At 65.2% G+C, this 55,440-nt stretch carries 53 protein-coding genes (2 of these 53 running past the window's edge); 25 read left to right on the top strand and 28 right to left on the bottom strand.

The features are described 5' to 3' along the window. Window positions 1-340 carry the 5' portion of a malate/lactate/ureidoglycolate dehydrogenase gene (locus tag K307_RS35600; RefSeq protein WP_042885766.1) on the bottom strand. Its footprint begins 764 nt before the window's first position, so the window shows 340 of its 1,104 coding nt (coding positions 1-340); the start codon lies at window positions 338-340; its stop codon lies off the left edge, out of view. 29 nt (window positions 341-369) lie between these two features. Continuing rightward, window positions 370-1,395 carry a Bug family tripartite tricarboxylate transporter substrate binding protein gene (locus K307_RS35595; RefSeq protein ID WP_080745343.1) on the bottom strand — a complete coding sequence of 342 codons (1,026 nt, stop codon included), beginning with the start codon at window positions 1,393-1,395 and terminating at the stop codon, window positions 370-372. 181 nt (window positions 1,396-1,576) lie between these two features. Here K307_RS35595 and K307_RS35590 point away from each other — a divergent pair, with 181 nt between their 5' ends. Beyond that, window positions 1,577-3,277, top strand: a complete 1,701-nt coding sequence (locus tag K307_RS35590; protein WP_042885765.1) for a thiamine pyrophosphate-binding protein — start codon at window positions 1,577-1,579, stop codon at window positions 3,275-3,277. Between the two features lie 23 nt (window positions 3,278-3,300). Here K307_RS35590 and K307_RS35585 read toward each other — a convergent pair whose 3' ends face one another. Next, window positions 3,301-4,008, bottom strand: coding sequence for a GntR family transcriptional regulator (locus K307_RS35585; protein WP_042885764.1), 708 nt, complete (start codon window positions 4,006-4,008; stop codon window positions 3,301-3,303). A 178-nt stretch (window positions 4,009-4,186) separates the two neighbouring features. Between K307_RS35585 and araD the strand changes: the two genes are divergently transcribed. The 8 genes from araD to K307_RS35545 all read left to right on the top strand — a co-directional run bounded on the left by araD (window position 4,187) and on the right by K307_RS35545 (window position 14,337). After that, window positions 4,187-5,926: an L-arabinonate dehydratase gene (gene araD, locus K307_RS35580; protein WP_042885763.1), complete on the top strand. Its 1,740-nt coding sequence runs from the start codon at window positions 4,187-4,189 to the stop codon at window positions 5,924-5,926. 34 nt (window positions 5,927-5,960) lie between these two features. After that, window positions 5,961-6,680, top strand: coding sequence for a ribonuclease activity regulator RraA (locus tag K307_RS35575; RefSeq protein WP_042885762.1), 720 nt, complete (start codon window positions 5,961-5,963; stop codon window positions 6,678-6,680). 87 nt (window positions 6,681-6,767) lie between these two features. After that, window positions 6,768-7,769: a Bug family tripartite tricarboxylate transporter substrate binding protein gene (locus K307_RS35570; protein WP_042885761.1), complete on the top strand. Its 1,002-nt coding sequence runs from the start codon at window positions 6,768-6,770 to the stop codon at window positions 7,767-7,769. Window positions 7,770-7,934: 165 nt separating this feature from the next. After that, complete coding sequence (locus tag K307_RS35565; RefSeq protein ID WP_042885760.1) at window positions 7,935-8,939, top strand: tripartite tricarboxylate transporter substrate binding protein; 1,005 nt, start codon at window positions 7,935-7,937, stop codon at window positions 8,937-8,939. Window positions 8,940-8,959: 20 nt separating this feature from the next. Next, a complete protein-coding gene (locus K307_RS35560) occupies window positions 8,960-9,964 on the top strand; it encodes a Bug family tripartite tricarboxylate transporter substrate binding protein (protein ID WP_042885758.1) in 1,005 nt (334 codons plus the stop codon). Window positions 9,965-10,000: 36 nt separating this feature from the next. Then, window positions 10,001-10,939 carry a 2-hydroxyacid dehydrogenase gene (locus K307_RS35555; RefSeq protein WP_042885755.1) on the top strand — a complete coding sequence of 313 codons (939 nt, stop codon included), beginning with the start codon at window positions 10,001-10,003 and terminating at the stop codon, window positions 10,937-10,939. Between the two features lie 541 nt (window positions 10,940-11,480). Continuing rightward, entirely contained in the window at window positions 11,481-12,692 is a 1,212-nt protein-coding gene (locus tag K307_RS35550) for an NAD(P)/FAD-dependent oxidoreductase (RefSeq protein ID WP_042885753.1), read from the top strand. Between the two features lie 265 nt (window positions 12,693-12,957). After that, window positions 12,958-14,337 carry an FAD-containing oxidoreductase gene (locus tag K307_RS35545; protein ID WP_042885751.1) on the top strand — a complete coding sequence of 460 codons (1,380 nt, stop codon included), beginning with the start codon at window positions 12,958-12,960 and terminating at the stop codon, window positions 14,335-14,337. A 93-nt stretch (window positions 14,338-14,430) separates the two neighbouring features. On the opposite strand, the gene K307_RS35540 is transcribed toward K307_RS35545, so the two are convergent. Continuing rightward, window positions 14,431-15,063, bottom strand: coding sequence for a malonic semialdehyde reductase (locus K307_RS35540; RefSeq protein ID WP_042885749.1), 633 nt, complete (start codon window positions 15,061-15,063; stop codon window positions 14,431-14,433). Window positions 15,064-15,365: 302 nt separating this feature from the next. Here K307_RS35540 and K307_RS35535 point away from each other — a divergent pair, with 302 nt between their 5' ends. Continuing rightward, the gene (locus tag K307_RS35535) at window positions 15,366-16,562 is read left to right on the top strand and encodes a patatin-like phospholipase family protein (RefSeq protein WP_051975312.1); all 1,197 of its coding nucleotides are present in this window, start codon (window positions 15,366-15,368) and stop codon (window positions 16,560-16,562) included. A gap of 76 nt (window positions 16,563-16,638) precedes the next feature. On the opposite strand, the gene K307_RS35530 is transcribed toward K307_RS35535, so the two are convergent. The 4 genes from K307_RS35530 to K307_RS35515 all read right to left on the bottom strand — a co-directional run bounded on the left by K307_RS35530 (window position 16,639) and on the right by K307_RS35515 (window position 19,152). After that, window positions 16,639-17,142 carry a hypothetical protein gene (locus K307_RS35530; RefSeq protein WP_063771726.1) on the bottom strand — a complete coding sequence of 168 codons (504 nt, stop codon included), beginning with the start codon at window positions 17,140-17,142 and terminating at the stop codon, window positions 16,639-16,641. Window positions 17,143-17,353: 211 nt separating this feature from the next. Beyond that, window positions 17,354-18,205 carry a MipA/OmpV family protein gene (locus K307_RS35525; RefSeq protein ID WP_042885747.1) on the bottom strand — a complete coding sequence of 284 codons (852 nt, stop codon included), beginning with the start codon at window positions 18,203-18,205 and terminating at the stop codon, window positions 17,354-17,356. Window positions 18,206-18,275: 70 nt separating this feature from the next. Further along, window positions 18,276-18,644: a VOC family protein gene (locus tag K307_RS35520; protein WP_042885745.1), complete on the bottom strand. Its 369-nt coding sequence runs from the start codon at window positions 18,642-18,644 to the stop codon at window positions 18,276-18,278. 136 nt (window positions 18,645-18,780) lie between these two features. Beyond that, window positions 18,781-19,152, bottom strand: a complete 372-nt coding sequence (locus K307_RS35515; protein ID WP_042885744.1) for an ArsR/SmtB family transcription factor — start codon at window positions 19,150-19,152, stop codon at window positions 18,781-18,783. Window positions 19,153-19,230: 78 nt separating this feature from the next. On the opposite strand from K307_RS35515, the gene K307_RS35510 reads away from it, so the two are divergent. Together K307_RS35510 and K307_RS35505 are read left to right on the top strand one after the other, a co-directional pair. Then, a complete protein-coding gene (locus K307_RS35510; RefSeq protein WP_080745341.1) occupies window positions 19,231-20,445 on the top strand; it encodes an MFS transporter in 1,215 nt (404 codons plus the stop codon). A gap of 62 nt (window positions 20,446-20,507) precedes the next feature. After that, window positions 20,508-21,398 carry an ATP adenylyltransferase family protein gene (locus tag K307_RS35505; RefSeq protein WP_042887835.1) on the top strand — a complete coding sequence of 297 codons (891 nt, stop codon included), beginning with the start codon at window positions 20,508-20,510 and terminating at the stop codon, window positions 21,396-21,398. A gap of 7 nt (window positions 21,399-21,405) precedes the next feature. Here K307_RS35505 and K307_RS35500 read toward each other — a convergent pair whose 3' ends face one another. The 3 genes from K307_RS35500 to K307_RS35490 form a co-directional block, all read right to left on the bottom strand. After that, window positions 21,406-21,726, bottom strand: coding sequence for a DMT family transporter (locus K307_RS35500; protein WP_042885741.1), 321 nt, complete (start codon window positions 21,724-21,726; stop codon window positions 21,406-21,408). Between the two features lie 70 nt (window positions 21,727-21,796). After that, on the bottom strand, window positions 21,797-22,249 hold the full coding sequence (locus K307_RS35495; RefSeq protein ID WP_042885738.1) for a carboxymuconolactone decarboxylase family protein: 453 nt from the start codon (window positions 22,247-22,249) through the stop codon (window positions 21,797-21,799). Window positions 22,250-22,360: 111 nt separating this feature from the next. Then, window positions 22,361-23,782, bottom strand: coding sequence for a PLP-dependent aminotransferase family protein (locus tag K307_RS35490; RefSeq protein WP_042885737.1), 1,422 nt, complete (start codon window positions 23,780-23,782; stop codon window positions 22,361-22,363). A 183-nt stretch (window positions 23,783-23,965) separates the two neighbouring features. On the opposite strand from K307_RS35490, the gene K307_RS35485 reads away from it, so the two are divergent. Next, entirely contained in the window at window positions 23,966-24,427 is a 462-nt protein-coding gene (locus K307_RS35485) for a DUF6130 family protein (RefSeq protein WP_042885735.1), read from the top strand. 93 nt (window positions 24,428-24,520) lie between these two features. Here K307_RS35485 and K307_RS35480 read toward each other — a convergent pair whose 3' ends face one another. Further along, a complete protein-coding gene (locus K307_RS35480; protein WP_042885734.1) occupies window positions 24,521-25,021 on the bottom strand; it encodes a winged helix-turn-helix transcriptional regulator in 501 nt (166 codons plus the stop codon). 110 nt (window positions 25,022-25,131) lie between these two features. On the opposite strand from K307_RS35480, the gene K307_RS35475 reads away from it, so the two are divergent. Next, on the top strand, window positions 25,132-26,298 hold the full coding sequence (locus tag K307_RS35475; RefSeq protein WP_042885733.1) for an MFS transporter: 1,167 nt from the start codon (window positions 25,132-25,134) through the stop codon (window positions 26,296-26,298). A gap of 79 nt (window positions 26,299-26,377) precedes the next feature. Here the strand turns inward: K307_RS35475 and K307_RS35470 are convergent, their stop codons facing one another. The 8 genes from K307_RS35470 to K307_RS35435 form a co-directional block, all read right to left on the bottom strand. Beyond that, window positions 26,378-27,205, bottom strand: a complete 828-nt coding sequence (locus K307_RS35470) for a GntR family transcriptional regulator (protein WP_080745340.1) — start codon at window positions 27,203-27,205, stop codon at window positions 26,378-26,380. A 128-nt stretch (window positions 27,206-27,333) separates the two neighbouring features. Further along, window positions 27,334-28,566, bottom strand: coding sequence for an MFS transporter (locus tag K307_RS35465; protein WP_063771725.1), 1,233 nt, complete (start codon window positions 28,564-28,566; stop codon window positions 27,334-27,336). Next, the gene (locus K307_RS35460) at window positions 28,563-29,408 is read right to left on the bottom strand and encodes an isocitrate lyase/PEP mutase family protein (RefSeq protein WP_042887830.1); all 846 of its coding nucleotides are present in this window, start codon (window positions 29,406-29,408) and stop codon (window positions 28,563-28,565) included. Before K307_RS35460 ends, K307_RS35465 begins: the two co-directional genes overlap by 4 nt. A gap of 53 nt (window positions 29,409-29,461) precedes the next feature. After that, window positions 29,462-30,589, bottom strand: coding sequence for a TauD/TfdA family dioxygenase (locus K307_RS35455; RefSeq protein ID WP_080745338.1), 1,128 nt, complete (start codon window positions 30,587-30,589; stop codon window positions 29,462-29,464). 11 nt (window positions 30,590-30,600) lie between these two features. Continuing rightward, window positions 30,601-31,572 (bottom strand): tripartite tricarboxylate transporter substrate binding protein, encoded by a 972-nt coding sequence (locus K307_RS35450; protein ID WP_042885731.1) that lies wholly within the window; start codon window positions 31,570-31,572, stop codon window positions 30,601-30,603. Window positions 31,573-31,729: 157 nt separating this feature from the next. Further along, window positions 31,730-31,951: a hypothetical protein gene (locus K307_RS35445; RefSeq protein ID WP_042885729.1), complete on the bottom strand. Its 222-nt coding sequence runs from the start codon at window positions 31,949-31,951 to the stop codon at window positions 31,730-31,732. Between the two features lie 314 nt (window positions 31,952-32,265). Next, window positions 32,266-33,327 carry a patatin-like phospholipase family protein gene (locus K307_RS35440; RefSeq protein WP_051975308.1) on the bottom strand — a complete coding sequence of 354 codons (1,062 nt, stop codon included), beginning with the start codon at window positions 33,325-33,327 and terminating at the stop codon, window positions 32,266-32,268. A gap of 10 nt (window positions 33,328-33,337) precedes the next feature. Next, window positions 33,338-33,595, bottom strand: coding sequence for a hypothetical protein (locus tag K307_RS35435; RefSeq protein ID WP_042885728.1), 258 nt, complete (start codon window positions 33,593-33,595; stop codon window positions 33,338-33,340). On the opposite strand from K307_RS35435, the gene K307_RS48205 reads away from it, so the two are divergent. After that, window positions 33,594-33,737, top strand: coding sequence for a hypothetical protein (locus K307_RS48205; protein ID WP_230626284.1), 144 nt, complete (start codon window positions 33,594-33,596; stop codon window positions 33,735-33,737). The two genes, K307_RS35435 and K307_RS48205, sit on opposite strands and share 2 nt — an antisense overlap. A gap of 337 nt (window positions 33,738-34,074) precedes the next feature. On the opposite strand, the gene K307_RS35430 is transcribed toward K307_RS48205, so the two are convergent. Beyond that, complete coding sequence (locus K307_RS35430; protein ID WP_042885726.1) at window positions 34,075-35,448, bottom strand: tetratricopeptide repeat protein; 1,374 nt, start codon at window positions 35,446-35,448, stop codon at window positions 34,075-34,077. Between the two features lie 258 nt (window positions 35,449-35,706). Between K307_RS35430 and K307_RS35425 the strand changes: the two genes are divergently transcribed. Together K307_RS35425 and K307_RS35420 are read left to right on the top strand one after the other, a co-directional pair. After that, entirely contained in the window at window positions 35,707-39,600 is a 3,894-nt protein-coding gene (locus K307_RS35425) for a BTAD domain-containing putative transcriptional regulator (RefSeq protein ID WP_042885725.1), read from the top strand. Window positions 39,601-39,804: 204 nt separating this feature from the next. After that, window positions 39,805-40,257, top strand: coding sequence for a PA2169 family four-helix-bundle protein (locus K307_RS35420; RefSeq protein WP_042885722.1), 453 nt, complete (start codon window positions 39,805-39,807; stop codon window positions 40,255-40,257). 10 nt (window positions 40,258-40,267) lie between these two features. On the opposite strand, the gene K307_RS35415 is transcribed toward K307_RS35420, so the two are convergent. Together K307_RS35415 and K307_RS35410 are read right to left on the bottom strand one after the other, a co-directional pair. Then, complete coding sequence (locus K307_RS35415) at window positions 40,268-42,256, bottom strand: thioredoxin domain-containing protein (protein WP_042885720.1); 1,989 nt, start codon at window positions 42,254-42,256, stop codon at window positions 40,268-40,270. Between the two features lie 29 nt (window positions 42,257-42,285). Then, window positions 42,286-42,579, bottom strand: a complete 294-nt coding sequence (locus K307_RS35410; RefSeq protein WP_042885718.1) for a hypothetical protein — start codon at window positions 42,577-42,579, stop codon at window positions 42,286-42,288. 349 nt (window positions 42,580-42,928) lie between these two features. Here K307_RS35410 and K307_RS35405 point away from each other — a divergent pair, with 349 nt between their 5' ends. Together K307_RS35405 and K307_RS35400 are read left to right on the top strand one after the other, a co-directional pair. Further along, window positions 42,929-43,231, top strand: a complete 303-nt coding sequence (locus K307_RS35405; protein WP_022535153.1) for a hypothetical protein — start codon at window positions 42,929-42,931, stop codon at window positions 43,229-43,231. 143 nt (window positions 43,232-43,374) lie between these two features. Then, complete coding sequence (locus K307_RS35400; RefSeq protein WP_042885717.1) at window positions 43,375-44,400, top strand: FUSC family protein; 1,026 nt, start codon at window positions 43,375-43,377, stop codon at window positions 44,398-44,400. Between the two features lie 90 nt (window positions 44,401-44,490). Here K307_RS35400 and K307_RS35395 read toward each other — a convergent pair whose 3' ends face one another. Further along, entirely contained in the window at window positions 44,491-44,778 is a 288-nt protein-coding gene (locus tag K307_RS35395) for a helix-turn-helix domain-containing protein (protein WP_042887819.1), read from the bottom strand. Between the two features lie 192 nt (window positions 44,779-44,970). Here K307_RS35395 and K307_RS35390 point away from each other — a divergent pair, with 192 nt between their 5' ends. After that, on the top strand, window positions 44,971-45,762 hold the full coding sequence (locus K307_RS35390; RefSeq protein ID WP_042885715.1) for a hypothetical protein: 792 nt from the start codon (window positions 44,971-44,973) through the stop codon (window positions 45,760-45,762). Further along, complete coding sequence (locus K307_RS35385) at window positions 45,759-47,156, top strand: MFS transporter (RefSeq protein ID WP_042885713.1); 1,398 nt, start codon at window positions 45,759-45,761, stop codon at window positions 47,154-47,156. Before K307_RS35390 ends, K307_RS35385 begins: the two co-directional genes overlap by 4 nt. Window positions 47,157-47,223: 67 nt before the next feature. Here the strand turns inward: K307_RS35385 and K307_RS35380 are convergent, their stop codons facing one another. Continuing rightward, window positions 47,224-48,270 (bottom strand): SGNH/GDSL hydrolase family protein, encoded by a 1,047-nt coding sequence (locus tag K307_RS35380; RefSeq protein WP_042885712.1) that lies wholly within the window; start codon window positions 48,268-48,270, stop codon window positions 47,224-47,226. Window positions 48,271-48,839: 569 nt separating this feature from the next. On the opposite strand from K307_RS35380, the gene K307_RS35375 reads away from it, so the two are divergent. From K307_RS35375 to K307_RS35360, 4 genes are all read left to right on the top strand, one after another. Continuing rightward, complete coding sequence (locus tag K307_RS35375; protein WP_051975307.1) at window positions 48,840-49,748, top strand: alpha/beta fold hydrolase; 909 nt, start codon at window positions 48,840-48,842, stop codon at window positions 49,746-49,748. A gap of 180 nt (window positions 49,749-49,928) precedes the next feature. Next, complete coding sequence (gene amrS / locus K307_RS35370) at window positions 49,929-51,029, top strand: AmmeMemoRadiSam system radical SAM enzyme (protein ID WP_042885710.1); 1,101 nt, start codon at window positions 49,929-49,931, stop codon at window positions 51,027-51,029. Window positions 51,030-51,097: 68 nt separating this feature from the next. Continuing rightward, a complete protein-coding gene (locus K307_RS35365; protein ID WP_042885709.1) occupies window positions 51,098-52,117 on the top strand; it encodes a TGS domain-containing protein in 1,020 nt (339 codons plus the stop codon). Between the two features lie 263 nt (window positions 52,118-52,380). Next, the gene (locus tag K307_RS35360; protein ID WP_042885706.1) at window positions 52,381-52,668 is read left to right on the top strand and encodes a GYD domain-containing protein; all 288 of its coding nucleotides are present in this window, start codon (window positions 52,381-52,383) and stop codon (window positions 52,666-52,668) included. A 324-nt stretch (window positions 52,669-52,992) separates the two neighbouring features. On the opposite strand, the gene K307_RS35355 is transcribed toward K307_RS35360, so the two are convergent. The 3 genes from K307_RS35355 to K307_RS35345 all read right to left on the bottom strand — a co-directional run. After that, window positions 52,993-53,301 (bottom strand): H-NS family nucleoid-associated regulatory protein, encoded by a 309-nt coding sequence (locus K307_RS35355; RefSeq protein WP_042885705.1) that lies wholly within the window; start codon window positions 53,299-53,301, stop codon window positions 52,993-52,995. A 221-nt stretch (window positions 53,302-53,522) separates the two neighbouring features. Continuing rightward, window positions 53,523-53,981 carry a fumarate hydratase gene (locus K307_RS46860; protein WP_080745336.1) on the bottom strand — a complete coding sequence of 153 codons (459 nt, stop codon included), beginning with the start codon at window positions 53,979-53,981 and terminating at the stop codon, window positions 53,523-53,525. 625 nt (window positions 53,982-54,606) lie between these two features. Continuing rightward, window positions 54,607-55,440, bottom strand: the 3' portion of a protein-coding gene (locus K307_RS35345) for a fatty acid desaturase (protein ID WP_042885704.1). The gene runs 345 nt beyond the window's last position; the window shows 834 of its 1,179 coding nt (coding positions 346-1,179); the start codon falls outside the window, past its right edge — the gene reads right to left on this strand; it ends in the stop codon at window positions 54,607-54,609.

Here is a 55,440-nt window from a genome sequence, read left to right as displayed (position 1 = left end):
GCCCCATCACGCAAACCCCGTGCGCCCTGGCGCGCTCGATGGCCAGCGCCATGGCTTCCTCGGTGACAGCCTGGCCCATGCCGCGGTTGGCGTCGAGGCTGAGCATGCTGCCGGCGTCGTGCAGCACACTGACGTTGCGGTTCAGCTGCAGCTCGTCCGCCTGCCACGACAGCACGTACTTGGGGATCATGCCCACGCCGTGGGAATCGTGGCCGCTCAGGTTGGCGCCGACCAGGTGGTGCGCCGTGAGGCGCGCCTCACGGGCATCGGAGCCGGCCGCGAGCCAGAGATCGTTGACCCAGCGGTGCAGCGCTGCGGTAGGGATATGGTGTTCGCTCATGTCTTTAGTGATGGTCGGGGGTCAGGTGCTTACTCCAGGTGGATGCCGGCCGTCTTGACCAGCTTGCCCCATTTGGCCACCTCGGCCTTCTGGAATGCAGACAGCTCGGCGGGTCCCGCGCCGGACGGCTCGATGCCCATGCTCACCAGGCGGTTGCGCACCTCGGGCTCGTGGATGATCTTGCCGATCTCGGCAACGAGCCGGTTGACGATCGGCATTGGCGTGCCGGCCGGCGCGAAGATCGCCTGCCACGAAACGATCTCATAGCCCTTCAGGCCGCTCTCGGCCACGGTCGGCACATCGGGCAACTCGGGCGCACGGCGCGGCCCAGTGCTGGCCAGCGCGCGCAGCTTGCCGGCCTGGATCAGTGGCATCGCGGCGATGCTGTTCTCGAACACCATGTCGACCTGGTTGCCGAGCAGGGCCTGGACGGCGGGGCTGCTGCCCTTGAACGGCACATGCAGCAGCTTCAGGCCGGCCATCGACGCAAACAGCTCGCCGGACAGGTGCTGCGAAGTACCGTTGCCTGAGGAACCGAAGCTGACCCCGCCCGGGCGCGCCTTGGCCGCGGCGATCACGTCCTGCACCGATTTCCAGGGGCTGTTGGCGTTGACCACCAGCACGTTGGGCAGGGTGCCGATCAGCGCCACCGGCTGGAAGTTCTTCACCGGGTCATACGGCATCTTCGGGTACAGGCTGACGTTGATCGCATGGGAACTGATGGTCCCGCCGACCAGCGTGTAGCCATCCGGCGCCGCCTTGGCGACATAGTCGGAGCCGATATTGCCGCCGGCGCCGGGGCGGTTCTCGATCACCACAGGCTGGCCGAGCGCTTGCGACAGCCGCTGGCCGACCAGCCGGCCGAGCACGTCGGTGGAACCGCCGGCCGCGAACGGCACGATATAGGTGATGGGCTTGGCGGGCCAGCCGTCCTGCGCCCGCGCCGGCTTGGCGGGCAGGGCGGCGATGGCCAGCGCGGCGAGCGAGGCCAGGGCCAGGCGCGGGGCAATCCGTCGCGCAAGGCAGGCGTCCTGCGGGCAGGTGAGGTCTGGCATGGGGTTGTCTCCTGGTTTTCTTGTGGGGGCCGCTTTGCGGCCTGCCAGCAATCTACCGCCCGGCGGCGGGTCGAGCCTTGCGTTTTCTGCATAGCAGGCATGCAGGAAGACGCGGGCAGTGGCGGCGGACCCAAGGCAACAATCTGCGCTGTGCATCTCCACCCGAATCTGCTGACCCGCCATGACGCCTCAATCCGCCTTGTCCCCCGCCCATTCATCCGAACCCCAGACGCCAATCCAGCGCACCGGCGGCCGCGTGCTGGTGGACGCGTTGCGCCTTCATGGCGCCGATCGCATCTACTGCGTGCCGGGCGAGAGCTTCCTCGACGTGCTGGATGCGCTGCACGACCAGCCCGCCATCGACGTGGTGGTTTGCAAGCATGAGGGTGCGGCCGCGAACATGGCCGAGGCCGACGGCAAGCTGACCGGCCGTCCCGGCATCTGCTTCGTGACCCGCGGCCCGGGCGCCACCCATGCCAGCATCGGCGTGCATATCGCAGCGCAGGACTCGACGCCGATGATCCTGTTCGTCGGCCAGATCGCGCGCCAGCACGTGGGGCGCGAGGCGTTCCAGGAAGTGGACTACGTAGCGATGTTCGGTGGCATGGCGAAGTGGGTGGCGCAGATCGATGACCCCGCGCGCATCCCGGAACTGGTAGCCCGGGCCTTCCAGTGCGCGACCTCGGGCCGGCCCGGCCCGGTGGTGCTGGCGCTGCCCGAGGACGTGCTCGACGGGCTGTGCGAATGCGCCGATGCGGCACCGTACCGGCCGGTCACGGCTTCGCCGTCGCAGGAAGATGCCGAGGCGCTGCGCGCCGTGCTGGCCGGCGCCGAACGCCCGCTGGTGATCGCCGGCGGCGCTGGCTGGACTGCCGAAGCGGCAGCCGACTTTGCCGCCTTCATCAAGGCATGGGACCTGCCGGTGGCCTGTGCCTTCCGGCGTCAGGACGTCTTCGACAACCGCGACGAACACTATGCTGGCCACCTGAGCCTGGGCGTCAACCCGCGCCTGGCGGCGCGCGTGCGCGAGGCCGACCTGATCCTCGCGTTCGGCACCCGCCTTGGCGACATCGCCACCGACGGCTACCAGTTGCTGGAGCCGCCGCGACCGCGCCAGCGGCTGGTGCATGTCCATGCCGACAGCGCCGAATTGGGCCGCGTGTACCAGGCCGAACTGGCGATCCAGGCCGGCATCGCGCCTGGCACGCGCATGCTCGCCGGGCTGGCCGCACCGGAATCGCCGCGCTGGGCGCCATGGACTCGTGCCGCGCGCGCCGACCACGTAGCCTTTGCGACGCCGGTGGCGCCGAATGCGCAGCTGTGCGGTGTCGACCTGAACAAGGTGATGCAGCACCTCGACCAGACGCTGCCCGACGACGCCATCCTGAGCAACGGCGCCGGCAACTACACGGTCTGGCTGCACCGGTTCTATGCCTACCGCCAGCCGCGCACCGAGCTGGCCCCCACCTGCGGCGCGATGGGCTACGGCCTGCCAGCCGCTATCGCGGCCAAGCTGAGGAATCCGGAACGGACCGTGGTCTGCTTTGCTGGCGACGGCTGCTTCCTGATGTATCCGCAGGAACTGGCGACCGCGGCGGAGGCCGGCGCTAACGTCATCGTCGTGCTGGTCAACAACGGCATGTACGGCACCATCCGCATGCACCAGGAGAAGCGCTATCCGGGGCGCGTCAGCGGCACCGGCATCCGCAATCCCGATTTCGTGGCGATGGCACGGGCCTGCGGCGCCTGGGCCGAGCGCGTCGAGCATGCCGATGCGTTTGCCGGGGCCTTCGAGCGCGCCCGCGCCGCCGGCACGCCGGCGCTGATCGAACTGGTGACCGATCCGCGCCAGATTACGCCGGCGATGTGGGTGGATCAGTGAGGCGGCCCGGCGTCGCGGGTGCCTCAGCGGAAATAGTCCGAGAAGCGCGCGCGGATGTCGTCGATGTTGGCCAGCGTGCCCGACAGGTGCGCGCGCAGCGCGGCCTCGGCGCGCGCCGGATCGGCGGACGCGATCGCGTCGACGATGGCGTCGTGGTCGCGCAGCACGGCCAGGGCCTTGCCGGGAATGGGCAGGTGCAGGCGGCGCAGCCGGTCCAGGTGGCCGCTTTGCCGGCGCACCAGGCCCCACAGGTCCGGCACCTTCGCGGCATCATAGAGCTCGCGATGGAAGGCCTGGTCGGTGACGCTGAATTCGTCGAGGTCCTGCAGCTCCAGCATCATGCGCTGCCGCGCGACCGTGGCACGCAGGCGTTCGACCAGCACCGGATCGGCCTGCAGCGCCAGCGTGCGCACGATCTCGAGTTCGACCGAGCGGCGCAGGAAGTGCGCCTGCGTGGCCAGGGCGACGTTGATCGGGCTGACCACCGTGGCGTGCTGCGGAAAGATGTCGACCAGGCCTTCTTCGCCGAGGCGGATCAGCGCGTCTCGGACCGGGGTCTGGCTGGTCCCATATTGCTCGGCCAGTTCCGGGCGCGACAGGATGGTGCCGGGCGGCAGGGCCATCGAGAGGATCTGGTCGCGCAGGTGCTCGAACACCTGCGGGGCGGCATGGCGCGTGCGGTCGAACTGGAACTGGGCGGGCGGTGAAGAGAGTGCGGGTGCGGCTCGCATGGCAGGAAGCTAAGGCGGGGCGCCTGAACCGTCACACTGGCGGTCCTGGAGCGTTCCCAGTGGGTGCGATTCTAAGGGATTCCACCCACATTGACGTACTAATATATTAGTGCTTTAATGTTTTTCATCGAGGCCGGGCCACGCGCGGCAGGCCGTATGACCAAAAGTGGAAGAGACAATGACGGCTCGAAAGAAGACGCCGGACGCGCTGCGCAGCGCGCGCTGGTTCGCCCCCGATGACCTCCGCTCATCGGGCCATCGGTCCCGCATCATGCAGATGGGCTACTCGCCGGGCGAGTGGATGGGCAAGCCGCTCATCGCCATCATCAATACGTGGTCGGATATCAATCCCTGTCACGCCCACTTCAAGCAGCGCGTCGACGACGTCAAGCGGGGCATCCTGCAGGCGGGCGGCTTCCCCATCGAACTGCCGGCGATCTCGCTGTCGGAGAGCTCGGTCAAGCCGACCACCATGCTCTATCGCAACTTCCTGGCGATGGAGACCGAAGAGCTGATCCGCTCCCATCCCATCGACGGCGCCGTGCTGATGGGCGGCTGCGACAAGACCACGCCGGGCCTGCTGATGGGCGCCACCAGCGCGGGCGTTCCGGCCATCTTCGTGCCGGCCGGCCCGATGCTGCGCGGCAACTACAAGGGCAAGGTGCTGGGCTCCGGCTCGGACGCCTGGAAGTACTGGGACGAACGCCGCGCGGGCAATATAAGCGAGGTGGAGTGGATCGGCATCGAAGGCGGCATCGCGCGCAGCCACGGCACCTGCATGACGATGGGCACGGCCAGCACCATGACCGCCATCGCCGAAGCAATCGGCATGACATTGCCCGGCGCGTCCTCGATCCCGGCCGCCGATGCCAATCACATCCGCATGTGTTCCGAGGCCGGCCGCCGCATCGTCGACATGGTGTGGGAGGACCTGACGCCGCAGCGCATCCAGTCGCGGCAGTCGTACGAGAACGCCATCGCCGTGGCGATGGCGATGGGCTGTTCCACCAACGCGATTATCCATGTCATTGCCATGGCGCGGCGCGCCGGCCATGACATCGGCCTGGAGGACTTCGACGCCGCCAGCCGGCGCGTGCCGGTGATCGCCAACATCCGGCCCAGTGGCGACAAATACCTGATGGAGGATTTCTTCTACGCGGGCGGCCTGCCTGCGCTGATGAGCCGCATCAGCGACCGGCTGCACCTCGACGCGCTGACCATCACCGGCCGCACGCTGGGCGAGTCCATCGCCGGGGCCGAGGTCTATAACGACGACGTCATCCGCACGCCGGAGAACGCGCTCTACCAGGAAGGCGCGCTGGCCGTGCTCAAGGGCAACATCGCGCCGGACGGCTGCGTGATCAAGCCCAGCGCCTGCGAGAAACGGTTTTTCAAGCACACCGGGCCGGCGCTGGTGTTCGATGACTATCCGTCGATGAAGGAAGCGGTGGAGCGCGACGACCTTGACGTCACCGCCGACCACGTGCTGATCCTGCGCAACGCCGGCCCGCAAGGCGGACCCGGCATGCCGGAGTGGGGCATGTTGCCGATCCCGAAGAAGCTGGTGAAGCAGGGCGTGCGCGACATGCTGCGCATGTCCGATGCGCGCATGAGCGGCACCAGCTATGGCGCCTGCATCCTGCACGTCTCGCCGGAATCGTATGTCGGCGGGCCGTTCGCGCTGGTGCAAACCGGCGACCTGATCTCGGTCGACATCGAGCAGCGCAGCATCCACCTGGAAGTGTCCGATGAAGACCTGGCGCGCCGCCGCGCGCAATGGACGCCGCCGCCGCCGCGTTTCGAGCGCGGCTATGGCTGGATGTTCTCCCAGCATATCCGGCAGGCCAACGAGGGCTGCGATTTTGACTTCCTGCAAACCGACTTCGGCGCGCCCACCGGCGAGCCGAGCATCTACTGACGCGGCCACGCGCGGCCGCCCGGCAAGGACCACCATGACCCAACTCAGCCCCTCCGTACGTGAGCAGCTCAAATCCGTCAGCACCGCCACGCTGTGCACCGCGCTGTTCAAGCGCGGCCTGCGCAACCAGTTCATCCAGGACGTGCGTCCGCTCAATCCCGAGGGCGGCAACATGGTGGGCGAGGCCTTCACGCTGCGCTACATCCCGGCGCGCGAGGACCTCAACCCCATCACGGTGTTCCAGGACCCCGCGCATCCGCAGCGGCAGGCCATCGAGCAATGCCCGCCGGGCGCGGTACTGGTGATCGACAGCCGCAAGGACGCACGCGCGGCCTCGGCGGGCTCGATCCTGGTCACGCGCCTGATGCAGCGCGGTGGCGCGGGCATCGTCACCGACGGCGGCTTCCGCGATTCGCCCGAGATCGCCCGGCTGGCCATGCCCGCCTATCACAACCGCCCGTCGGCGCCGACCAATCTCACGCTGCACCAGGCGCTGGAATTCAACGTGCCGATCGGCTGCGGCGACGTGGCCGTATTCCCCGGCGACGTGGTGGTCGGCGATGGCGAGGGCGTAGTCATCATCCCGGCCCACCTTGCGGAAGAGATCACCGCCGAGGCGGTGGAGATGACCGCGTTCGAGGATTTCGTCACCGAGGAAGTGAACAAGGGCCGCTCCATCATTGGCCTGTATCCGCCCACCACCGAACAGGCGCGCGAAGACTTCGCGGCCTGGCGCAAGGCCACGGGCCGCTAAAGCGGGTCCGGACGCCGGTCCGGAGCCGGCCCAAGCCAACGACTACACAGGCTGGCCGGCGCTGACCGGCCATGGCAGGAGACAAAGATGAAGCAACGTTTTGCGCTCGCGACGCGCGGCGCCCGCACCGTGGCCGCGTGCCTGGCACTCAGCATCGGCGCCGTGTGCGCGCCGGCACATGCCGAGGACAAGTGGCCGTCGCGCCCGATCACCTGGGTGGTGCCGTTCGCGGCCGGCGGCTCGACCGACATCGTCGCGCGCACCATCGGCCAGGAAGTCTCGCGCGCCCTTGGGCAGCCGGTGGTGGTGGAGAACCGGCCCGGCGCGGCCGGCGCCGTGGGCGCGGGGTACGTGGCGCGTGCCAAGCCCGATGGCTACACGCTCTTCGGCGGCACCATCAGCACCCACGCCATCAACGCCAGCCTGTACAAGAACCTGTCGTACGACCCCGTCAAGGATTTCGAGCCGATCAGCCTGGTTGGCTATGTGCCGAACGTGCTGATGGTGAATGCTGAGCTGCCGGTCAACAACGTGCAGGAACTGATTGCCTACGCGAAGAAGAAAAACGGCCTCAGCTTCGCCTCGTCCGGTGCGGGCACGTCGACCCACCTGGCCGGCGAACTGTTCGCGGACCTGATCCATGTCCCGATGACCCACGTGCCATACAAGGGCAGCCCGCAAGCCGTGCAGGACGTGGCCGCGGGGCTCGTGCCTTTCCTGTTCGATCAGCTGACCGCGGGCGAGGCGATGATCAAGGCCGGCAAGCTGCGTCCGCTGGCGGTGACCTCGCCCAAACGCTCCGCGCTGCTGCCGAAGGTGCCGACCATGGCCGAAGCAGGCGTCAGCGGCTTCGAGATGGTTTCCTGGCAGGCGCTCTACGCGCCGCGCGGCACGCCGAAGGACGTGGTGCAACGGCTCAACGCCGAAGTCGTGCGCGCGCTGAAGCAGCCCGCGGTGCAGCAACGGCTGACGCAGCAGCTCGGCATGGAGGTCGTGGGCAGCTCGCCCGCCGAGTTGTCGGCGCTGATGGACAAGGAGATCCCGCGCTGGGCAGCGCTGGTGAAGAAGTCAGGGGCGCGGGTCGATTAAGCGGGCGGGGCCAGGAGGCCGCCTCCAGACTGCTGACAGACTTCGCACGCTGCCGGTTTGCTCCCCTCTCCCGCAAGCGGGAGAGGGAGCACCCAAGCGGTGATTCCAAACCGATCCCGGGTGGCAGCCGCCATTCGCAAGATAGCTTTTCAGGCAGGAGACACCATGAAAACCACCCTCCGTTCCATCGCACCGAAATACTCCCGCCTTGCCGCCGGCCTCGCCGCGACAGCGCTCTTCGTCGCGCTCGCGCCCACCGGCGCCCGCGCGCAAACCTATCCCACCAAACCAATCACCATCGTCGTCCCCGCCTCGCCGGGCGGTGCCATCGACCTCGTGGCGCGGCTGGTCGGCCAGAAGCTGACCGCGGCCTGGGGCCAGTCGGTGGTGGTGGACAACCGCAGCGGCGCGACCGGCATCGTCGGCACCGACCTGGTGGCGAAGGCCGCCCCGGACGGCTACACGCTGGCGCTCGTGGCCAGCAGCCACGCCATCAATCCGAGCATGGTGCGCAAGCTGCCGTTCGATACGGTGAAGAGCTTCGAGCCGGTCGTGCAGACGCACGTCGTACCGCTGATGCTGGTGGTTTCGCCGTCGCTCCCGGTAAAGTCGGTCAAGGAACTGATCGCCTATGGCAAGGCCCATCCCGGCGAGCTGTCGTTCGCGTCGAGCGGATCGGGCGGGGCGCCGCATTTCTCTGGCGAACTGTTCAAGAGCATGGCCGGCATCGACATGGTCCACGTGCCCTACAAGGGCAGCACGCTGGCGCACCCGGACCTGACCAGCGGGCGCGTCTCGCTGATGTTTGACACCGTGGCCGCGATCGGCCCGCAGGTGAAAGCCGGCAAGGTCAAGGCGCTCGCCGTCACCACGACCAAGCACGCAGCGATCGCACCGCAGGTGCCCACCATGGCGGAAGCCGGCGTGCCGGGCTATGACACCAGCACCTGGGGCGGCGTCCTCGCACCGGCCGGCACGCCCAAGCCCGTGATCGACAAGCTCAACGCCGCCATCAACCAGGCCCTGGCAGCGCCGGACGTGCGTGAACGCCTGCTGGCGGCCGGCATCGAGCCCGCGGGCGGCAGCCCCGCGCAGTTCGCCGGCTTTATCCAGACCGAGATGGTCAAGTGGGCCAAGGTGGCCAAGAACGCCGGCATCCAGCCGGAATGACGCGACACAGGGAGACAGGCATGCCACATCGCTTTCAAACCAACGGCGGCCGGCGCCGCGCGCTGCTGACCCTGTGCCTTGCGGCCCTGCCGCTGCTTGCGCCCGCCGCGCAGGCACAGGGCGGCGGTAACTGGCCGGCACGGCCGGTCACAATCATCCTGCCGTTCACGCCGGGCGGCGGCACCGACATCGCCACGCGGCTGGTCGCGCAGCGCCTGTCGCAGCTATGGGGGCAGCCGGTGCTGGTGGACAATCGCCCGGGTGCGGCCGGCAATGTCGGCCTGGAACTGGCGGCGCGGGCGAAGCCGGATGGCTACACGCTGGTCGCGGGCAATGTCGGCACGCAGTCGATCAACCCGACGCTATACGCCAAGCTCTCCTATGACCCCAACGGCCTGGTGCCAGTGACGGAGATGGCCGAGCTGCCGTTCGTGCTGGTGGTCACGCCCAAGCTGGCCGCCAAGACCGCCAAGGACCTGGTGGCGCTGGCCAAGGCGCAGCCGGGCAAGCTGACGTTCGCCAGTTCCGGCACCGGCGGCTCGCCGCACCTGTCGGGCGAGATCTTCAAGGCCGCCACCGGCACTGACATGCTGCACGTGCCCTACAAGGGCGGCGGCGCCGCGATGACCGACCTGATGGCCGGCAACGTCGACATGCTGTTCGCCTCGGTGCTGGAGACTGCGGGGCACGTCAAGGCGGGCAAGCTGCGTGCGCTGGCGGTGACGGGCAAGGTGCGCTCGCCGGCGTTGCCCAATGTGCCGACGCTGCAGGAGGCCGGGATCTCCGGCGCGGAATCCGGCTCGTGGGTAGGCCTGCTCGCGCCGGCCGGCACGCCAAAGGATATCGTCGAGAAGATCGCCGCGGGCGTGAAACAGGTGGTGGCGGTGCCGGAAGTCCGCCAGCAACTGGTAGAGCAGGGCGCGATCCCCGTAGGCAGCACCCCGCAGCAGTTCGGCGAGCTGATCGCCACCGACCGCAAGCGCTACGCCAAGATCATCGTCGACAACAAACTACGGGCGGACTGACGCCCGACTATCTCTTCAGATAAGGATACAAAGCGCATGAAACCCCGCCTGTTGCAGCACGGCCGACTGCCTGAAGCCATCGAAGCGCGTCTCGCCGAGCACTACGACGTTCATCCGTTCTGGACCGAGACCGATCCCGCCGACTTCCTCGCCCGCCACGGCAGCGAGTTCGTCGCCCTGACCACGCGCGCCGCGATCGGGGCCGACGCCGCGCTGCTGGCCGCCTTGCCGTCGCTGCGCGTGATCTCCAGCTTCGGCGTGGGCCTGGACAAGCTCGACCTCGATACCGCACGCAGCCGCGGCATCGCCGTGGGCTACACCCCGGACGTGCTGAACGACTGCGTCGCCGATACCGCCTTCGCGCTGCTGATGGACGTGTCGCGCAAGATCAGCGCCGCGGACCGCTTCGTGCGCCGGGGCGAATGGCCCAAGGGGCAGTTTCCGCTGGCCACGCGCGTCAGCGGCAAGCGGCTCGGTATCATTGGCATGGGCCGCATCGGGCGCGTGATCGCGCACCGCTCAGCCGGCTTCGACATGGAGGTCCGCTATCACAGCCGCAACCGGTCCGACGACGCGCCTTACGCCTACGAGCCCTCACTGGAAGCGCTGGCGCGCTGGGCCGACTACCTCGTCATTGCCACCGCCGGCGGTCCGTCGACGCACCACCTGGTCTCAGCCGCCGTCCTCGACGCACTGGGTCCGCAAGGCTTCCTAATCAATATCGCGCGCGGCACCGTGGTGGACGAGGATGCGCTCGTCGACGCATTGGTTCACCAGCGCATCGCCGGGGCCGGACTGGATGTCTTCGAGGATGAGCCGAACGTGCCCGCGGCGCTGTTCGGGCTCGACAACGTCGTGCTGCTTCCGCATATCGCCAGCGCCACGCACGAGACGCGGCAGGCGATGGCCGAACTGGTGTTCGAGAACCTGCAGGTGTTCTTTGCTACAGGTGCCGTGAGAAAGTCGGCGATCTAGCGCGCGTTCAACTTGTGGCGATTCCAGTCTGGGATGCGCCACTCCGGGCCAGCTGAGGCAGCGATTTATACGCCGGCCCCGACGCTTTGCTTGCCTCGCCTTCATCGGCCGTGCCATTGGTGTGGCCCGGCGGAGCGGAGACCCCTGTCAAGTCCTGGCCTGCCATCAGCGAGTGGGGCGTGCCGTGCACTGCCCACTCCCACCCGGACCCCGCCGCCCAGGCAGCAACGCCTGTGGCCACGAGCGCAACCGCGCTAAGGGCACTAACCCATCCGATCTGTTTCATGATGTGCTCCTTTTCGCTCTATAACTACGACTCATCTAGTCGTAGTAAAGATTCGCTCGCGGGAGCGCAAGCGGTTGCGCGAGACCCCTTCGGTTTTGAACGAGTCGTTGAAAAAAGCCTTGCGTCAGCTTAACTACGACTCATACAATCGTAGTTAAGGCGGCAGTCGTAGGCTGGCGTCGAGCTGATCAGGCCGCTACGCCAACCGTGGACTTTGGCCAGATGAAACCGAAGATTGATTCAGGAGCATGAAACGTGTCCAAACGCATTCTTGTTATCGGCGCCGGCTTTGCCGGCTTCTGGAGCGCACTGGCTTCGGCCCGCCTGCTGGATGAAGTGGGGCGCACTGACGTGGAGATCGCGCTGGTGGCGCCGGAGCCGGAGTTGCACGTTCGTCCGCGTCTCTACGAGCAGAACCCGGGAGGCATGAAAGCGCCGTTGCAGGAGATCTTCAAGGCCGTTGGCATCAAGTTCATCCAGGGTGTGGTGGAACGCATCGATGTGGCAAGCCAGGAGGTCGAACTGGTGGGCGTGGGCGTCGATACGACGCGCCGCAAGCTCGGCTATGACCGCCTGGTCCTCGCTACCGGCAGCCGCCTGTTCCGACCGCAGATTCCGGGCCTTGACCAGCACGCGTTCAATGTCGACCAGGTGGCGGATGCCGCGCAGCTTGAGGCCCATATCGCCAGCCTGGCCAGCCGTCCGGAAAGCGCCGCGCGCAACACGGTGGTGGTCGCCGGTGCCGGCTTTACTGGTATCGAGACTGCCGCGGAAATGCCTGCCCGTCTGCGCGTGGCGTTTGGCAAGGACGCGGCCGTGAACGTGATCATGGTCGAGCGCAACGCTGAAGTCGGTCCCGACCTGGGTGCCGGGCCTCGTCCGGTGATCACGCAGGCGCTGAGCGAACTCGGTGTGACGTGGAAGCTGGGCTCCGGTGTCGCGGCCGTGGATGCGAACGGCGTCACGCTCGAGAACGGCGAGCGCATCGAGGCAGCCACCGTCATCTGGACCGCGGGCGCCCGGGCCAGCACGCTCACGGCCCAGATCCCGGCGGAGCGCGACAACTTCGGCCGCCTTCATGTCGATCGCAATCTGAAGGTCAATGGCCTGGATACGGTCTACGCCACCGGTGACGTCGCCCGTGCCGCCACCGATGACGAGGGCAATGTCACGATGATGTCTTGCCAGCACGCGATGAACCTGGGCCGGTCCGCCGGCCACAACGTGGCAGCGGACCTCGTGGGCGAAACTCCGATTCCCTACAGCCAGCCGAAGTACGTGACGTGTCTGGACCTGGGTCCGTGGGGCGCGGTCTACACCGAAGGCTGGGATCGCCAGGTGAAGCTGGTGGGTGCGGAAGCCAAGGCACTGAAGACGCAGATCAACACCGAGTGGATTTATCCGCCAAGTGCTGACCGTGCCGAAGCGCTGGCTTTGGCCGATCCGCGCCGTATCGTCGTGGCCTGACCGCGCGAGCAATAGTGATAGAGGGCGGGCGGTCCAATGGATCGCCCTCTTTTTCGTGCTACCGCGCTACGTCGTGCTCGGTACCGACGGCTTCGGCCGCACCCACCGATACACGCGAGGCACTGCGCCACGTCGTCGTGTGATCTGTTGGATTCTCCCAGCGGTGGTTCATGAACCCTTGACGGCCCCGCTCATTGCTCATTTCACCTAAAGTTGTTTGTGGCTTTGCTGCAGCGACCACGGTACAAGGGCAAGGAGAATCGTGATGGCTCAAGAATTCGACGCGATCATCATCGGCACCGGACAAGCCGGCCCCGCACTCGCCGCGCGACTGGCTGGCGCGAGCATGAAAGTGGCTGTCATCGAGCGCGCGCGTTTTGGCGGCACCTGCGTGAACACCGGCTGCATTCCCACCAAGACCCTCGTCGCGAGCGCGTACGCAGCCCAACTGGCGCGGCGGGCCGCTGAGTACGGCGTGATCATCGGCAGGCCGGTCGCCGTCGACATGAAGCAAGTGAAAGCACGCAAGGACGAAATCTCTGGCCGTTCCAGCAACGGTGTGGAACAGTGGATGCGCGGTCTGGGAAACGGCACGGTCTACCAGGGTCACGCCCGCTTCGAGAGCGCGCACGGTGTGCGGGTCAACGGCGAACTGCTGGAAGCCGACAAAATTTTCGTGAACGTCGGCGGCCGGGCCCTGGTTCCGCCCATGCCCGGGCTGGATCAGGTACGGTATCTCACCAACTCGAGCATGATGGAGGTGGATTTCCTGCCGGAGCACCTGATCGTCATTGGCGGCAGCTACATTGGCCTCGAGTTTGGCCAGATGTACCGGCGTTTTGGGGCCAGGGTGACCGTCGTCGAAAAAGGCCCGCGCCTGGTCCAGCGCGAAGACGAGGATGTGTCGCAAGCCGTGCGGGAGATCCTGGAAGGCGAGGGGATCGAAATCCGGCTCAATGCCAACTGCCTGAGCGCGCGCAGGGAAGGCGATCACATTGCCGTCGGGCTGGATTGCGCGAGCGGGGCGCCTGACGTCCACGGTTCGCACCTGCTGCTGGCGGTTGGGCGCGTGCCCAACACCGAGGACCTGGGGCTCGACCAGGCAGGGGTCGAGACCGACGATCGCGGCTATATCATGGTGGACGAACAGTTGCGCACCAATGTCCCTGGCATCTGGGCGCTTGGCGATTGCAACGGCCGCGGTGCGTTCACGCATACGTCGTACAACGACTATGAGATCGTCGCTGCCAATCTCCTCGACAACGACCCCCGCAAGGTGACGGACCGCATCGCAGCCTATGCCATGTTCATCGACCCTCCGCTCGGCCGCGTCGGCATGACGGAAGCAGAAGCCCGGCAATCCGGACGCAAGCTGCTGGTCGGCACGCGCCCCATGAGCCGCGTTGGGCGCGCAGTGGAGAAGGGCGAGAGCCAGGGCTTCATGAAGATGGTGGTCGACGCGGATACCCGGATGATCCTGGGTGCGGCGATCCTCGGCGTGACCGGCGACGAGGTGATTCACTCACTGCTCGACATCATGTATGCCAAGGCACCCTATACCACCATCAGCCGCGCGATGCACATCCATCCCACGGTGTCCGAGCTGGTACCGACGCTGCTGCAGGAGTTGCGGCTACAGGCCTAGCTCGCGCACCAGCTCGACCGGGAGCGTTGATGCCTGGTGAGCCGGCGCGACCGCGTTGGTGCGTTCGCGCCGGGGCATGCGGTACAACCTCCATCAGAGCAGCTTGCACGCCTCGTCGAATTCCAGCCGGGGGCTGCGCGGAAACAGCTTGGCAGGGTCGCCGTAGCCCAGATTGCACAGGAAGTTCGATTTCACGTGGCTGTCCGGGAAATATTCGAGCTGGAAGGCATTCTCCTTCGGGTCCGCGGGAAAGAATTCGTGATCGACCTTGGCATTGTCGAAGCCGGACATCGGCCCGCAGTCGAGCCCAAGCGAGCGGGCGGCAATGATGAAGTACGCGCCCTGCAAGGAACTGTTTCGCCTCGCGGTAGTCAGCGCGAGCTCCGGGGTTTCGGCGAACCACGAGCGTGCGTCCGCATGCGGGAACAGCTTGGGCAGAAGTTCGTAGAACTTGATGTCATAGGCGATGATGGCGGTGACCGGTGCGGCCATGGTCTTCTCGACATTGCCCGGCGCCAGCGCGGGCACCAGGCGTTGTTTGGCCTCGGGGGTACGCAGGAACAGAATGCGCGCGGGAGAGCAGTTGGCGCTGGTCGGCCCCCATTTCATCAAGTCATAGAGCTGCCGCAGGGTCTCGTCGCTCACGGGCTGGTTCAGCCACGCGCTGTGTGTGCGTGCCTCGCGAAACAGCAGATCCATGCCTTCTTCACTCAAGCTCTTGCTCATCGTCATCTCCTTGAAACGGGATTGGACCGCGCGGCGACCCGGCCACCGGGTCGATGCCGCTTCTGTCTAGCATAGGCAGCGCAGTTCACCGCCGCGCTGTCGGATTTTGCATATACGCGCAAGGCTTGCCCCCCGCCATCGGCATGTACCAGCGCGCGGTCAGGGCTCCGGTATCCGAAAGGCCACTCTGGCGCCGGGCGAAACGCGCAGTGGTCAGTCGAAGCGGCAATTGCCGCCCCTGATACGTGGGGCGATACTAGCGAACAGTCAGCGTCCCTGTGCCACGACAAGAAGGGGGAACAATGGGCGAGAAGACAAGAGCACCAGGCTCCGGGCCCGCGCAGGTTGAAACGCCACGCACAGAACTACCGGGCCAGGTCGTGCTGGTACTGCAAGGTGGCGGTGCGCTTGGCGCCTACCAGGTGGGTGTCTACCAGGCCCTGCATGAAGCGGGGCTTGAGCCGGAGTGGGTGATCGGCACCTCGATCGGGGCGATCAACGGGGCCATCATCGCGGGCAATCCGCCAGCGCAGCGACTTTCCCGGCTCAAGCAGTTCTGGGATGGCGTTGCCTATCGCGGCGCCGCCAACGGGAGCGGCAGCTTTCGCCAATTCGAGGACTGGATGCGGGTGCTGGCGGTCACAACCCGGGGCATTCCCTCGTTCTTCACCCCAAGTCCCGCTGCCTGGTGGCTGGGCGTACAGGCCACCGTCGGCCTCGCCAGCGCGGCGTTCTACTCGACTTCGCCGCTGCGCGCGACCCTGGCGCAACTGGTCGACTTCGACTACCTGAACGCCAGGCATGCACGGCTGACGGTCGGCACGGTCAGTGTCCGCAGCGGCCGCATGCGTTACTTCACCAACCGTGACGCGCCGCTGAACGTCGATCACGTGATGGCTTCGGCAGCGTTTCCGCCTGGCTTCCCCTCGGTACAGGTCGAAGGCGAGTCATACTGGGACGGCGGCATCTATTCGAACACCCCGCTCGAAGCGATTCTCGACGACCGCCCGCGCCGCAGCTCGCTGATCTTCGCGGTGCAGCTCTGGCCCACCAGCGGCCCGGAGCCCAATTCCATCTGGCAGGTCATGAGCCGGCTGCGGGACATCCAGTATTCCAGCCGGGCGGAATCCCATCTGGAGCGGCAGCGGCAGATCCACCGCCTGCGGCATGTGATCCGCGAACTGGGCAAGCATATTCCGGAAAGCGAACGCGGGCAGGCCGCCGTGCAGGAACTGCTCGGCTGGGGGTGCGGGACGACCATGCACGTGGTCGAGCTCGATGCGCCGCAACTCGACGGCTACGACATGCACCGCGATATCGACTTCTCCACGTGTGGGATCGAGCGCCGCTGGATGGCCGGGTACAAGGACACGCGACACGCACTGGAGCGTGCCCCCTGGCGCGAGCCACTGGATCCGATAGAGGGGATTGCCGTGCATCGGATCAGCGCGGAGATGCCGGATGCCTCGCAGCCTGCCCATTCAGGGGTCGCGAAATAGCCGGGTCGGTTCGGCTTTCGCGTGCATTCCCCCGGCCTCACGACAACCGTAAAGCCGGGGGTTGCCAGGCACGGGTTCAGGCCAGGGCGCCGTCGGTGTAGACGTCGAACTTGCGCGCGGGATCGGCCGATACACCGCTGCGGTCCATGCCGGCCAAGGCGCCGTCGGTGTAGACGTCGAACTTGCGCGCGGGATCGGCCGATACACCGCTGCGGTCCATGCCGGCCAGGGCGCCGTCGGTGTAGACGTCGAACTTGTGCGCGGGATCGGCCGATACACCGCTGCGGTCCATGCCGGCCAAGGCGCCGTCGGTGTAGACGTCGAACTTGCGCGCGGGATCGGCCGACACGCCACGGCGGTCCAGGCCAGAGAGGGAACGCTCGTCGCCGGCGGGCGCAATGGCGTGGCTACCTTCGCTGAAAGTATCGAAGCGGCTGGCTTGCGCGCTGTCGCTGTACACGTCGCGCATGTCCATACGGAAGGTGTTGTCGCGTGGTGTGGCAGCTTGGGCAATGCTGGCGACGCATGCGGCAGCAATTGTGGCGATGGCGAAAGCCGTGTTAGCGAACTGACGAGTCATGGCGGTACTCCGAATTGCGGTGAGGAAGGACGAACGCCTCGGGCGTCCTTCTCCTTATACGCAGGAGCTATGCCACTGGATGCGGACGGGAAAGGTGCCGTTGCGGACCCGTCATGAGCCAAATTTCGTTCGATGGACGGAGCGAATGTTGGGCGAAAACAAACTTGCGGCGAATTCGCCACCAGCACAAACCAACAACCTTGGGTCTGCGCTATTCCCGGCTCGGCACGCGCTTCGCCGATTCGCCAAAGACCCAGCTCAGCGCCAGTCCTGCTGCGAGTGCGTCGTTACGCCGGACCAGCGGGCTGTTCTCGAACGTCGCACCGTCCAGCCGGTCGTAGCGGACGAAGGCGCCAAACCAGAGATGGCGGAAGCGCTTGGACAGCGAAGCCAGCGCCATGCTGCCCGAGTATCCGCCACGCGCCTCGTAGGCCGGGCGTGCCGCGGTCGCGAATTGCTCGTCGACGGAATAGAAGTACCGGTTGTAACGCGCCGTCGAAAAGAGCGGCCCCGCCATGAGCCCGAGATTCCAGCCGGCCAGGCCGCCCACGTTGGCGACGTCCAGGTTCAGGTTCGGCGAGAAGATCCAGCCGATCGCCTTTGGCGACGATTCCACAGTCACGGACAGCCGTACCGGCAACCGCAGATCGAGACGGGCGCGGTCGGCAGCGGAATGCCACAGCGTGATTGCCAGCGAAGGGCCGATTTCCAGCGCGGTCTTCAGGTCGGGCATGCCGCTGCGGACTTCGTCGTTCCGGCTCTTCACGGGTAGCGAGATGCCGAGGCTCACGTTGAATTCGACCCGGTCGCTATCGAACAGCTTGCCGCGCACGCCATTGCGGTCCGCGCGCAAATGTTCGCCCCGGTAGATGAAGTAGGGCACCGGGAACAGGAGGTTGGCGCGTTCATCCGATCCGCGATAGTGCGGCAGCGTGATGCCCCCGACGCCAAGGCCGGCTTCCCATAACGGCCGCTCGATGTCATCGAAATCCTGCGCCGCGCACGGCGTCCCGAACGCCGCGGCCGCGACCGCCAACGCGCCGCAGCGCTTGCGCCCCCTCATATCGCCAAGGACACGGATTGCCGAAGCCCGTGGCAGTCGCCGCGCCACTTCCTCTCGATGGGCATGCGCCTTATTCCTTCGTGAAAATCTCGAGAAGATGCTTGCTCGGATCCTCGAAATAGATCCTGCGGCCGCCATCGTCCGTGCTGACCTGGCCGGGGTGGCTGCGATACGGGTCCGCCCAATACATCAGGTTGCGAGCGCGGATCCGGGCGAAGCTTTGCTCGAATTCGGCGTCGCTGATCAGGAAGGCGTAGTGCTGCAGGGCAACATCGCCTCCCGCGTCCATGAAGTCGAGGGTGACGTCGTTGTCCATCCGTACGGCAAGAAACGGCCCGAACGGCACTGCCGCGGGACGCCCGAGGATCTCGCAGAGGAAGTCGGCGGATACCTTCTTGTCATGGGAAAAGACGATGGTGTGGTTGAGCTGGATGGCCATGTCGCAATCTCCCGGTGGATGTGTGCAAGGACCGGCGTGTGCCCCGGCCGGGAACGGCCAACCGGCCGTCACGCAGGGGCTCACGCGCCACCCTCGCAGGGTACTGGATTTCGGCGCGCCGCATTCCTTGTTGTCGCTACGCTCGCTTGGCGCTTCGCTCCGGTGGCTGCCAGTTTTCCACCAAGGCCAACAAGCCAGGGAAACGCGCTTCCAGATCCTCGCGGCGCAGCCGGCTGCGCCGTTCCAGGCCATATTGCCGCTGGCGGATCACCCCGGCTTCGCGCAAGGCTTTGAAATGGTGGGTCAGCGACGATTTTGGCCGGTCGAAACCGAACCATCCGCAGGGGTGGTCGTAGGCATCCGACTCCAGCATCAGTTTGTACACGATGGTGAGGCGCAGCGGATCGGCCAGTGCGCCCAGGATAACTTCCAGCCGCAGGTCTTCGACGGCGGGTTCCTCGAGCGGTGGTGGGAGATCGGCTGGCGTGACAGTGATGGATGTCCTCATAGTGCACTTACTATAGCATCTGTACGAGATTTCTCGAACTGCTCTATAGTTCGAGAAATCTCGTACAGGAGTGTCGTCATGTCCGTTACCTCTACTGCCCGCATCGCCAACCCATCCATCGTCTCCCCACCGGCACGCATGTGGACGGCCGCCTGGCTGGTCACTGCTGTGTTCATGCTGTCGAATTCGACCACACCGCTCTACGTGCATTGGCAGGAGCAGCTGGGCTTTTCCTCTGGCATGCTGACCGTCATCTTTGCGCTCTACATCGCCGGACTGCTGGGGACGCTGCTGGTAGCCGGGCAGTTATCAGACCATTACGGGCGCAAGCCGGTACTGATTCCCGGCCTGGTCGCCGCGCTGGTTGCCTGCGGACTGTTCGCCAGCGCCACCTCGATCGGCATGCTCGCCGTGGGCCGGCTGCTGGCAGGCGTGGCCGTGGGCGTGATCGTTTCGGCCGGCATGGCAGCGGTGGTCGATGCCGGCGGCGCCGAGCATAAACGCCGGGCGGCGCTGCTGGCCTCCATCGCGATGGTGCTCGGTGCCGGCCTGGGGCCGCTATTGGCGGGTGGATTGGCCCAGGCGCTGGCGCAACCGGTGCTGCCCATCTTTGCGGTCGAGGCGCTGGTGCTGGTCAGTGCGCTGATCGCAGCTCTGCGCCTGCCCGTACGGAGCACGCAGGCGGCTGGTCCCCTTAGCCTGCAACTCCCGCACGTGCCCGTCGCCAACCAGCGCCAGGTCTTGTACGGCATCGCCACCTTCGGCCCGGGCATCACCGCGACCTCGTTCGTGCTGGCGCTGGGGCCATCGCTGCTGGCGCGGCTGCTCGAAGTGCGCAGTCCCTTGCTGGCTGGCGGCATGGCTTGCGCGATGTTTTTCACTGCTGTCGGCGTGCAGCTTGCCGTCCGTCAATGGCCGGTGGCGCGAATCTTTGCCGGCAGCGCGTCGGCCACAGTGCTGGCGATGGCTTGCCTGGCGCTGGCCATCCATGCTTCGCTGGTGCCGGCGCTGATCGCTGCAGCGTTGCTCGCCGGGGCCGGCCAGGGGCTCGGCCAACTGGGAGGCCTGACCCTGATCGGCCTGCACGTGCCTGACAGCCATCGTGCGCAGTCCAACGCAGTACTGAACATCGGCGGCTATATCCCGGCAGGTCTGCTGCCAGTGGCGACGGGGTACCTGATCGACGCCGTGGGGCTGGCATCGGGCGCGATGCTGTTCGCACTGGTGCTGGCTGTCACCGCCCTGGTCGGAGGCGCCTGGGCCGTGCGTCGGGCCGGGCAGGGGAGTGCCTGATTCTTGGCGTGTAAGTTTGTTGTCAGTTGCGATCTATGCTGGAGTGGGAGCGCAAGCGGACCATGCACCATCCACACCTTCAGCCCGGCACGCTGTGGCCGGCCATCGTGCAACGGACGGCGCACGCCCTGCGGAGCGGGGCGTTGTGCCCGATCGAAACCGTCCAGGCGGCGATCAAGGACGGCGGCGTGCGCTTCCTGGTCCGCCAGGTGTCGAGCCTTGCTCACAAGGACAAGGCACGCAGGGCGGGCAGTGCCGGGGGCAATCCATTCCTGCCCTATGACCCCGAACTGTTTGTCGCGGATATCTCCGATACCCATGTGGCCTTGCTCAACAAGTTCAATGTCATCGAGCATCACCTGCTTATCGTCACCCGCCTCTTCGAACCGCAGGAATCATTGCTGACCGTGGCGGACTTTGCCGCGCTGCTGGCTTGCATGGCGGAGTTCGGGAGCCTGGGTTTCTATAACGGCGGGGCAGCCGCAGGAGCGAGCCAGGCCCACAAACATCTGCAGATCGTGCCGCTGCCGTTCGCCGAGGGTGGCCCGGCGCTGCCGATCGGCCCCTTGCTGGAGTCGGCGCAGATCGCCGGCGCCATCGGCACCGTTCCCGACCTGCCATTTGCGCATATGTTCGCGCCGCTGGATCTGTTTGCGGCGCCCGTGCACGAGATGGCGTGCACGGCGTGCGAGCGCTACCGCGCGCTGCTCGCTGCGGTTGGTGTGCGGGCGGTCGATGTCGATGGCGGACTGCGCCAGTCGGCGCCGTACAACTTGCTGGTCATGCCCGCAGGGCTGCTGCTGGTGCCGAGATCCAGGGAATGCGTTGAAGGCATTTCGGTCAATGCCCTGGCGTTCGCCGGCTCGCTGTTTGTCCGGGATGAGGCGCAGATGCGGGCCATTGAGGGCCTTGGCCCGATGAATCTCCTCCGGCGAGCCGCGGCAGCGCCGTAAAAGGGTCTCAGTTTGCTGAGACCAGCTTGAGTCCAATCACGCCAGCCAGAATGAAGACAATGCAGAGGATCCTCATCGGCGAGCCAGAGTCGCCCAGGAAGGCTATTCCCACAATCGCCGTACCAGCTGCCCCGATGCCGGTCCAGATGGCGTAGCCGGTCCCAACTGGCAGGGTGCGAAGCGAGATGGAAAGCAGAATGACGCTGGCCAGTCCAGTAGCGACTGTAAGCACCGTAGGTATCAGTCGTGTAAAGCCGAGCGACGACTTCATAAAGAACGCGAATGCGATTTCGAGAACGCCGGCCAGGCTGAGTAATGTCCATGCCATACGTGACAGATCCATTCAACCATGAGTTCGAGAAAGCGAGCGCTTTGAGAGGCGCCGGCTTCCTTGCGTATCAGGCCTTGGTGGCGGCGGGCGTCGAGCGGAACGCAACGCCGAAGCGATTGAATGCGTTCATCAGGCCAATGGCATAGGTCAGGTCGGCGAGTTCCTTGTCGCTGAACTCGGCCGCGGCGGCCTGGTAGTCTGCATCGGGAATGCCCGTGTCAGCCACGCGGGTCACGGTTTCCGCCCAACGCAGCGCGCCCCGTTCGCGAGCACTGAAAATTTCGCCGGCGTCGCGCCATACGGGCACAAGCACGAGCTTTTCCACCGCAAGGCCGGATTTGAGCAGGTCGCGCGAGTGCATATCGATGCAGAATGCGCAGCCGTTGATCTGCGAGACCCGCAGATACACGAGATCGACCAGCTCCTTTGGCAGGTCGTTCTTCTGAAGCGTGACATACACGCCACCGAAAGCCTTGTACCCTTCGGGAGATGCCTTGGTGTAGTCGATGCGATGGGCCATGATGGGTCCTTGAAGTGGGTGATGAAGGACTCCATCTTGGTGTACCTTGGCCTACCCGGGGAGGTCCAAGATCCATGATCCTCACTAGGCCATGATTATTCGGCGGAACGGTCATGTCAGGGCCAGGATACGCTTTGCCAGACCTTCCGCGGTCTTCCGGGAATCGATATTCGTGAAGTTGAGAAGCAATGCCGATCCTTCGTCACGACCTATCGTCCAAGCCGTCAATGCTTCCGCGTACAGTCCTGATTCCCGCATGCGCGCAACGAGCCGGCGGTCTGACAGCTTGCCTTGCAGCCGCAGGATCAGGTGCATGCCTCCGGGCTGTGAATCGATCTGCATATGTTCGCCAAGAACGCTCTCCAGGCCTGCGGCGGTGGCGTCCCGACGCTCGGCATAAAGCTTCCGCATCTTTTGGATATGGCGTGCGAAATGGCCTTCCGCGATAAAGGCTGTGACGATCGCCTGGGTAAGCGCGGGACTCCCGCCTGTAAAGGCCTGGCTGATCTGTTCGAACCGTTCGACCAGCGCCTCCGGCACGACGAGATAGGCAAGGCGGATGCCAGGAAAAAGCACTTTGCTGAAGGTGCCCGCGTAGAGCACCCGGCCCTCGCGATCCAGGCTCGTCAACGCAGGAAGCGGGCGGCTGACATAGCGGTATTCGCCATCGTAATCGTCCTCGATAATCCATGCCTTGCTTCGCACGGCCCAGTCCAGCAGTGCCCAGCGCCGGGGAAGAGACAATGACACGCACAGCGGGCTCTGGTGGGCCGGCGTGACTACCGCGGCATGTGCTCGTAGTGCCAGCTTGATTCCATCCGCAACGACCATGCCGTCCTGGTCCACTGGCACCGGGACCGCTGTGATCTGCATATGTCCCAGCAGTTCCCGCGTGGGTGGGTATCCGGGGTTCTCCAACCAGACGCGATCTCCTCCCTTCAAGAGTGCATGCGCAATCAACTCAATGGTGTGACGATACCCCGAGGTCACGAAAATCTGAGCCGGCGAACAACTGATGCCACGCGAAACCTGCAGGTATGCTGCGATCTGGGAACGCAGTTGCGGCACGCCGTACACGGGGGGATGAACCATATCCGATGGTTGCATCGCGCGCGCGCAGCGCGCGCCCAGGCGGGCCCAGACCTTGCGGGGAAATGCGTCCAGCGCAGGCAATCCCATCTGGAACGGCAAAATCGAATCCGGACGAAAACTCGTTGAACCGGCTTTGCTGTCGGACGGGCGGCGCGGGCTTGCAATCGGCACGCGCGGCTTGAGATCGGGCGCCACGATGGTGCCTGCCTGGCCGCGGGCCTGAATATATCCCTCAGCAGCCAGCAAGGAATAGGCCGAGTCGATAGTTCCCCTGGCCAATCCCAACTCCTTGGTCAGGGCTCTTGCGGAAGGTATTCGGTCGCCCGGCTTCAATACGCCGTTGGCAATGGCGTCGCGAAATCGATCGTATATCTGTCGATAGAGGGGGGTGGCCGCCGTCGGGTCCAACGGCGAGATGGGGCTGGGCGTCGCTGTGGTCATGGACTAGTCAGCTGCGAGCATCGTTATGAATTCGATATCGGTGGATACGGACGCGACTGGCCTGATCGGCAAGCTGCCTAACCAAAGTCCGCGTTTGGTCGCTCAGCTACTACTCTGTACATACAAGCGAAGCGGCAGCGGCGTTGCGCCCCTTGGCCAGCCTGGCCGCGAAAGGAACAAACCATGCGATCCCTCTTCAGGCACTTGTCAGTCGCCGCTGCCGGCGCTGCTTTCTGCGTTGCTGCCTGCGCGCAGAATGCCCCGGATACCGGCCGTCCCCCGGCGCTCCTGCCGCTCGAATCGGAACCGGCGCCGAAACTCATTGCATATCCGCCGCTGGCTGCGCCACTGGCTCGCGGCGTCATCATCATTCAGTTCCGGACCGAGAACTTCCGCGTCATGCCGGTATTCGGCAAGACCGCTGTCGAGGTGTCGCCGCGTATCGGGCACCTCCACGTGACGGTGGATGACTGGCACGGGACCTGGGCACACACCAGCGAAGATCCGATCATCCTGGTTGGATTGACGCCTGGCGCGCACAAGCTTCGGCTCGAGCTTGCCGATCCCAATCACAAGATTCTTGCCAGCGAGACAGTTTCCGTCACCGTCCCAGACCTGAAGACGTCAAAGCCCCACCAGCATTGAGAGCCTGTGCGTTCTCATGCGCGAGACGCGGCATATGCCTGCGGCGATGCCTATGGCGGGCTCGATCGAGAGACCGGCCGTCAACGGGAGAGGTTATTCCTCACCCAGGATGGCGCGATTCCGAGCGCCAACCGATTGCACCGTAGCCGCTGTCGCGCCAGGTCCAGCTTCCAGGCGAATGTCGCGGAAGGTTAGCAGCTTGCCTCGACTCCCACGAGGGCCAACGGGCTCGATGGGCTTTCCGGACTGATGCTCAACCAGGCGAATGGGCGCATCGTGCTCGCACCACTGATCGCCCCATTGCAGTAGCGCCACCAGCACGGGGTACAGCGCCTCGCCCTTTGGAGTCAGCCGGTACTCCTGGCGCCGTTCGGCGTCCTCCAGGGGCACCTTCTCCAGCACGCCGTGCTCGATCAGTGTGTTCAAGCGAGCCGTCAGCACGTTCCTGGCAATGCCCAGCCGACGCTGAAAGTCGTCAAAGCGCGTGGTGCCGAGGGTGCATTCGCGAACGATCAGCAGGCTCCACCACTCGCCCACCTGCTCGAGTGCGCGGGCGATGGAACAGTTCATTCCGTCAAAGGATTTGCGGTACATGTCCGCATTCTATTCACATAAGTTGCGTCACGCAACTTGACGTGCTATCTTGGATCGATCAGTTGCGTCACGCAACTTTCGCCCGCTCGGGCCCAGAAAGGAAATTCACCGTGGATCGACGTCTCATCGTATTGGCCGGCGGCATGTTTGCCATAGGCACGGACAGCTTCGTTGTCGCCGGCATCCTGCCGCAGGTGGCTGGTTCGCTTGGCGTTTCGGTGGCACTTGCCGGACAGATGGTGACGCTCTATGCGCTGAGTTATGCATTGCTGTCGCCAGTCCTGGCAGCGGCAGCGGCGCATTGGCCACGCAAACGACTTCTTCTTGCGGGCTTGGCCGTGTTTGTCCTTGGCAACGTCATCACGGCACTCGCGCAGAGCATTGGGTTCGTGCTCGCGAGCCGTCTGTTGGCTGGCCTGGGTGCCGCGATGTACAGTCCCACGGCGACCGCCACCGGAGCCTCGCTGGTGCCTGCCGAGCAGCGCGGTCGTGCGCTGGCCATCATCATTGCCGGCCTGTCCAGCGCTACGGCGCTGGGTGCACCCTTTGGCACCTACCTCGGCGGTTGGCTCGACTGGCGTGCCACGATGTGGTTCGTCGCTGGCGTAGGGGCGGTCGCCGGAGTCGGCGTCTGGCGGCTGCTTCCAGACATTGCTTCGCCGCCAGCCCTTAGCCTGGCGCGCCGCCTGGCGCCGCTCGCTGACGCCCGCGTTCTGTTGACACTCATGACCACCTGGCTCGCGTACTCGGGGCTTTTCGTGGTCTACACGTATGTCGGCGTGAGCTTTGAGCGCGCAACCGGGGGCGACTCGCAAGTCCTGGCCGGGATGCTGCTGCTGTGGGGTGTTGCCGCCACTGTCGGCAATCTCGCGGCGGGCCGGCTGACAGACCGATTCGGCAGCCGGCGCATCATTAATACTGCAATTGCGATCGCAGCGATCGACTTTGCACTGATGCCGTGGACGTCGGCATCGCTGACAGGCGCTATCCCGGCGATCGTCGTCTGGGGTCTATGCGGCTGGGGGCTGCTGGTACCTCAACAGCATCGGCTGATCAGCCTGTCGCCGGCTGCCTCACCTCTGTTGCTGGGGCTGAACTCTGCCGCGGTCTACATCGGCGTCTCGATGTCCGGCGTCATCGGCGCCGCAGCGCTTACCTGGCTGGACCGACATGCGCTTGGCCTGGTCGGGGCCGCACTCATCGCCGCGTCCCTGCTAGCCGCCGAACGGGCACAGCAACGCATTTCACCTCGGGGACAGGTCGCGCACGCATCGTAGCCGAGGGCTTCCGCGCTCGAAGGATCTACATGAACAAGCGCAGCTATGCGCATCTTATGGGACCCACCCTGACTCCGGGTCACCCCTGCACACTGCGCCACGTCCGGTCGAGCACCATGCGATAAGAGAAGCGGTCGGCCGGATGCACGGACAGGGCCATCTCGATCAGCCTGCCGCTCGCGTCCCGATACTGGCGATTGATCCACAGTCCCGCCGTGCCAGGCGGGACCTGGAGCAACTGCGCGATGTCTGCCGGCAGCGCGCCCGCATGAATAACCTGTTCGATGCGCGATACCGCGACATTGAACTGCTGCTCGATGAGATGGAACACCGAGGCCTCGATGTCCTGTTCCGTACCGCTGACGCCGCGGAAGTCAGGGTGTACCCAGACCTCGTTGTAGCAGATCGGTGCGTCGGCGGTGTCGCCGGTGCGCACGCCGCGGATGACCAGCCAGTGCTGGCCGAGATAGGGCTGGAGCACCGGGTCGGCCTCCTCGTCGATCTCGCGCAGCTGTCGCGAGACCACACGCATGCGGGTGCTGGAGGCGTATTGCAACAAGTCGCCGACCTGGCCGACCGCCAGCTCGTACCCACGCCTGGCGCGCGATGCGGTGACCACCGTGCCAACGCGCGGCGTGCGCGTGATCAGTTCAAGCCTGACCAGACGCTCGACGGCCGCCCGCACCGTATGACGGCTGGCGCCGAATTGCTTGCACAATTCCATCTCGGTCGGCAACTTGCTGCCGACCGGATAGGTGCCGTTCTCGATCTCCGAGCGGAGCGTTCGCGCCAGCGCGATGTAGCGCGGGCTGGCACCGCCCCGCACGTCGGCCTCCAGGCCTGCGGAGTCGTCGGGGAGATTGCCGCCTTGTTCCATAAGTTGCCGTGCATCGGTTGTTGTGACCATGACGCTCGCAGCATAGCCGCGACCCGTCACACGGGCAAGCGCACGCGCGCAGGCTGCAGCGCGGTCCCGCTCGTCCGGTATCGTGGATCAGAATTGAGAGGCGACTGCGGCGGGCTGGCTGCATAGTCTTAAAGGCTGCGCGTCGGATCGCCGGCATCCGTCTGCCCCTTTGCGCCGCCGCCCCACAGCAGCAAGGCCACGCTGAGAGCCGGTACGGCCGCCAGCGCGAGGTAGGCCAGGCCAAGGCTGTTGGTGCGTTGGGCGAGGTAGCCAAACGCCGGCGGGCCCGACACCACGCCAAAATAGGTAAAGAACAACGCGCCGCCGGTCACCGAAGCCACGCGCCCAGGCGGCGCCAGCCGCGCCACTTCGCCAAGGTAGACGCCGTTCCAGCCGATCGCCGTGGCGCCGAGGACAGTCGACACCAGGCACAGTGGCACCAGTGTCCACTGGGCCGTGAACAGGCCGGTGGCCACCGCGCTCGCGCTCATCAGCACTGCCAGCAAGATCAGCACACCACGCGGCGAGCCGGTCAGGTCGGCGAGATGGCCCCACAGGATGCGTCCTGCGATGCCGGCGCCCTGCGTGACGGCATAGATCATGCCGGCCTGCGCGAGGCCGATGCCGACCTCAGCGGTAAGAAACACCATCAAATACCCGCTGACCGACAACTGGCACGCCGAGAACAGCAGCGACACGGCCGCCATCGAGCGCAGGCGGCCATCGGCCAGTACATCGCCGAACAGCTGGCGCCAGTTGCCTGCGATGCTGACGCGGCCGGTCGCCGCCGTGTCGAACTCGCGCCGCTGTCCGTTGCTGAGCGCGGCCACGGCCAGCGCCAGCAGCGCCAGCGCGCCCAGCGCCGCCTGCCACGACCACAGCGCGGCCAGCAGCGGCAGCGCCGCGCCCGCCAGCAGGCCACCGAGCGGGACGCCGGTCTGCTTCAGCGAGAACACAAACCCCATCCGTTGCGGCGTGGTCGTACGTATCAGGATCTGCGAACTGGCCGGCGTGATCGGGCCATAGCCAAGCCCACTGACCAGTGCGGCGAGAAGCCTTACCTGAGGCTCGCCCGTGGCGAGAAGGCCCAGTGCCACGGCCTGCGCGAGCAGGCCCAACTGCGACGCACGCACGGGCCCGGTCCCGGCCACCAGACCCGCACCGACCAGGCAGCCGATCATGCCGCCGACATAGACCACGGCCAGGAAGACGCCTACGCTGGCCAACCCGACGCCGGGGATCACCGGCGACAGCACCGCGAACGCCAGCGTGCTGGCGGTCGCCACCACCTGTATCGCCAGCGTGCAGGTGAGGGTAGCGGCGGCCCGTCGCCGACCGGGAGCGTCGGCCGCGACCGTCATGACGCGTGGCGCTTGTCGAAGTCCCACACCGATTCGAAATCCATCAGCGTGTTGAAGCGCGGGAAGTCATAGAGCCGCTCGCCGATGCCGATCGAGCTGCGGTTGGCCTTGACGTGGGCGTAGACGTCTTCCAGCGCCTTGCCCGCGGCGAGGAATCCCACCGCCGGATAGATGGCGATGGCAAAGCCCATCTGCTCCAGCGTCTCGGCCGGCAGCACCGGCGTGCGCCCGGTTTCGACCACATTGACCAGCAAAGGCAGGTCGAACGTCTTGCCGATGATTTCCAGTTCCTTCTCCGACTCGGGCGACTCGACGAACAGGATGTCGGCGCCCGCGCGGGCATAGGCTTCGGCGCGGCGCAGCGCCTCATCCAGTCCGAGCGAGGTACGGGCATCGGTGCGGGCGAGGATCAGGAAGTTGGGGCTTTCGCGCGCTTCCACCGCGACCTGGATCTTCTTCACCATGTCCTCGACCGGGATGACCCGGCGGCCGGGCGTATGGCCGCATTTCTTGGGGAATTCCTGGTCCTCGAGCTGGATCACGCTGGCGCCTGCGCGCTCATAGCCGCGCACGGTATGGGCGACGTTGAGTAGGCCGCCGTAGCCGGTGTCGCCGTCGCAGATCACCGGCATGGTGGCAGCGGAGCAGAATGCGCCGACGCGGTTGACCATGTCGGTATAGGTCGCCAGACCGGCATCGGGCAGGCCGAGGTAGGAGGCCACGGTGCCATAGCCGGTCATGTAGAGGCAGTCGAAGCCCATGCGGCTGGCGATGCGCACCGAGATCATGTCGAACACGCCGGGCGCGGCGATCAGGCGCTTGCACGCCAGCAGTTCGCGCATGGTGGGGCGGGCGGTGGCTTCGACATGGGGCGCGGTCGATTGAGGCGAGGTCATCAGGCAGCTTCCTTTTCGGGGTAGATACGTAGCTTCATGCCGTGCGCGCGGGCGATGCGTGCCTCGAAGGCGCGGATCTGCGGCGTGATGCCGACGCCGCGGAAGCCACCGCGCACGCAGGCGGCGTCGACGTCCTTGTACGCGTCCAGCCAGCCGTGCGGCAGCGGCTGCGCCTGCGGCAGCGCCAGCCACAGCCGGAACAGGTGGCGCTTGCGCTCAGGCTCGGGATGGTCCTCGTACTCCGTGCGCGAGTGCAGCACGATATGGTTGTTCAGCAGCTGGATGTCGCCTGGCAGCAGGTCCATGTGGTAGCACAGGTCTTCACGCGCGAGCAATTCGTCGAACAAGTCCAGCGCTTCGATCTGCTGCGGCGACAGGCGCGGCACGTCCGGGAAGGACTGCTGTGCGCCCTTGATATGGTTGCGGATATGGCGGCAGGCGAAATGCCCATCGCGGATGCCGAACACCGGCGCCGCGTAGTACGGCGCCTCTTCCGGTGCCTGCTCGCCTTGCCGGCTGAAAATCAGCGGCGCATAGAGTTCGGCGGCGAGATCCGGCCGCAGGCGCACCATCTCGTTGTGCGCGGCGATCGAGCTGGAGACCAGGCTGGAGCCACCGCTTTTTGCGGTACGCACGCAAAACAGCCCGACCATGTCGCTGCCATCCGCATGGAAGTCCAGCCCGGAGCGCGTGTTGTAGCCGCGGCCGGTGTTGGAGCGGTAAGTGCCGCCCGCATCGCGTACATCGCTGACAAACTGGCTCATCTTGCCCTGCGGGCGCGGTACGCCCAGCACCAGGCCGATGCCCCAGAACAGCAGCCGCAGCGCATCCTCGTCCCAGCGCTGCACCGGGAATCCGCGCAGCAGCTTGAAGCCGAACCCGCCCTGCGTCTCGTCGATCAGCGCGACCAGGCGGCGTCGCACGCTCGCATCGAGCGGGAAGTCCTCCAGCGACATGTCGAACCGGTCCTTGCCGGTCTGCAGCGCGTGACGCAGCGCCTGCTCCAGTGCGTCGACCTCCTCGCCGCTCAGCGTATGGATCCAGCCGTTGTCCTGCTCCACATCGCGGCGCGTCCAGCCGCCCGCCACCGGGCCGATCGGGCGGGTGCTCGTCCTTGTCGTTTCCATGTCCACTTGTTTCACTCCGCTTGCAGGTTGACCTCTTTGGCCAGGCGCTGCCAGAGCGCAAAGTCCTTCTTCACCTCGGCATTGAACTCGTCGACCGGCTGCGCCACTGGCGTGGCGGCCTGCTCGGCCAGGATCTCCTTCATGTCGGGCGCCATCACCACGGCATGGATCTCGCGCTGCATGCGCTCGAGCGCCGCCTTGGGCGTCTTGGCCGGCGCGTACAGGCTGTAGGAGGTGTAGACCTCGAAGTCCTTCATGCCGGACTCGATCATGGTGGGCACATTGGGCAGCGCCGGCGTGCGCTGCGCGCCGGTGACCGCGAGCGGGCGCAGCTTGCCCGCGGTGATGAACGGCTTGGCGGTCAGCACGCTGGTGACGCCCACCGTGGTGACACCGCCGATCACGTCTGTCATCAGCGGCGAGCCGCCTTTGTAAGAGACGTTGACCATGTCCAGGTTCTGGTATTTGTTGTACATCGCCCCGACCAGGCGGGTCATGTTCTCCGAGCTGCCATAGGAGTACTTGTCCGGCTTGGCCTTGACGTAGCGCGCGAAATCGATCGCGTTGGTGGCCGGGAACTCGGTCTGCGTGACGAACACCAGCGGGGACTTGGCCACCATCGTCACCCCGATCAGGTCGTTGAAGGTGTCGTAGGGCATCTTCTTGTAGAGGATCGGATTCAGCAGGTGCGTGTTGACCACCAGCACATAGGTATGGCCGTCCGGCGCCGACTTGGCGACAAAGTCAGTGCCGATGATGCCGTTGGCGCCGGGCTTGTTCTCCACCACCACGGTCTGCTTGAGCCGCGGCGTCAGCCGCTCGGCCAGCCGGCGCGCCACGATGTCGGTGCCGCCGCCGGGCGAGTAGGGCACCACGATGCGGATGGTCTTGTCCGGGAATTCTGCGTGCGCCGTTGTTGGCAGGGCCAGTATGGCGAACGCCAGCGATAGGCTGAGCGCCGCAAGTTGTTGGGGGGCGGGCATGCTTGTCTCCTCTTTCCAGTAGAGGTGTGGGAAGTCCGGTGAGCCGGATCGAACCATATTGTCCTAATTATTTTTTTGTCCGGACAATTAGATGGGTTCAGGATAGGCAGGTGGGCGCCAACTTGCAAGGCTCGGCACTTCGGGGCTTACCCTAGGGCTAGAGGGGGAGGGAAAGTGACTTGCGGTGAATTTCCTGACGGCTGTTCAGCAGGCTGTCCCAGCCCATGATGGCGCCGCCCATGAAGCACCGCAGGCATTGCGCAAAGGAAATCCCGGGACCTTCGAGGCGGCCGGCGCTCATGCGCAGCAGCAGGAAGGTGAGGCCGATCACCGTAGTGGCGTGGTGCGGGCGACCAGATCCGCGCGCCAACGCGTTCATGCCATCTTTGCTCCCGGGTTTTAGGAGCGCTTCGCCCGGAGCCACGGACGGAGCAGCCGCCACCCGACGAAGAGAAGGAAAAGCACTGTCAGGAGCGGCGCAGCCCGCCATACCGGCGAGGTGGCTGCGAGCACCGGCGCTCCGCTTGCGGCCACAGCGCAAGCAGGCCCACGCAGCCCACGTAATATCCGAGGGGGTGGCGGCGTACGCCCATTGCCCGCTGCCCAGCCGGGCGACGGCGCCGAATACGCAAGCATGAGTTTCATGGGCGCTTCCTACTCGCGCATGTGCAGAATGACGTCCCCGGACCAGGATCAAAAAAACTCCTGCTGCAGGTCGACGGTGCACCGTTCACCGATTGCACTGTAGTTCTGCTGCAACCAGCGCCCGGCCTCGTCCCGGCCCTGATCTCGCAGGTAGCAAAGGAAGTCCCAGTCGGCATTGAGCTTGCTGGACACGCCGAGCGCCATCATGGTCTGGTCCGAGCGGATCGAGTGGATCAGCATTTCCTTCATCTCTCCGCCGCTGATCTTGCCATCCTGGATGAGCCTGGTGACGAAGCTGATCGCGCGCAGTTCGCGGATCAACGAGGAGTTGAAGCTGACCTCGTTGATGCGATTGAGGATCTCCGCGGCGGTCTTCGGCACACCCCTGCGCACGATGGGATTGATATGGACGATCACCACATCCCGTGCGCCACAGTTGTAGATCAGCGGGAAGATGGCGGGGTTGCCGACATAGCCGCCGTCCCAGTAGTGTTCGCCGTCGATTTCCACCGCCTGGAACAGGACCGGCAGGCAGGCAGAAGCCAGCACCGCCTTCAGCGAAATGTCGTCGCGCGAGAACACGCGTATCTTGCCGGTCTCGACATTGGTCGCGCACAGGTAAAGATGGATCGGGCAGTGCTGGTTAAGCGCATCAAAGTCCACATGGCGGGCCAGAACGTCGCGCAGCGGGTTGAAGTTGAGCGGGTTGAACTGGTAGGGCGACAGCACGCGCAGCATCATGTCCGTCAACAGGTACATCGGCGAGTAGTCGAGCCCGTAGCCGTTGTGCAGCAAGTTCTCCCATGGCAGCTTGCGGAACGGGCTGCTGGCGCGCGCGGCGCTGGCAACGTCGCGCCAGAAGTCGTGCAGGGCGGTGCGGGCGCACGGCGGCCCGCCCTGGAGCAGGCCGTACGCGAGCACCGTGGCATTCATCGCGCCGGCGCTGGTGGCGCTGACGCCCTCGATCGCAAGCCTGCCGTCTTCGAGCAGGCGGTCCAGCACACCCCAGGCAAAGGCACCATGGGCACCCCCGCCTTGCAGCGCCAGCGTGACCGGCTTCACGGCCTGGCCGGTTTTGCCGGCATCTCGCATTCCAGGATCGGTCGACATGGCTCGTTCCTCAGTGCTGGGTCCAGCCACCGATCATTGCGAGCGCGGTGGCGGTCATCGAGGATAAATTGTCCGAGGCCAGGAACACCGTCAGGGCAGCAAGTTCGTCGATCCGCACGAACTGCACGAACTTCTTGCGCGCCTGGTGCACCAGCATGACATCGCGCACGACATCGGCAGGCGAGATCTGGTGCGCGCGCGCCTGCTCGGCAATCTGCTGTTCCACCAGCGGCGTCTTGACGTAGCCGGGGCAGGTCATCGGGCACATGGCCTTCCTCAACATTCGAAAGATGAAGGAGGAAGAAGTCCTGATGGACTACGTCTACCGCATCTTTACCGCGCGTGCCGCCGCCGAGGTAGAGCGCAAAGCCGTCCTTGAACACCTGACGCGCGCGGCAGGCAGTGCCTGATGAAACGCCCGGCTAGGGAGCGGACGCTGGCCGGGCGCGAGTATCGCGCACGGAAGTCGGGGCAGGGTACACGTCGTCACCGGGCACGATGGGCACGCGGGGTGGCGGAGGCGTTGCCGAGGTATCCCGCGGGGGCGCCTCGCATCCCGCCATGGCCGCGGCCAGCAGGGCGATGACGGTGCACTCGGCCAACACGCAGCGCAAGGCGTGGCCAGGGCGAGGAAGGAGGGTGCAGTGCATGGGGCCGCTTTGAGAGTCCTGCCTCAAAGCTTAGGTGATTCAGGGCGCCACACCGTACAACGCCCTGTATCTGCCATGGATACCTGCTACTTGCCCTTCACGCCACCTTCGCCGCGGCCGCATCCCCCTGGCCGTCCGCCGCTTCGCGCTGGAGCGCTGACGCGCGCTGCGCCAGCTTGCTGAGGCTTGGGTTCATCGGCTTGAGCTCCATGCGCTCGGCTGCCAGCGCGCAGGCCAGGTTGGCGCGTTGGCCTCGCAACGCCGCTTCGATCAGTGTCAGGTTGATGAGATCGCGCTGGGCGTGGCTGCCGCCGAAGCGATGCGCGATCTGGCGCACCGGAAGCAGCAACTCGATGGCGTGGTCGTTGTCTTGCCGCGAGAAGGAGACCAGGGCCTCGGTCACCGGCAGGCCGACCTCGCGGGTCATCACGGCGTTCGTATCGCTGCCTCCTGCCGCTGCGCGCATGCTGGCAAGCAGGCCTTCCAGCGTGCTGTCGCGCCCGGCGCAGAGATAGGCTATGGCAGCATGGGTGTCGTTAAAAGCATAGTAGCCTTCGGCGCCGCGCCCCTGCCAGGTGTCGGCCAGTTCATTCCAGCGCTCGCCCACATCGATGCCGCGCAAATGCAGGCGCCACAGCATGGCGCAGGCATCGATCAGCTCCAGCGCCACCGACGAGTGGTTCTCGCGGATGTGCGCGTCGTAGATGTCCAGCACCTGCGTGGCATGGCCGAGTTCGAGATGGAACAGCGCCAGGTGCCACCAGTTGTGCACGGCCATCATATTGTCCTGCGACCAGTCGGCAGCGCGCCCGCTCAGCCAGTCGATGCCTTCGTCCTGGCGGCCCTGCATTTCCATCACGTGGGCGACCGCATGGATGGCCCAGGGATCGCGCGGGTTCAGTTCCAGTGCGAAGCGGCCGCGTTCCTCGGCTTGCTCGTACAAGTGCGTTTCCTCCAGGCCGAACGCATGCATGCCGAGGACGTAGCCGAAGCCGGGGACGCGCGTATTCCAGTGGGGCAGCACCTGCGCGATGCGATCACGCAGCAGGGTGGACTGCCCGAGCAGGAAGTCCCCGATATGGGCGATCTGCAGCGCCAGGCTGTCGCGCGGATAGTCGACCACGATGTCGCCGTAAAGCTGGATCGAGCGCGCGAACTGGCCATCCAGCCAGGCGCGTGCCGCCGCGATATGCCGGCGCTCGCGCTCGTTGGCGCTGGCGGACAGCGCTTCGCCGGCCTCGACGCTTTGCCTGAGCATCGGCTCCACGGTGCCGTCACCGGCCGTGATCATCATCCCCGCGCGCATGACATGGCCCATCACGAAGGCCGGATCTTCGTCCAGGGCATGGTCGATCACCGTAAGCGGGTCGCCATAGTAGCCATGCAGCAGTTCCAGGGCGGCTTCAAAGCGCTCCAGCGAGTTGGTGTTGGTGCTCGAGACCGAAACACCCCGCGAGTCAGTATGTGTCATGACGCAATCCTTCCAGTGTGACCGAGGCAGCCCTAGCCTCGATGGCAGCCCCCGGTTCGCCCGCTTCGGCGGATGCCACGCGGGCCGGGGTTGTCGTCATACTAGGTAGCCGGCGTGAACGGGCCCGGCAGTCCAGCGTGAAAGAAGCGTCAAAATTGCGGCAGGCCGGGAAGTACCGGCTTCATCTCTTTGCGCCGGCGAGCCGCGCGCGGCCTCGTGCCGTCGCCTATAAATGATGGGCTTTCAGGTTTCCAAATCATGGCCCGCGCCCGTCTTGACCTGTTCGGCGGCTTCCAGCTGAGTTCTGCAGACGGAACGCCGATTTCGCTGACTGCCCGCAAAGCGCGCGCAGTGCTGGCCTATCTCGCGCTGGCGCAAGGACGTGCCCAGCCGCGCGACAAGCTGGCCGCACTGTGCTGGGCCGAAAGCAATGCCGAGCAGGCGCGCAGCAGCCTGCGCCAGGCGCTCAGCGCCGCGCGGCGCGCACTGGAAGAGGCTGGCCAGCACGTGGTGCTGGCGGAAGCCGACTGCGTGACGCTCGGCGAGATCGAGGTTGACGTGTGCGAGTTCGAGCAGTGTGCCCGTGACGCCACGCCCGCATCGCTGACACGCGCCGTGGCGCTGTACCGGGGCGACTTGCTGGAGGGCTTTCATGCCGCCGCGCCGGCGTTCGACCACTGGCTGGCGATCGAACGCGAACGTCTGCGCGGCGTGGCATTGACGGTCATGGCCAGGTTGCTGGCGCACCACGAACAGGCCGGCGAGACGGAGCAGGCCATCGCCACTGCCACCCGGCTGCTTGCGCTCGATCCGCTGCAGGAAAGCGTGCACCGGGCGCTGATCCGGCTGTATGAACGCCAGGGCCGGCAGGCGCTGGCGCTCAAGCAGTACCGCTTGTGCCGGGCGGCGCTGCAACGCGAACTCGGGGTATCGCCGGAGCCCGAGACCGAGGCGCTGTACCAGGCGATGCTGCGAGCCCGCCGCGAGCCGGTGGCTGGCATGCCGGCCGGTGACGACGGTCCCGCGATGCCACCTGCCTCCGCCGTGATGCCTCCCGAGCCGCAGCTGCGCCATGCAGTGGTCCTGGTAGCCAGCCTGGACGATGGCAGCGCTTGTCTGGAACCCGAGCCATTGCACGATGCCCTTGCGCGCTGGCGCCAGCAGGCCAGGGCATTGGCCAGCGCCTGCGGCGGCCATATCACCGATGAAATCGGCACCCGGCTGACCATCGTGTTTGGCGTTCCGGTGGCGCATGGGAACGACGCAGAGCGCGCCCTGCACACCGCCGGGGCGCTGCATGCCGGCCTGGCGCGGCTGGCGGAATCCGCCAACGCCAGGCTGCTGGCGCGCGTAGGCCTGGCCAGCGGCCAGGTGCTGGCGGCCTGCGGCGAAAGCGGCATGACGCTGACCGGCGGGCCCGTTGGCGTGGCCTTGCAGGCAATGGAGGCCGTCGAGCCTGGCGCGACCATGGTATCGAATCGGGTCTACCAGGCGCTGCCCGGACGCCTGGAAGCCGATTGCGTGGCACGGGCCGTGCTCCCAGGCGTGGCCGAACCGATTCCGCTCTGGCGCGTGCGGCGCTTCCTCGGGGTGGAACAGGCGCCGGCGCAGCACGCCTTCGTAGGGCGGCAAGCGGAACTGGCCCAGCTCGCCGGCGTTGCCGACAGCTGCCTGCGGTCCGGCCATGGCCGGGTCGTGCTGATCCGCGGCGAGGCCGGCATCGGCAAGAGCCGGCTTGCCGACCGCTTCGTCGCGCTGGCACGCGAGCATGGCCTGGAGGCACACCGGGCGCTGGTGCTCGACTTCGGCGCCGGCAGCGGCGGCGATCCCTTGCGCATGCTTGCGCGCAGCCTGCTGGGCGCTGCGCCTCGTACGGCGGGCACTGATGGCGGCGCCACGGAAGAAGCGACAGGCGCGGCCATCGAGCAAGCGCTCGCCGCCTGCCAACTCGCAGAGGACGAGCTTGTGTTCGCCTGCGACATGTTCGAGCTGCCCCAGTCCGCCGAGCAGGCCGCCGCACTGGCCGCGATGGATGCCGCCAGCCGCCAACGCGGCGCGCAGCGATTGATGGTGACCCTGGCCACCCGCCGCAGTGCGGCGCGCGCGCAGTTGATCGTGGTCGAAGACGTCCACTGGGCCGAGCGCACGGTACTCGATTGCCTGGCGCAGTTGGCGGCGGCAACGCGCAGCCATGCACTGATCCTGGTGCTGACCGTGCGCCCCGAGCACGACCCGCTCGATGCGGCCTGGCGGGCGACCAGCCAGGGCGCGTCGCTGACCACCATCGACCTCGGGCCGCTCGACGATGCCGAGGCGCACGAACTGGCGGCATGCCATCGGCAGGTCGATCCTGGCGTGGCCGCTTCCTGCATTCGCCGGGCCGAGGGGAATCCACTGTTTCTCGACCAATTGCTGCGCGGCGCGGAGGCAGGCGCGGACGAGTTGCCCGGGACGCTGCAGAGCATCGTGCTGGCGCGGCTGGACCGGTTCGGCGCCGCCGACCGCCAGGCGCTGCAGGCCGCTGCCGTACTGGGCCAGCGCTTTAGCCCGGCCGCGCTGCGGCATCTGATCGAGGATCCCGGGTACGTCTGCGAGCGCCTGGTGCAGGAGGCCATGGCCCGGCCGGAAGGCGAAGACTTCCTGTTCATGCACGCGCTGATCCATGAGGCGGTGTACGCGTCGCTGCTCAAGTCGCGGCGACAGAATCTGCACCGGCGCGCGGCCGGCTGGTACGAAGGCCGGGAACCGGCGCTGATGGCCGAACACCTGGATGCCGCAGGCGATCCCGGTGCGCCTGAGGCCTATGCCGCCGCGGCGCGCCATGAGGCGGCACACTTCCGCGGCGAGCGCGCGCTGCGCCTGGTCGAGCGTGCGCAGCGCCTGGATAGCGACGACGCCTGCAGGCACACGCTTGCCTGCCTGCATGGCGAGCTGGCACTTGACCTGGGCCTGCCGACGCAATCGCTGCAGGCTTTCCGGCAAGCGCAAGCGTTGGCGACCGATGCGGCACAGCAGGCACGCGTGTGTCTCGGCACGGCGGCCGCCTTGCGCCTGCTCGACCGCTATGACGAAGCCCTGGCGGCGCTGCGGGAGGCGGAGCAGGCCGCCGCTGCGCTTGGCGAGCCTGAGCGGCTGGCCGAGATCGAATCGCTGCGCGGCAATCTCTATTTCCCGAAGGGCGACATGGACGAGTGCCTCGTCGCCCACCAGCGCGCCCTCAGCCATGCAAGCGCGGCCGGATCGGTGCTGGGCGAGGCGCGTGCCCTCGGCGGGCTCGGCGATGCGTACTACCAGCAGGGCCGCATGCTGACCGCGCATGCGCATTTTGTTCGCTGTGTCGAGCTGGCGCGGGCGCACGGCTTCATCCGCATTGAATGTGCCAACCTGCCGATGGTGGGCGCGGTGGAACTGTTCCGCAACCAGCTTGCGGCCGCGCAGGCCAGCTGCGAGGAAGGGCTGCGCCTGGCGCGGCGCATCGGCGATGCGCGCAGCGAAATGCTGGCCTACGACGTGATGACATCGACCGCGCAACTCGCCGGCGACTGGCCCCGTGCTGAAGCGAACGCGCGGCTGGCCCTGGCGCTGACGCGCCGGTTGGGGGCCCGGCGCTTCGAGGCGGAAGTGCTGGCGCGGCTTGGCCTGGCCATCGGCGCGCTCGGCCAGGTGGAGGAGGCGGAGTCCCTGCTCGACGAGGCGCTGCAGCTGAGCCACGCCAGCGGCGTGCGGTATTCAGGGCCAACCGTGCTGGCATTCCTTGCGCGCAGCACGCGCGATCCGGACAAGCAGCTCGACGCGCTGCGCCAGGGCGAGGCCATTCTGGCCCAGGGCTGCGTGAGCCATTGCCACGTCGACCTGCTTGAAGCGGCGATCGACGTTTCACTGGCGGCGCGCCGGTGGCAGGAAGCCGAACGCTACCTGGCTGCGCTGCAGGATTACATGCAGCATGAGCCGTTTCCGTGGGGAGACTTCCTGATCCGCAGGGGCCGTGCCTTGATATGCGCCGCACGGGAGGAGGGGGCCGGGAGCATGCCGCCCCTTTTTGCCCGGTTACGGCTGCTCAGGGACGAGGCGCATGCGGCCGGTCTGAATGAGTCCCTGGGTGCCATCGATGCGGCACTGGAGCGGCTGGCAGTGACGTCGCGCATCGAATAGGACGCATCTGGCCCGTCCTGATTGAACTTCCTGCTCTCGCAAATCACGCCAGTAGCGAGCCAGACGCCTCCCCGCCAGTGTTCGGCCATCTCCTATCATGGAGTCACGCCTTGCCTGTGAACGAGCAGGCAGATGGGGCCCGGTGCGAACCGGCCGATTCATGTGGATGGCGTCTCGGACGCCTGTACATGTTGGGAGAATTCCATGGGCGACAACCAGCAACAAGCTGTCGTGGCACTGAACCAGCTGATCGAGGCTGGCAAGGACAGCGAACTGGCCTGCATGAGCGGCGCCAGTGAAGTGCGCGATGCGCAGCTGCGCGACATTCTGATGAGCACCGCGGAATCCTACCGGGCGTCGGTGAAGGAATTGCAGTCGCTCATCAGTGCCATGGGCGGCCAGCCGATTGACCGGGGCAGCATGAACGGCACGCTGTTCCGCGGTTGGATGGCGTTCCGCCACATGCTGCAGCCAAAGAATGACGACGCAGTACTGGGGATGTGCGAGCACGAAGAAGATGCTGCCAGGCGTGAGTATCAGTCCGTCATGATGAAGCCGCTGCCACCAGAGGCCAGCGCAGCGCTTCAGCGCCAGTATGATGCGTTGAAGCAGCATCATGAGCGGATTCATGCCATGCGCGGTATGCAGATTCACTAAGGGCGCACATTCACGCCACGCAGCGTTCAAGGAGCGCCTGGCCGCTGGTTACGGGTGCGGAACAGGTGCGATGTCGGCACACGTAGGCTGCCGGCCGGCCGTCGACCGGCAGCCGCCCCCGGCCGACGGGAACGTCATCGGCGAATGCCAGGACTCGTGCCGGAAGGTAGGTGCGGTGAACGCTTTCCACCAGTGGGGCGGCGGCCGCCTTATCGCCGGCAAGAATGATCCCGAACGCGCCGCGCTGCGCGAAGTCCCAGGCGGCCAGGAGGTGTACGAAGCCGGCCGGGGCCGCGGTGGCGGCAGCCCGGTAGCGCTGGAATTCGTGCTCGGCAAGGTCACGATAGCGGTCCTCGCCGGTGAGTTCGTGCAGGCGCAAGAAGGCGAGCACGCTGGCTGAAATGCCCGACGGCGATGCGCCGTCGTACGGCGCGCGGGGCCTGTGCACCAATTGCTCGCCATCGTGGGGCGTGAAATACAGCCCGTCGTCCCAGAACCTGTCGATGATGAGCGCCACGAGTTCGGCTGCGCGATCCAGGTATCGCTTGTCGAAGGAGGATTCGTAGAGGTCGATCAGCGCGTTGGCCAGGAAGGCATAGTCCTCCAGGAACCCTGGCACCTTGGCTGTGCCGTCCTTCCAGCACCGGTACACGCCGCCGTCCGGCATGGTGAGCTTGTCCTGGATAAAGCTGGCGGCCTGCCTTGCGGCGGCGAGGTGCGCGGGGTGGCCCGTCGCCTGGTAAGCCGCGCAGAGCCCCTGGATCATGAGACCGTTCCAGCCGGTGAGAATGTTGTCGTCACGATTGGGGCGCACGCGCCGGGCGCGTGCTGCCAGCAGCCGCTCGCGCCAGCTTTCGAGCCGCGCCTCCTCCAACGGGGTCAGCATGACCGCACGGTGGAGGACCGATCTGCCGGATTCAAAGGTCCCGCCCTCGGTCACGCCGTAGGCGCGACACGCCAGTGCCCCGTCGGATTCGCCCAGGACTGCCTTCACCTCGGCCGCTGTCCAGACATAAAAGCGGCCTTCCTCGCCTTCGCTGTCGGCATCTTCGCCAGCATAGAAGCTGCCTTCGGGGTGCGTCATGTCCCGCAGGATGTACGCAATCGTTTCCTCGAAGACGCGGCGCCAGGCTTGCTTTCCTGTCAGGCGATAGGCGTTGGCGTAGAGCGTGACGAGCTGGCCGTTGTCGTAAAGCATCTTTTCGAAGTGGGGCACGGCCCAGCGTTCGTCGACACTGTAGCGGGCGAACCCACCGCCGAGCTGATCATGGATGCCGCCGGCCGCCATGCCGTCGAGCGTGCGCTCCAGTGCTTCAAGCAGTGCGGGTGCACCAGTCCGCTGATAGATGCGCAGCACGAGGTCGTAGGCGCTTGCGTTGGGAAACTTGGGCGCTCCGCCCAACCCGCCATGGGTCGGATCCGTATTGCGCGCGAGGGCGAGGGCGGTCTGCGCGGGCAGGTCCTCGACATCCGCGGCCTCACGGCCCAGGGCCGCGTCTTCCAGCTGCCGGAACCCCTGACAAAACTGCTCGATGGTGTCGCGCAGTTCCTGGCGGCGATGCGTCCAGGCTTCGCTCAGGCTCAGCAGCACACGCTCGAACCCAGGGCGGCCGTAGCGGTCATCCGGCGGAAAGTAAGTGCCGCCGTAGAACGGCTCTCCTTGCGGCGTCAGGAACACCGTGAGCGGCCAGCCGCCGCCCTGTCCCATCATCTGGGGGACCTTCTGGTAAATGTCGTCGAGGTCGGGACGTTCCTGCCGGTCAACCTTGATGCTGATAAAGCGCTCGTTCATCAGGCCGGCAATCCGGGGATTCTCGAACGATTCGTGCGCCATGACATGGCACCAATGGCATGTGGCGTAGCCGACGGAAAGCAGGACCGGCTTGTCGTCGTCGCGGGCGCGGTGAAACGCCTCGTCGCACCAGGGATACCAGTCGACCGGATTCTCCGCGTGTTGCCGGAGGTATGGCGAGGTTTCTGTGGCGAGCCGGTTTGTCATCGTGATCTCCAGCCTGGGCCGGTGGGCGATCAGGCCACCCCGGTCCCGTTCGCCCAATACTGGTACCGCCAGGAAAAGCCATCGCGCGGTGGCATGGTGCCGGCGGGCGCCCCACCGCCACGATAGGCAAAGGTGTACAGCACCAGCGCCGTGCGCCGCGACGAGTACCGGTCCCGCAGGGGCATGGCGTCCCTTGCAGGCCACCAGCGCGGTGCAAGCAGTGTGCCGCTGACATAGGCCAGGCCGCAGTGCCCCCAACCGGAGGCCGACAGCTGCCACAGCCAGCGGTAGCCGGCGTCGGAGGGGCGTGAGCGAGCGCGCATGCAACTCCTTGTTTCCATTCGGATCCGCTACGGCGCTGATCCGATCTGTCCACTTTTGCAATCCCGGACGGTTTGCCAACCAGAGACAACGATCGCTTAAGGTGACTGTGGCAAAAAAAGCCGCCCGGGACAATTCAAGTTACAGTCCTGTCGGCAGGTCGCCAGCGGGACGCCCAATCTCTGAGCCCCCTTCATCAACGCTGCGCGCCGTACCGCTCACGATCTGGTGGACGCTCCACTATTGCTCCAGGCGAGTACCGCCTGCACTACCATTGGAATGAGCAGATGCGGCGGCTGCCCGCAATAATGACTTTTACGCCACGATCTTCCGCGCGAATGGGAGAAAGAAATGGCAACCTACGAGTTCAAGGACAAGGATCTCCAGTTCCTTGCCCAGGGCGCTGATTCCTGTTTTCCGTCCCCTGACACGGCTTTCGTTGAGTGCGCAGACAGCCATCCGGCGTTCCTGGTGACGTGGCCGGAGAGCGGGTCGACGACGATGAGTCTGAAGGTGCAGATTCGGGCCAGCCAGTACGCCGGTTTCCTGACGGATCCGTTCAGGGGACGCGAAGTCCTGCGCAAGGCAGTCGAAGATCGCCTTGCGATGATCCACACCGTGAAAAGTGGGCTCCTCGTCGCCCCCGACATCTAGGGTTTTTTCGTCCGCTTGCGCACCCGATGGGTGCAGTCTTGAATACTCCTGGCTGCACCCGCTATCCGAACAGTCAAGCATGCGTCAGCGGCTTGCCGGCTATCGCGCGGGGGACGCACGCCATTCCCCGACGCATTGCGACCATGCTCGATATCCTGCGCAAGACCACCGACGTGCTGTTCGACTCGAACCGGCGTTTCCGGCAGGCCAGGCTGTTCCACGCCACGCGCGTCGCGCTCGCGTTGCTGGTGTCGATTGCCTTGACCACCGGCATCGAAATCCCGCATGGGGAGTGGGCCACCATCACCGTGCTGGTAGTCATCGGTGGGCTCCAGCACCACGGCAACATCCGGCGCCGCGCAGCCGAACGAGGGCTCGGCACGTTGATCGGGGCACTTGTCGGTTTCGCGCTGATCGTGCAGCAGTCATACTTTGGCGCGCCGTTGCTGACGTATGCGCTGTTGGCCTTGGTCTGCGGCTATTGCGCCTACCACGCCATCGGCAAGGGTGGCTATATCGCGCTGCTTGCAGCGATCACGGCGGTGATCACCGCGGGCCATGGCGAACAGAACATCCATGATGCGTTCTGGCGGACCGTCGACGTGTTCATCGGTACCGCGATTGCGCTGGTGTTTTCGTTTGCGTTGCCGGCCTATGCCTCGTATTCATGGCGCATCCGGCTTGCCGGGCTGTTGCGGGCCAGTATGGCGGCCCACACAAAGATGCAGTACGGCTTCTCCGACGCCTCGGAACTGCGGACGACAATGCTGGACCTGGGCGCAAAGCTGATCCCGCTGCGCGGGCTGATCCCCTCAGTGGCCAAGGAGACCGGTGTGCCGACCGCCGACCTGGAAGAAATCCAGCATGGCGCTCGCGTGTGTATCAGCGCGCTGGAACTCATGGCCACGATCGAACAGGAGGCTGGCCTTCGTGAGGGCGACGACCCGGGCATCGATGACGCATTGCTGGCAATGGCCGACGCGCTCGAAGCCGGCCAGGCGCCATTGCCAACGCCGGCCGTGTCTCTGGCTCCGCCAGCGGGTGCGGGGAACCCGGAGCCGGGGCCGCTTCCGATCATGGCACGCCAGCTGGCCGGCGAGCTGGCCCGCATACGCTCACGGCTAGACCGGCTGAGCGAACAGTATGGATTTCCGTACGTCGTACGATAGGGCGGACTGAAGGCCCTAAGCTGCTGGCGTTGGCTTCTTCCGCCTGCGCCGCTGGATTATCAACTGTTAGTTTCGAGTCAATCCCCATTCCTAGCGCTCGCGCAGCTTCTCGGCGGCCAGGGTCGGGCCGAAGTCGGCATAGCTGTCGCGGATCAGCCCGAGCGCCCGCGCCGCAAGGCCCGGTGGGGTCCGGTTGTTGGCCGGCTGACCCTGGTGGCGATTCAGCACGCCGGCAGCGCCGTGCTGCTGGTAGCGCCGCAGCAGGCGCAGGGTCTGGCGGGAGCTCAGTCCCAGCCTGGCGGCCGCAATCCCTGTCTTCAGATAGCCGTCTGCCAGCGCTTGAACGACCTTGAGCCGGTCGATCTGCCGTATCGTCATGGTAATGGCTCCTGCTGGCAGGACGCGCTCCCGTGCGCTGGAAGCCGTCAAGCTTACGCCTGCCAAACTCGGACATTTGAACTTAGCCAGAACCGGACATTACCGCTTAGCCGCTACAACAACAAATGTTCGCATAATGTATGTTATGTTAAATCACAGAAACGAGTCTGCCACAAGCGATTGAAAGCCATCATGCGCGCCTGCCGACAAGCCAGCCCTGCCGCCAGGGCTGCCACAGTCTGGCTGCTGGTGGCGGCCATGGCCACCGCGACCTGGCTGCTGCCGCGCATCGCGCAGCCGCCGCAATACCATCGTTATGCCGACCCTTACGTCTGCTTCGGCACGCCTCACTGCCTCGACATCGGCTCCAATCTGCTGTTCCTGCTCGCGGGCGCGGCCGGCCTGCGCTATCTGGGCACCACCGCTGCCCGCCGCGCCTTCATTGCGCCAGCCGAGGCCTGGCCTTACCGGCTGCTTTTCTTCTCCGTCTTCCTCGTTGGCCTGGGCTCCGGCTATTACCACCTCGCACCGGACAACCAGCGGCTGGTGTGCGACAGGGCCCCGCTGGCGCTTGCGCTAATGTCCTGGCTGGGCGCCAACCTGTGCGAGCGTGTCAGCCTGAAGGCCGGCTTGCGTCTGCTGCCGCTACTGCTAATCTTGGGGCCGGCCAGCGTCGGCTACTGGGCATGGAGCGAAGCCCGCGGCATCGGAGACCTGCGCCCTTATCTCCTGGTTCAGGCATGGGCCATGCTGGTGGTGCCGCTGCTGCTTTGCCTCTATGCGCCGCGATACACTGGCGACCGGGATGTGCTGGTTATCACCGGCTGCTATGTGCTGGCCCTGGTTTGCGATGTGCTGGACCACCAGATCGCGGCGCTGACGGGGCTGGTCAGCGGGCACACGCTCAAGCACGTGTTCGCGGCGCTGGCCGTCTATGGCGTCCTGCTTCGGCTGAAGCGGCGCCGCATCGTGGAGGAGGAATGATCGTGCCCCAACCGCGTGGTCATGCTCGCGAGCCCCGCGTGCCCTCTTCCCTGGGCGCCGACGTACGCCCGCGCGAAGTGTGGGCGTGGGCCATGTATGACTTTGCCAATTCGGGCTACACCACGGTGGTCATCACCGCGCTGTTCAATGCCTACTTCGTCGCCGTGGTGGCCGGCAATGCTCCCTGGGCCACGCTGGCCTGGACCGCGGCACTTTCGCTCTCCTATGCGCTGGTGGTGCTCAGCGCGCCGTTCGTCGGCGCCTACGCCGACCTGCGCGCAGCCAAGAAGACACTGCTTGCCGTGACGACGGCGGGTTGCGTGGTGTTCACCGCCCTGCTCTATTTTGCGCAGCCCGGCACCCTTGGCCTGGCCATCCTGTGTGTGGTCCTGTCCAACTTCTTCTTTGGCAGCGGCGAAAACCTGATCGCCGCCTTCCTGCCGTCGCTCTCCACCACCCGCGCGCTGGGCAGGGTATCGGGCTGGGGCTGGAGCCTTGGCTATATCGGTGGCCTGGCCACGCTGGGTGCATGCCTGCTCTATGTCAACTGGGCCACCGCACGCGGCCACGTCGCCAGCCAGTTCGTGCCCGTCACCATGCTGATCACGGCGGCCATCTTTGCCGTGGCGAGCCTGCCTACCTTCCTGCTGCTGCGCGACCGCGGCGCGCCGCAGATCGCTGCGGCCTCGTCGGCCGGCGAACAGGCCATCGGCATGGCCTGGGCCAGGGTATGGGAACGCCTGGGCCACCTGCGCCAGTTCCGGGACCTGCGCCGCTTCCTGCTGTGCACCCTCTTCTACCAGGCCGGAATCCAGGCGGTGATCACGCTGACCGCCATCTACGCCAACCAGGCCATGGGCTTCACCATGCAGCAGACGCTGACCCTGGTGCTGGTGGTCAACCTGACGGCGGCGGCCGGCGCCTTCCTGTTCGGCCCTGTGCAGGACCGCATCGGCCACGTGCGCGCCATTGCCCTGACGCTGCTGGGCTGGATCCTGACCATCCTGCTGGCGCGCGCCGCGCGCGAAGCGCCGCTGTTCTGGCTTGCCGCCAATGTGGCCGGCCTGTGCCTGGGCGCCGCCCAGTCCGCCGGACGGGCCATGGTGGGCCTGCTGGCCCCGCCCTCGCGCGCGGCCGAGTTCTTCGGGCTCTGGGGCCTGGCGGTCAAGCTGGCCTCAATCGCCGGGCCGCTGACCTATGGCCTGGCGAGCTGGCTGACGGGCGGCGATCACCGGCAGGCTCTGGTGGTCACCGGCAGCTACTTCGTCGTCGGGCTGGGCCTGCTGTGCGGGGTCAACACCGTGCGGGGCCGGCGGGCTGCCTTGCGCGCTGAGCGCAAGGTGGGGCTGGAGACCGGGTACGGCGCTGCCACTGCCGGACCCGCCTGCCAGTAATGCCGCTAACGTGTACGCATTGGAATCGTGGCCATCCACTAGTTGGGATTGGGAACCATCCGATCTCCTATTTGTTCGCCGCTTGCACGGCCTGCTCCACCAGGGTCGCAAACAGCGAGTGAAGATGCGTTGTTGGATGGACTTCATCTGCAAACATGTAGGTTTGATCGGCGTCCGGCACCGTGTAGGTCTTTGGTGAGCAAAACAGGGAACTCACTTCTATCTCCTTGGACAGAAGCTGCAGGTTGCACCCGGTCCCGGTATTGCTGACCTGGAATCCCTTCTCCTTGAAATGGGCAAGGACATCGTTGATGAAGGCGAACTGATCGATGTTGATGACCTGGTTCTGGATGCCTGCAGCCTGGAGCGCGTTCGTCAACGCTGAATTGAAGGTTGACGAGAGCCCGGTGAGAAGGGAGCCGAGGCTGGCGTCGCTGACTCCGCGCGGTGAGACGCCGATATTTCCAACGTTTGAGACAACGACATGCTTTGCGCCGGATTGGAGGATCTTTCCGACGATTGCCGCCAATTGCTGCGCGGCAAGGGTCACGGCCTGATCCGCGTCAGCAGATGTCTCACTTCCCGCCACAACCGCGCCGGCGTGGATCAGGATGTCACTGCCGCCTCCCTGGACAAGAACAAGCTGGCCGTCATTGAAGTTACCGTGCGCTGCAAGGTGGTTCTGTAGCTGCGTTGCAATCGGTACCGTCAAAGCGCCGAGGCCATTTGCCTTGAAACTGATGCCGTTGGGATCCGTTACACGGGCGCCGCCTTGAGCGTAACCCAGCCCGTCAGCGTGATTCTGCACCGGAGCCCCGTAGCCACCCGTTTGCGCCGCCGTCAGCGTCCCACCAAAGAAATTCGCAACATCCTGGGTCCACACCTGTCCAGGGTTAGTGGTGAAACGCCCGCCGCCGACCAGTTGCGCAACTGGCGCATAGCTTCCTACATCAGAAATGCTGTCGCCAAACGAGACTACCTGGAATTTGAGGGGCGGATTCTCTGCTGGTTTGCCGTCGTTACCTGACCCACCGCAGGCGGCGAACAGTGCGACAGCGACACATAGAAGTCCTGCGCGGACGTGGCCGACAAGGGACTGTTCGAGTGCTTTCATGGGAAACCTTCCAAGGTAAGTGCCCCAGTCGTTTGCGCCATCAGGACGCCAATGGAGTGAAGAGCGCATGTATGGCGCGACGGACAATCAAACTACCGCTTGGCTGTCCGGCAAACAAAAGCCACTACGCGCGCTTGCTCGATTTCCCTGGCCTGGTCCAAGCTTGACAGCCGCCTTGCCGCTAGTGGGAAACCAAACTCTGTCTAGTACTGATGTATAAAACTATTGGGTTTCACGAGAAAGGCAAGCGGAATAGAAGCGCGCAGACCCTTGGGACGCTCGTGAGCAGGGCAAAAAGTACTCGCTGCACGTGCGAGGTGTTTCATGGCTGAAGCATTTTAAATTCCGTGCAGACCAGACTTCGAGCGCAATGACTTGGCTTTTCCCTGACTGCGCCTACGATTTTTTTTCAGCGATACGAAAGCGACGGCATGCTGACTGGGAGAGCGAAATTCACCCTACCGCGAACGGCTACGAAGCGCTAGCGGTAAAGTTCGTCGACAAGATTGCAGACGTCCTCAATATTCCCTGCGAGAAAGCTGTTCGCGGCGTCGCACGCGGAGTGCATCATGAAATGGAAATTGCTCGGCGTTGTGTTCGTGGCTGCCTGCCTGAAGGCCTGCACAAACGTGACACCCCGTACCTGGGAACTCCCGCCCGACGTAAAGGCACTACGGGTCAACGGTTACGACATGGCCTACATCGAGCGAGGACAAGGCATCCCCCTCGTCCTTGTGCACGGGACCCTTGGTGATTATCGCAATTGGGAAGCCGTCATGCCCCAGTTCTCGAGTCATTACCGAACAATCTCGGTCAGCCTCAGGCACGCCTACCCGGAGTCATGGGATGGCAAGGGGAATGACGCCGCGCTAGCGCAGCACGCTGCCGATCTGGCCGCCTTCAGCCAGGCGCTCGGCGCCGGGCCCGTACACCTGCTGGGGCACTCACGCGGTGGCGCGGTGGTCCTCTTCGCGGCCCTGGCGCATCCGGAACTGACGCGTACCGTGATCCTGGCCGACCCAGCGCCGTTGGTGACCTTGCTACCCAACCGGCCGGAAGTGCAGGCCGCTGAATCTCAACGCACCGCGATGTCCCGAGCGATGAACGAGCGATTCAGGGAGGGAGACCTTGAGGGCGGTGCTGCATTGTGGATCAATGGCGTAGGTGGCGCGGGAGCCTGGGACGCAGCATCGGCGACATCGCGCAGCGTTTGGCGCGCTAATGCCTGGACGGCGAAAACATTGGCAGATGATGACCGGCAACCTTTCGCTTGCAATGACGCTGCACGGATCACCGCACCGGTCTTGCTCATTACCGGGGACAGAAGCCCTCCAATCTACGGCTACATGCAAGAGGCGCTCCACCCGTGCCTGAAGCAAGTCCAGAAAACGGTGATTCCGAACGCTGGCCATGGCATGTTTCGCGCCAACCCCAGATTTTTCACTGAGCGCGTGAGTGAATTCCTGGCTGCGCATTGACGCCGCGGGAAAATGGATCGCTGCTCTAGGGTACCTGTCGCAACGCCAGGCCTTCGACCGCAGCAATTGTGATCGGCGGAGCGCTGACTGCAAACTAAAATGAAACTGCCAGCCCACCGGGCCGGGGAATGGAGTCAGCAATGAGGATGCAGGGCGCAGACCCTGTGCGGAGACGGAATCATGAAGGATGCAGCCTCTCCAGCCACTTCTCCGGGAACTTATCCCGGTCGCTACTGGCATTTCCTGGACGACGGCCGCATGCAGTGCGACCTGTGTCCGCGCCACTGCCGCCTGCATGACGAGCAGCGCGGCGCCTGCTTCGTGCGTCAGCGGCTTGGCGCCCGGATGCTGCTGACCGCCTATGGCCGCTCATCGGGCTTCTGCATCGACCCGATCGAAAAGAAGCCGCTCAACCACTTCTACCCGGGCAGCGCCGTTCTGTCGTTCGGCACGGCAGGCTGCAACCTGGCTTGCAAGTTCTGCCAGAACTGGGACATCAGCAAATCACGTGAGATGGAGACCCTGGCCGCTTCGGCCATGCCCGAAGCCATTGCCGAAGCGGCGGCGGCCCATGACTGCAAGAGCGTGGCGTTTACGTACAACGACCCCGTGATTTTTGCCGAATACGCCATGGACGTAGCCGATGCTTGCCACGAACTGGGCATCCTGGCTGTGGCGGTGACCGCCGGGTATATGGGCGCGCAGGCACGACGCGACTTCTATAGCAGGATGGACGCGGCGAACGTCGATCTGAAAGGCTTTACCGACGCGTTCTATGTTTCATTCACCGGCGCGCATTTGCAGCCGGTGCTGGATACGCTCCTGTACCTGAGGCACGAAACGAAAGTCTGGCTCGAGATCACAACGCTGCTCATTCCGGGCAAGAACGACAGCGATGAGGAAATCCGCGCAGAGGCCCAGTGGATCGCGAAGGAACTGGGCACCGACATCCCGCTGCACTTTACGGGATTTCATCCCGACTACAAGATGCGCGACGTGCCACCGACGCCGTTCTCCACCCTTGCGCGTGCCCGCAAGCTCGCGACCGAGGCGGGGCTGCTTTATGTGTACACCGGCAACGTCCACGACACGGCAGGCGCAACCACCTACTGCCCCGCCTGCCGTGCACCGCTCATCGTGCGCGACTGGCATGCCATTGAAAGCTATCGCCTCACGCGCACCGGAACCTGCCCCGACTGTTTTGCGCCGGTTGCGGGTTGCTTCGGGCATTTCGAGCATCAGTTCGGGCGGCGGCGGATTCCTGTACGCATCGGGATGTAGGCCGATGGTGCAGCGCACAGCGCCCCGATGGGCGGATCAGGTTCGAGTCTCTCTGCGCTGACGGCCCCATGCCAGCAAACCTCACTCCCGAGTACAAGCAGGCCGAACAAGCCTATCGGCTGGCACGCCAGCCGCGCGAGCAGCTCGAATGCCTGAAGGAGATGCTCCGTGTCATCCCAAAGCACAAGGGGACGGAGCGTCTGCAAGCCGATATCAAGTCGCGGATCAGGGAACTCACCCTGGAATCCGCAGGCCACGGGAAGGCGGCTCACCGAGGGCCGTCCCATGCGGTGCACCCCGAAGGCGCGGCCCAGCTCTGTCTGATCGGCCCGCCCGGCGCGGGAAAATCCAGCCTGCACGCACAGTTGACAGGATCGAGAAGCGAGGTCGGGCCCTACCCTCACCCGACCCAGTTGCCGATTCCCGCCATGTTGCCGTTCGAGGACATTGCTTTCCAGCTGGTGGATCTGCCACCTGTATCAGTCGAATTCATGCAACCCGGGCTTACCGACCTATTGCGGGTGACAGACGGCGTACTGCTCGTGGTCGATCTGAGCGCGCCAGACTGTACAGAACAGTTGGTGTTGATTCTGCAGCGACTCGCCGAGGCAAGGATTATCCTGTCGGAGCGCTGGCCGGGTCAGGCCAGCAGTCCTGGGGCATCGGAGGAACCGGCGCCGGCTGACCCATTCAGTGTTCAACTTCCTACCCTGCTGCTGGCCAACAAGACCGATCTCGCCAGCCCGGAAGACGCGGCCGTGCTCGAAGACCTGCTCGGTGTACGCTTTCCTGCGCTCGCAACCTCGGCGACCCGCGGACGAGGACTGGCCGCGATTGGTCCGTTTCTTTTCAGCGCCCTGGGCGTCGTGCGTGTCTACACCAAGGCACCCGGGAAACCCGTCGACCAGAATCGGCCGTTTACGATGCGCCGCGGCGACACCGTGCTGGATGTCGCCCTGCGGGTGCACCCCGATCTCGCGCGTACATTCAAGTTCGCCCGGATTTGGGGGAGTGGCAAGTTCAGCGGCCAGCAGGTGGGCGCCGATCATCCGGTTGCCGATGCAGACGTGGTGGAACTGCATGCGTAGGCGCATCGCTGGCCGAAGCTACGGCCGCAGAAAGCTCATTGATGGCCACATCGCAGTAGGCGAGCGACGATGACCTAGACTAAAAGACCGTCTATCGCGTGCTCGGTGCCGGCTTGAGGCAATGCAACGTCGCTTGCGGCCGATTGAAGCAGGCGAATGGCGATGGCAGACGCGCAGCAACGCTTCTGCTTAACGCACGGCCGGTTGCTCCTAAATGACTGCCGTGCCGGATTGCGGAGCAACTTCTTGCACGGAGGTATGCCATGACTACATACGTCATCCTCAGCCGTCTCGCTCCTGACGCGTTCACGGATCCCAAGGACATGAAGAAGCTGGCCGCCACAGTGGCCGAGAAAATCAAGACCGAATGCCCTGCCGTCACCTGGAAGGACAGCTATCTGACACTCGGACGCTTTGACGTCGTGGACATTGTTGAGTCGAACGACCTGAAGCAACTCGAGCGGGCGGCGTTGATCATCCGAGGCTATGGACACGCCGCGACCGAGACGCTGCAAGCGACGCCATGGGACGAGTTCATCGCGGCCCTGTAACGGAGATCGATGGATCAGGCACGGTCGGATTCGGGTTGACCTGATCGTCGGCTGCCCTATAATTGAAGTGCTGACTGAGACACGCTTTAGCAAAGCGAAGGTAAGTCAGCAAAACGATCACGTTTCCCAGATGAAGTGTGATCGTGCAGGCCGGATATGCCTGCAGGTCCGAACCGGATCATAAGTTGCTGACCCGGTTCGGATGCGTCCAATGGTTGGAAGCGCTGAGCACCTGTAGAAGGTGCTTTTTTTATCGGCGGCATATGCGGCGACGTTGATCGCTCGCCTCGCAGGCGCCGCCATTGAGCTATTTCGGTCGACGGGTCATTCCTGCGGAATGAGGAAACGCTCGGGTCGTTTGCCAAGCCACGAAGGCGCCCGGCCTCGTCCCGACCAGGTCTTCCCAGTCTTGGGATCCATATACTTCGGCGGCAGCGGCTCCTTTTTCGTGGAAGCGGCAGCTGCAGGGTGCCCCCGACGGCGCCGCGGCGCTACGTCTTCCGGCGAGAGACCATACTGAGCCATCAGGCCGCGAATCTGGTCGATCACGCTCGCTACCTCGGTTGCGCGCGCCTCTTCGATCTGGGCTTCCAGAGCTTGCTTTTGAGCAATGAGTTCTTTATAGGTTGCCATATCTTCGCCTCCAATCTTTAGGTCACGATAGACTTACACGCATTCCAAAGTAGGTCGGCAAGGTATTCGTTTTCTAACGCTCAGACGGTGGCGGAGATTCAAATCGGATTACTGTTTTGTTGACGTATGGCTTGGTCTCGTATTGGCCTGGGGCGCAACCTGTGCGCCCCGCTTCCGTCAATTGACGGGCTGGCCAAGTACCGTACCAGCCGAGGCCAGGATTAAGCCGGCGTCGCTACAGTTCCCTGCGGAACCGCTTTCTTCGCCGGAGCCCGCTTCGTCGTAGCCGATTTCACCGCAGCCTTTTTCGGGGCAGCTTTCGCGGCGGCTTTACTGGGAGCGGCTTTTTTCGGAGCCGCCTTCGTGGCGGCGGCCTTCTTGCCCGCTGCCTTCCTGGCGCCGGCTGCCTTGGCCTTCTTCGCCGCGAGCTTGTCCTTTGCGGCTTGCTTCTCAAAACTCAGCGCGGCCTTTGCGGCTTCTACTGCCTGGGCGACCTCACGCTTTGCCGCTTCGATTGCCTTCTTCGTGTCGGCGCGCAGTTTCAGCAAGCGCTTCTTTGCTGCCTGGGCTTCACGTGCGAGCACGCTGGCCTTTTTCGTCGGAACAGACATCTTCTTTGCGGCAGGCTTTTTCTTGGTGACTGCGCTCTTCTGAGAAGTTGCCTTGGTTGCTGCGACCATGTTTGATTACCCGTTAGTTGTGGAGCACGGAGTATAACCGCTGGAGCCAGGTGTCAGCGATTTGAAGACGACTATATGGCAGTGCATGCGCCGACTTATCGCAATAGCGACACAGGGGGGCTTAGCCTGCTGGTCTGCGGGACTCGCCGGCGTGGTACAACCAGGGCCTCCTGTCCGACCCGCCGAGGACAATCCCACCGCGACTGAAAATTGATCGGACGCGCCCAAAGAACAAGCCCCCGGCATGACCGAGGGCGTGGAAACATGACGCTATCGTCCAGTGTGCCTATGCAAGCCGCAATTGGGGCCTCGGCGCTGCACTTGACTGGCTTTCGGTTACTCTCCCCACCCGCTCCTTATTTCCAAGGATCATCAGCACTCGTTATCGTCGGTCGACGCAAATGGATCCACCGGCTCCACTCTTTGGGGATCGACATCTGCAATAAGGATAGGCATGCGCCTGGTTTGTGTCGGTACGGTGCCGTACCCGGGTGTGGCGGACAAGGCTGTCTCCGTCAACTGCGGGCACCTCGATTCCGGCCAGGCAACTACATACGCCAAGGCTCATTCAGCAGCATCTCACCAGGCGCACTTCCGTACAACGCGCTAAATCTTTTCCCAACGGTCAGGCGTAGCAGCGGAGCCTCCGGGAGAACTCCCGCAGCGCATCAATGCCGCTTTCGTCGGCGCGCCGGCACCAGTCTTCCAGCTGCTTGACCACTTGCTCGGTCGAGTTGGCGGGACAGCTCCACAACGCGGTAAGGTCCTGGCGCATCGCATAGATCGTGCGCAGCAACTTGCTGGCATGCAGTGCCTGGTGCAGGACTGCGCGTTCACGCTCCGGTAGCGCCTCCCATTCCCTTTGCAGCCAATGCTTGAGCGCTTCCTGCGCATTGGCCTCATTCAGACCCGGGAGCGCACGCACCCGCAGGGTGCGAATTTCCTCCAACGCGGTTTGCTGCAGGGTATTGGCGAACCTGGCCAGTACATGGTAGCGGTGAGTGGTGATGGCCTGCAGGGTCTGCGCGTCGCAGCCTGCCCTGTCCGGATTGAGGCGGACCTTTGGCGCCACCCTGCGTACCCTGGCAAGACCGAGAGTCACCAGCAAACGGATGTACATCCAACCAAGGTCAAACTCCCACCACCTGCTGGACAGCCTGGCTGAGGTGACGTAGGCATGGTGGTTGTTGTGCAGCTCCTCGCCGCCGATCAGAATGCCCCACGGCACGATATTGGTGGAAGTGTCATTCGGCGCATACGTGCGGTAGCCCCAGTAATGGCCGATGCCGTTGATCACGCCCGCGGCGAAGAACGGCACCCACAGCATCTGCACTGCCCAGATGCTCAGTCCGATCGGGCCGAACAGCACCAGGTCGATCGCCAGCATGAAGCCGATCCCTAGCCCGACGTGCTTCGCATAGAGATTGCGCTCAATCCAGTCGTCAGGGGTGCCATGTCC

Origin of the sequence: Cupriavidus necator A5-1, from assembly GCF_000744095.1 — a bacterium.
GTDB lineage: Bacteria > Pseudomonadota > Gammaproteobacteria > Burkholderiales > Burkholderiaceae > Cupriavidus > Cupriavidus necator_A.
The sequence above is the reverse complement of the archived record's forward strand: the minus strand, read 5'-3'. Positions and strand labels throughout refer to the sequence as shown.

Excerpts from the sequence above, each read along its gene's own strand:
- K307_RS35505 (WP_042887835.1), top strand. The coding sequence starts at position 20,508 with ATGCACCATCCACACCTTCAGCCCGGCACGCTGTGGCCGGCCATCGTG.
- K307_RS35565 (WP_042885760.1), top strand. The coding sequence starts at position 7,935 with ATGAAAACCACCCTCCGTTCCATCGCACCGAAATACTCCCGCCTTGCC.
- K307_RS35460 (WP_042887830.1), bottom strand. The coding sequence starts at position 29,408 with ATGCGCGAACTGCTGGCGTGCAAGCGCCTGATCGCCGCGCCCGGCGTG.
- K307_RS35395 (WP_042887819.1), bottom strand. The coding sequence starts at position 44,778 with ATGACGATACGGCAGATCGACCGGCTCAAGGTCGTTCAAGCGCTGGCA.
- K307_RS35575 (WP_042885762.1), top strand. The coding sequence starts at position 5,961 with ATGACCCAACTCAGCCCCTCCGTACGTGAGCAGCTCAAATCCGTCAGC.
- K307_RS35590 (WP_042885765.1), top strand. The coding sequence starts at position 1,577 with ATGACGCCTCAATCCGCCTTGTCCCCCGCCCATTCATCCGAACCCCAG.
- K307_RS35380 (WP_042885712.1), bottom strand. The coding sequence starts at position 48,270 with ATGAAAGCACTCGAACAGTCCCTTGTCGGCCACGTCCGCGCAGGACTT.
- K307_RS35430 (WP_042885726.1), bottom strand. The coding sequence starts at position 35,448 with ATGACACATACTGACTCGCGGGGTGTTTCGGTCTCGAGCACCAACACC.
- K307_RS35570 (WP_042885761.1), top strand. The coding sequence starts at position 6,768 with ATGAAGCAACGTTTTGCGCTCGCGACGCGCGGCGCCCGCACCGTGGCC.
- K307_RS35375 (WP_051975307.1), top strand. The coding sequence starts at position 48,840 with ATGAAATGGAAATTGCTCGGCGTTGTGTTCGTGGCTGCCTGCCTGAAG.
- K307_RS35360 (WP_042885706.1), top strand. The coding sequence starts at position 52,381 with ATGACTACATACGTCATCCTCAGCCGTCTCGCTCCTGACGCGTTCACG.
- K307_RS35450 (WP_042885731.1), bottom strand. The coding sequence starts at position 31,572 with ATGCCCGCCCCCCAACAACTTGCGGCGCTCAGCCTATCGCTGGCGTTC.
- K307_RS35425 (WP_042885725.1), top strand. The coding sequence starts at position 35,707 with ATGGCCCGCGCCCGTCTTGACCTGTTCGGCGGCTTCCAGCTGAGTTCT.
- K307_RS35440 (WP_051975308.1), bottom strand. The coding sequence starts at position 33,327 with ATGTCGACCGATCCTGGAATGCGAGATGCCGGCAAAACCGGCCAGGCC.
- K307_RS35435 (WP_042885728.1), bottom strand. The coding sequence starts at position 33,595 with ATGTGCCCGATGACCTGCCCCGGCTACGTCAAGACGCCGCTGGTGGAA.
- K307_RS46860 (WP_080745336.1), bottom strand. The coding sequence starts at position 53,981 with ATGGTCGCAGCAACCAAGGCAACTTCTCAGAAGAGCGCAGTCACCAAG.
- K307_RS35415 (WP_042885720.1), bottom strand. The coding sequence starts at position 42,256 with ATGACAAACCGGCTCGCCACAGAAACCTCGCCATACCTCCGGCAACAC.
- K307_RS35410 (WP_042885718.1), bottom strand. The coding sequence starts at position 42,579 with ATGCGCGCTCGCTCACGCCCCTCCGACGCCGGCTACCGCTGGCTGTGG.
- K307_RS35405 (WP_022535153.1), top strand. The coding sequence starts at position 42,929 with ATGGCAACCTACGAGTTCAAGGACAAGGATCTCCAGTTCCTTGCCCAG.
- araD (WP_042885763.1), top strand. The coding sequence starts at position 4,187 with ATGACGGCTCGAAAGAAGACGCCGGACGCGCTGCGCAGCGCGCGCTGG.
- K307_RS35560 (WP_042885758.1), top strand. The coding sequence starts at position 8,960 with ATGCCACATCGCTTTCAAACCAACGGCGGCCGGCGCCGCGCGCTGCTG.
- K307_RS35585 (WP_042885764.1), bottom strand. The coding sequence starts at position 4,008 with ATGCGAGCCGCACCCGCACTCTCTTCACCGCCCGCCCAGTTCCAGTTC.
- K307_RS35365 (WP_042885709.1), top strand. The coding sequence starts at position 51,098 with ATGCCAGCAAACCTCACTCCCGAGTACAAGCAGGCCGAACAAGCCTAT.
- K307_RS35400 (WP_042885717.1), top strand. The coding sequence starts at position 43,375 with ATGCTCGATATCCTGCGCAAGACCACCGACGTGCTGTTCGACTCGAAC.
- K307_RS35385 (WP_042885713.1), top strand. The coding sequence starts at position 45,759 with ATGATCGTGCCCCAACCGCGTGGTCATGCTCGCGAGCCCCGCGTGCCC.
- K307_RS35555 (WP_042885755.1), top strand. The coding sequence starts at position 10,001 with ATGAAACCCCGCCTGTTGCAGCACGGCCGACTGCCTGAAGCCATCGAA.
- K307_RS35470 (WP_080745340.1), bottom strand. The coding sequence starts at position 27,205 with ATGGTCACAACAACCGATGCACGGCAACTTATGGAACAAGGCGGCAAT.
- K307_RS35485 (WP_042885735.1), top strand. The coding sequence starts at position 23,966 with ATGCGATCCCTCTTCAGGCACTTGTCAGTCGCCGCTGCCGGCGCTGCT.
- K307_RS35420 (WP_042885722.1), top strand. The coding sequence starts at position 39,805 with ATGGGCGACAACCAGCAACAAGCTGTCGTGGCACTGAACCAGCTGATC.
- K307_RS35490 (WP_042885737.1), bottom strand. The coding sequence starts at position 23,782 with ATGACCACAGCGACGCCCAGCCCCATCTCGCCGTTGGACCCGACGGCG.
- K307_RS35540 (WP_042885749.1), bottom strand. The coding sequence starts at position 15,063 with ATGAGCAAGAGCTTGAGTGAAGAAGGCATGGATCTGCTGTTTCGCGAG.
- K307_RS35455 (WP_080745338.1), bottom strand. The coding sequence starts at position 30,589 with ATGGAAACGACAAGGACGAGCACCCGCCCGATCGGCCCGGTGGCGGGC.
- amrS (WP_042885710.1), top strand. The coding sequence starts at position 49,929 with ATGAAGGATGCAGCCTCTCCAGCCACTTCTCCGGGAACTTATCCCGGT.
- K307_RS35595 (WP_080745343.1), bottom strand. The coding sequence starts at position 1,395 with ATGCCAGACCTCACCTGCCCGCAGGACGCCTGCCTTGCGCGACGGATT.
- K307_RS35480 (WP_042885734.1), bottom strand. The coding sequence starts at position 25,021 with ATGTACCGCAAATCCTTTGACGGAATGAACTGTTCCATCGCCCGCGCA.
- K307_RS35510 (WP_080745341.1), top strand. The coding sequence starts at position 19,231 with ATGTCCGTTACCTCTACTGCCCGCATCGCCAACCCATCCATCGTCTCC.
- K307_RS35495 (WP_042885738.1), bottom strand. The coding sequence starts at position 22,249 with ATGGCCCATCGCATCGACTACACCAAGGCATCTCCCGAAGGGTACAAG.
- K307_RS35445 (WP_042885729.1), bottom strand. The coding sequence starts at position 31,951 with ATGAACGCGTTGGCGCGCGGATCTGGTCGCCCGCACCACGCCACTACG.
- K307_RS35525 (WP_042885747.1), bottom strand. The coding sequence starts at position 18,205 with ATGAGGGGGCGCAAGCGCTGCGGCGCGTTGGCGGTCGCGGCCGCGGCG.
- K307_RS35515 (WP_042885744.1), bottom strand. The coding sequence starts at position 19,152 with ATGAGGACATCCATCACTGTCACGCCAGCCGATCTCCCACCACCGCTC.
- K307_RS35355 (WP_042885705.1), bottom strand. The coding sequence starts at position 53,301 with ATGGCAACCTATAAAGAACTCATTGCTCAAAAGCAAGCTCTGGAAGCC.
- K307_RS35530 (WP_063771726.1), bottom strand. The coding sequence starts at position 17,142 with ATGACTCGTCAGTTCGCTAACACGGCTTTCGCCATCGCCACAATTGCT.
- K307_RS48205 (WP_230626284.1), top strand. The coding sequence starts at position 33,594 with ATGGCCTTCCTCAACATTCGAAAGATGAAGGAGGAAGAAGTCCTGATG.
- K307_RS35535 (WP_051975312.1), top strand. The coding sequence starts at position 15,366 with ATGGGCGAGAAGACAAGAGCACCAGGCTCCGGGCCCGCGCAGGTTGAA.
- K307_RS35390 (WP_042885715.1), top strand. The coding sequence starts at position 44,971 with ATGCGCGCCTGCCGACAAGCCAGCCCTGCCGCCAGGGCTGCCACAGTC.
- K307_RS35465 (WP_063771725.1), bottom strand. The coding sequence starts at position 28,566 with ATGACGGTCGCGGCCGACGCTCCCGGTCGGCGACGGGCCGCCGCTACC.
- K307_RS35520 (WP_042885745.1), bottom strand. The coding sequence starts at position 18,644 with ATGGCCATCCAGCTCAACCACACCATCGTCTTTTCCCATGACAAGAAG.
- K307_RS35500 (WP_042885741.1), bottom strand. The coding sequence starts at position 21,726 with ATGGCATGGACATTACTCAGCCTGGCCGGCGTTCTCGAAATCGCATTC.
- K307_RS35545 (WP_042885751.1), top strand. The coding sequence starts at position 12,958 with ATGGCTCAAGAATTCGACGCGATCATCATCGGCACCGGACAAGCCGGC.